Origin of the sequence: Cupriavidus laharis, assembly GCF_914271435.1 — a bacterium.
Classification (GTDB): Bacteria; Pseudomonadota; Gammaproteobacteria; order Burkholderiales; family Burkholderiaceae; genus Cupriavidus; species Cupriavidus laharis.
In genome coordinates, this window is sequence record NZ_CAJZAI010000021.1 from 1 (window position 1) to 57,671 (window position 57,671).

Annotated in this window: 48 protein-coding genes (1 of these 48 running past the window's edge); 21 read left to right on the forward strand and 27 right to left on the reverse strand. The window is 65.8% G+C overall.

Features of this window, described 5'->3' with window-relative positions:
• Window positions 1–851: 851 nt before the first annotated feature.
• From LDO29_RS25270 to LDO29_RS25295, 6 genes are all read right to left on the reverse strand, one after another.
• On the reverse strand, window positions 852–1,778 hold the full coding sequence (locus LDO29_RS25270) for an alpha-E domain-containing protein (RefSeq protein WP_224082485.1): 927 nt from the start codon (window positions 1,776–1,778) through the stop codon (window positions 852–854).
• Window positions 1,779–1,841: 63 nt separating this feature from the next.
• The gene (locus LDO29_RS25275; protein WP_224082486.1) at window positions 1,842–2,741 is read right to left on the reverse strand and encodes a transglutaminase family protein; all 900 of its coding nucleotides are present in this window, start codon (window positions 2,739–2,741) and stop codon (window positions 1,842–1,844) included.
• Window positions 2,742–2,749: 8 nt separating this feature from the next.
• On the reverse strand, window positions 2,750–5,389 hold the full coding sequence (locus LDO29_RS25280; RefSeq protein WP_224082487.1) for a circularly permuted type 2 ATP-grasp protein: 2,640 nt from the start codon (window positions 5,387–5,389) through the stop codon (window positions 2,750–2,752).
• Window positions 5,390–5,445: 56 nt separating this feature from the next.
• A complete protein-coding gene (locus tag LDO29_RS25285) occupies window positions 5,446–8,901 on the reverse strand; it encodes a transglutaminase family protein (RefSeq protein WP_224082488.1) in 3,456 nt (1,151 codons plus the stop codon).
• Between the two features lie 73 nt (window positions 8,902–8,974).
• On the reverse strand, window positions 8,975–9,649 hold the full coding sequence (locus tag LDO29_RS25290; protein WP_224082543.1) for a tetratricopeptide repeat protein: 675 nt from the start codon (window positions 9,647–9,649) through the stop codon (window positions 8,975–8,977).
• Window positions 9,650–9,879: 230 nt separating this feature from the next.
• On the reverse strand, window positions 9,880–10,851 hold the full coding sequence (locus tag LDO29_RS25295) for a magnesium and cobalt transport protein CorA (RefSeq protein WP_224082489.1): 972 nt from the start codon (window positions 10,849–10,851) through the stop codon (window positions 9,880–9,882).
• 199 nt (window positions 10,852–11,050) lie between these two features.
• Here LDO29_RS25295 and minC point away from each other — a divergent pair, with 199 nt between their 5' ends.
• From minC to LDO29_RS25315, 4 genes are all read left to right on the forward strand, one after another.
• The gene (gene minC, locus LDO29_RS25300; protein WP_224082490.1) at window positions 11,051–11,851 is read left to right on the forward strand and encodes a septum site-determining protein MinC; all 801 of its coding nucleotides are present in this window, start codon (window positions 11,051–11,053) and stop codon (window positions 11,849–11,851) included.
• A 67-nt stretch (window positions 11,852–11,918) separates the two neighbouring features.
• On the forward strand, window positions 11,919–12,734 hold the full coding sequence (minD, locus tag LDO29_RS25305) for a septum site-determining protein MinD (RefSeq protein WP_224082491.1): 816 nt from the start codon (window positions 11,919–11,921) through the stop codon (window positions 12,732–12,734).
• Window positions 12,735–12,758: 24 nt separating this feature from the next.
• Entirely contained in the window at window positions 12,759–13,013 is a 255-nt protein-coding gene (gene minE / locus LDO29_RS25310) for a cell division topological specificity factor MinE (RefSeq protein ID WP_006164360.1), read from the forward strand.
• Window positions 13,014–13,315: 302 nt separating this feature from the next.
• Complete coding sequence (locus LDO29_RS25315) at window positions 13,316–14,428, forward strand: porin (RefSeq protein ID WP_224082492.1); 1,113 nt, start codon at window positions 13,316–13,318, stop codon at window positions 14,426–14,428.
• Window positions 14,429–14,533: 105 nt separating this feature from the next.
• Here LDO29_RS25315 and LDO29_RS25320 read toward each other — a convergent pair whose 3' ends face one another.
• Window positions 14,534–15,241, reverse strand: coding sequence for a response regulator transcription factor (locus LDO29_RS25320; protein WP_224082493.1), 708 nt, complete (start codon window positions 15,239–15,241; stop codon window positions 14,534–14,536).
• 199 nt (window positions 15,242–15,440) lie between these two features.
• Between LDO29_RS25320 and LDO29_RS25325 the strand changes: the two genes are divergently transcribed.
• The gene (locus LDO29_RS25325) at window positions 15,441–16,124 is read left to right on the forward strand and encodes a response regulator transcription factor (protein WP_224082494.1); all 684 of its coding nucleotides are present in this window, start codon (window positions 15,441–15,443) and stop codon (window positions 16,122–16,124) included.
• A gap of 4 nt (window positions 16,125–16,128) precedes the next feature.
• Here LDO29_RS25325 and LDO29_RS25330 read toward each other — a convergent pair whose 3' ends face one another.
• The 3 genes from LDO29_RS25330 to LDO29_RS25340 all read right to left on the reverse strand — a co-directional run bounded on the left by LDO29_RS25330 (window position 16,129) and on the right by LDO29_RS25340 (window position 18,750).
• Complete coding sequence (locus tag LDO29_RS25330; protein WP_224082495.1) at window positions 16,129–17,115, reverse strand: Bug family tripartite tricarboxylate transporter substrate binding protein; 987 nt, start codon at window positions 17,113–17,115, stop codon at window positions 16,129–16,131.
• A gap of 92 nt (window positions 17,116–17,207) precedes the next feature.
• Window positions 17,208–17,492 (reverse strand): hypothetical protein, encoded by a 285-nt coding sequence (locus tag LDO29_RS25335; RefSeq protein ID WP_224082496.1) that lies wholly within the window; start codon window positions 17,490–17,492, stop codon window positions 17,208–17,210.
• A gap of 25 nt (window positions 17,493–17,517) precedes the next feature.
• Entirely contained in the window at window positions 17,518–18,750 is a 1,233-nt protein-coding gene (locus LDO29_RS25340; protein WP_224082497.1) for an MFS transporter, read from the reverse strand.
• 127 nt (window positions 18,751–18,877) lie between these two features.
• Here LDO29_RS25340 and LDO29_RS25345 point away from each other — a divergent pair, with 127 nt between their 5' ends.
• Window positions 18,878–19,705, forward strand: a complete 828-nt coding sequence (locus LDO29_RS25345) for an AraC family transcriptional regulator (RefSeq protein WP_224082498.1) — start codon at window positions 18,878–18,880, stop codon at window positions 19,703–19,705.
• Window positions 19,706–19,760: 55 nt separating this feature from the next.
• On the opposite strand, the gene LDO29_RS25350 is transcribed toward LDO29_RS25345, so the two are convergent.
• From LDO29_RS25350 to LDO29_RS25360, 3 genes are all read right to left on the reverse strand, one after another.
• Entirely contained in the window at window positions 19,761–20,984 is a 1,224-nt protein-coding gene (locus LDO29_RS25350; RefSeq protein WP_224082499.1) for a M20 aminoacylase family protein, read from the reverse strand.
• Between the two features lie 244 nt (window positions 20,985–21,228).
• Window positions 21,229–22,071 carry a fumarylacetoacetate hydrolase family protein gene (locus tag LDO29_RS25355; protein ID WP_224082500.1) on the reverse strand — a complete coding sequence of 281 codons (843 nt, stop codon included), beginning with the start codon at window positions 22,069–22,071 and terminating at the stop codon, window positions 21,229–21,231.
• On the reverse strand, window positions 22,068–22,805 hold the full coding sequence (locus LDO29_RS25360; RefSeq protein ID WP_224082501.1) for a GntR family transcriptional regulator: 738 nt from the start codon (window positions 22,803–22,805) through the stop codon (window positions 22,068–22,070). The genes LDO29_RS25355 and LDO29_RS25360 overlap by 4 nt, the downstream gene beginning before the upstream one ends.
• Window positions 22,806–22,977: 172 nt before the next feature.
• Between LDO29_RS25360 and LDO29_RS25365 the strand changes: the two genes are divergently transcribed.
• From LDO29_RS25365 to gstA, 6 genes are all read left to right on the forward strand, one after another.
• Entirely contained in the window at window positions 22,978–24,276 is a 1,299-nt protein-coding gene (locus LDO29_RS25365; RefSeq protein ID WP_224082502.1) for an MFS transporter, read from the forward strand.
• A 92-nt stretch (window positions 24,277–24,368) separates the two neighbouring features.
• Window positions 24,369–25,565: a serine hydrolase domain-containing protein gene (locus LDO29_RS25370; protein WP_224082503.1), complete on the forward strand. Its 1,197-nt coding sequence runs from the start codon at window positions 24,369–24,371 to the stop codon at window positions 25,563–25,565.
• A 65-nt stretch (window positions 25,566–25,630) separates the two neighbouring features.
• Complete coding sequence (locus LDO29_RS25375; protein WP_224082504.1) at window positions 25,631–26,359, forward strand: maleate cis-trans isomerase family protein; 729 nt, start codon at window positions 25,631–25,633, stop codon at window positions 26,357–26,359.
• 32 nt (window positions 26,360–26,391) lie between these two features.
• Window positions 26,392–27,810: a dihydropyrimidinase gene (hydA, locus tag LDO29_RS25380; RefSeq protein ID WP_224082544.1), complete on the forward strand. Its 1,419-nt coding sequence runs from the start codon at window positions 26,392–26,394 to the stop codon at window positions 27,808–27,810.
• A gap of 24 nt (window positions 27,811–27,834) precedes the next feature.
• Window positions 27,835–28,572, forward strand: coding sequence for an aspartate/glutamate racemase family protein (locus LDO29_RS25385; protein ID WP_224082505.1), 738 nt, complete (start codon window positions 27,835–27,837; stop codon window positions 28,570–28,572).
• A gap of 133 nt (window positions 28,573–28,705) precedes the next feature.
• Window positions 28,706–29,332, forward strand: a complete 627-nt coding sequence (gstA, locus tag LDO29_RS25390; RefSeq protein WP_224082506.1) for a glutathione transferase GstA — start codon at window positions 28,706–28,708, stop codon at window positions 29,330–29,332.
• Here gstA and LDO29_RS25395 read toward each other — a convergent pair whose 3' ends face one another.
• From LDO29_RS25395 to LDO29_RS25425, 7 genes are all read right to left on the reverse strand, one after another.
• The gene (locus tag LDO29_RS25395) at window positions 29,333–30,124 is read right to left on the reverse strand and encodes an oxygen-binding di-iron domain-containing protein (protein WP_224082507.1); all 792 of its coding nucleotides are present in this window, start codon (window positions 30,122–30,124) and stop codon (window positions 29,333–29,335) included.
• Window positions 30,125–30,979: 855 nt separating this feature from the next.
• A complete protein-coding gene (locus tag LDO29_RS25400) occupies window positions 30,980–31,612 on the reverse strand; it encodes a glutathione peroxidase (protein ID WP_224082508.1) in 633 nt (210 codons plus the stop codon).
• Window positions 31,613–31,704: 92 nt separating this feature from the next.
• Window positions 31,705–33,270, reverse strand: coding sequence for an MDR family MFS transporter (locus LDO29_RS25405; protein WP_224082509.1), 1,566 nt, complete (start codon window positions 33,268–33,270; stop codon window positions 31,705–31,707).
• A gap of 290 nt (window positions 33,271–33,560) precedes the next feature.
• Window positions 33,561–34,001 (reverse strand): CBS domain-containing protein, encoded by a 441-nt coding sequence (locus LDO29_RS25410; RefSeq protein ID WP_224082510.1) that lies wholly within the window; start codon window positions 33,999–34,001, stop codon window positions 33,561–33,563.
• A 151-nt stretch (window positions 34,002–34,152) separates the two neighbouring features.
• Window positions 34,153–35,574 (reverse strand): ATP-dependent RNA helicase DbpA, encoded by a 1,422-nt coding sequence (gene dbpA, locus LDO29_RS25415; protein WP_224082511.1) that lies wholly within the window; start codon window positions 35,572–35,574, stop codon window positions 34,153–34,155.
• 42 nt (window positions 35,575–35,616) lie between these two features.
• Window positions 35,617–36,552, reverse strand: a complete 936-nt coding sequence (locus tag LDO29_RS25420) for a DUF72 domain-containing protein (RefSeq protein WP_224082512.1) — start codon at window positions 36,550–36,552, stop codon at window positions 35,617–35,619.
• Between the two features lie 157 nt (window positions 36,553–36,709).
• The gene (locus LDO29_RS25425) at window positions 36,710–37,924 is read right to left on the reverse strand and encodes a DUF4382 domain-containing protein (RefSeq protein ID WP_224082513.1); all 1,215 of its coding nucleotides are present in this window, start codon (window positions 37,922–37,924) and stop codon (window positions 36,710–36,712) included.
• Window positions 37,925–38,433: 509 nt separating this feature from the next.
• On the opposite strand from LDO29_RS25425, the gene LDO29_RS25430 reads away from it, so the two are divergent.
• The 4 genes from LDO29_RS25430 to LDO29_RS25445 are packed head-to-tail and all read left to right on the forward strand — an operon-like array spanning window position 38,434 to window position 45,178.
• Entirely contained in the window at window positions 38,434–39,888 is a 1,455-nt protein-coding gene (locus tag LDO29_RS25430) for a DUF3375 domain-containing protein (RefSeq protein WP_224082514.1), read from the forward strand.
• A 6-nt stretch (window positions 39,889–39,894) separates the two neighbouring features.
• Window positions 39,895–40,566 (forward strand): DUF4194 domain-containing protein, encoded by a 672-nt coding sequence (locus LDO29_RS25435; RefSeq protein WP_224082515.1) that lies wholly within the window; start codon window positions 39,895–39,897, stop codon window positions 40,564–40,566.
• A gap of 20 nt (window positions 40,567–40,586) precedes the next feature.
• Window positions 40,587–43,961, forward strand: a complete 3,375-nt coding sequence (locus LDO29_RS25440; protein WP_224082516.1) for an ATP-binding protein — start codon at window positions 40,587–40,589, stop codon at window positions 43,959–43,961.
• A complete protein-coding gene (locus LDO29_RS25445; RefSeq protein ID WP_224082517.1) occupies window positions 43,958–45,178 on the forward strand; it encodes a DUF3322 domain-containing protein in 1,221 nt (406 codons plus the stop codon). Before LDO29_RS25440 ends, LDO29_RS25445 begins: the two co-directional genes overlap by 4 nt.
• Here the strand turns inward: LDO29_RS25445 and uraD are convergent.
• Together uraD and LDO29_RS25455 are read right to left on the reverse strand one after the other, a co-directional pair.
• Window positions 45,129–45,659 carry a 2-oxo-4-hydroxy-4-carboxy-5-ureidoimidazoline decarboxylase gene (gene uraD / locus LDO29_RS25450; RefSeq protein WP_224082518.1) on the reverse strand — a complete coding sequence of 177 codons (531 nt, stop codon included), beginning with the start codon at window positions 45,657–45,659 and terminating at the stop codon, window positions 45,129–45,131. The genes LDO29_RS25445 and uraD overlap by 50 nt on opposite strands.
• Window positions 45,660–45,788: 129 nt before the next feature.
• Window positions 45,789–46,736, reverse strand: a complete 948-nt coding sequence (locus LDO29_RS25455) for a LysR family transcriptional regulator (RefSeq protein ID WP_224082519.1) — start codon at window positions 46,734–46,736, stop codon at window positions 45,789–45,791.
• A 504-nt stretch (window positions 46,737–47,240) separates the two neighbouring features.
• Between LDO29_RS25455 and LDO29_RS25460 the strand changes: the two genes are divergently transcribed.
• From LDO29_RS25460 to LDO29_RS25475, 4 genes are all read left to right on the forward strand, one after another.
• Complete coding sequence (locus LDO29_RS25460) at window positions 47,241–48,581, forward strand: MFS transporter (RefSeq protein ID WP_224082520.1); 1,341 nt, start codon at window positions 47,241–47,243, stop codon at window positions 48,579–48,581.
• 1 nt (window position 48,582) lies between these two features.
• Window positions 48,583–49,089 (forward strand): hydroxyisourate hydrolase, encoded by a 507-nt coding sequence (gene uraH / locus LDO29_RS25465; RefSeq protein ID WP_224082521.1) that lies wholly within the window; start codon window positions 48,583–48,585, stop codon window positions 49,087–49,089.
• A gap of 30 nt (window positions 49,090–49,119) precedes the next feature.
• A complete protein-coding gene (gene uraH, locus LDO29_RS25470) occupies window positions 49,120–49,455 on the forward strand; it encodes a hydroxyisourate hydrolase (RefSeq protein ID WP_224082522.1) in 336 nt (111 codons plus the stop codon).
• A gap of 809 nt (window positions 49,456–50,264) precedes the next feature.
• Window positions 50,265–51,014: a carbonic anhydrase gene (locus LDO29_RS25475; protein ID WP_224082523.1), complete on the forward strand. Its 750-nt coding sequence runs from the start codon at window positions 50,265–50,267 to the stop codon at window positions 51,012–51,014.
• Between the two features lie 481 nt (window positions 51,015–51,495).
• Here LDO29_RS25475 and LDO29_RS25480 read toward each other — a convergent pair whose 3' ends face one another.
• Together LDO29_RS25480 and LDO29_RS25485 are read right to left on the reverse strand one after the other, a co-directional pair.
• Window positions 51,496–52,632: a Fic family protein gene (locus tag LDO29_RS25480; protein WP_224082524.1), complete on the reverse strand. Its 1,137-nt coding sequence runs from the start codon at window positions 52,630–52,632 to the stop codon at window positions 51,496–51,498.
• A gap of 169 nt (window positions 52,633–52,801) precedes the next feature.
• Window positions 52,802–53,134, reverse strand: coding sequence for a nucleotide pyrophosphohydrolase (locus LDO29_RS25485; protein WP_224082525.1), 333 nt, complete (start codon window positions 53,132–53,134; stop codon window positions 52,802–52,804).
• A gap of 125 nt (window positions 53,135–53,259) precedes the next feature.
• Between LDO29_RS25485 and LDO29_RS25490 the strand changes: the two genes are divergently transcribed.
• Window positions 53,260–53,919: a methyltransferase family protein gene (locus LDO29_RS25490; protein WP_224082526.1), complete on the forward strand. Its 660-nt coding sequence runs from the start codon at window positions 53,260–53,262 to the stop codon at window positions 53,917–53,919.
• A 58-nt stretch (window positions 53,920–53,977) separates the two neighbouring features.
• Here the strand turns inward: LDO29_RS25490 and LDO29_RS25495 are convergent, their stop codons facing one another.
• The 3 genes in view from LDO29_RS25495 to LDO29_RS25505 are tightly spaced (at most 42 nt apart) and all read right to left on the reverse strand, a layout consistent with a single transcriptional unit that may run on beyond the window.
• On the reverse strand, window positions 53,978–54,961 hold the full coding sequence (locus LDO29_RS25495) for a CobW family GTP-binding protein (protein WP_224082527.1): 984 nt from the start codon (window positions 54,959–54,961) through the stop codon (window positions 53,978–53,980).
• Window positions 54,958–56,613 carry an amidohydrolase gene (locus LDO29_RS25500; RefSeq protein WP_224082528.1) on the reverse strand — a complete coding sequence of 552 codons (1,656 nt, stop codon included), beginning with the start codon at window positions 56,611–56,613 and terminating at the stop codon, window positions 54,958–54,960. Before LDO29_RS25500 ends, LDO29_RS25495 begins: the two co-directional genes overlap by 4 nt.
• Before the next feature lie 42 nt (window positions 56,614–56,655).
• On the reverse strand, window positions 56,656–57,671 hold the 3' portion of the coding sequence (locus LDO29_RS25505; RefSeq protein WP_224082529.1) for a sodium:solute symporter family protein. The gene runs 367 nt beyond the window's last position; only the last 1,016 of its 1,383 coding nucleotides appear in the window; the start codon falls outside the window, past its right edge — the gene reads right to left on this strand; it ends in the stop codon at window positions 56,656–56,658.

The following is a 57,671-nucleotide window of genomic DNA, read 5'->3' on the forward strand; positions in this document are numbered from 1 at the left end:
TCGCGGGGCATTTAGCGTCCGCTAAACGGCCTATCACACTCGATTCGCGTTTGTGCAGAGCATCCCTAACGGGCGAATATTGATCGTAGTGTGCCGAGGGTGTTGTACGGGGATGGGCTTCAGAGTGTTTCCGGCTGCCTGCCGCGTGGTGCGCGGCCGTGGGCAGGATTACAGCGCTGATTGAACGAGCCCCGAAACTGTCCGTGGCCCCTGCTGCTACCGGTATCGCGTGGACGCCTACGGCTGCGCTGCGCGCGGTGTCCTGGTCGGCATGGCGAGGGCATCAACGTCGCTGGCGCCGGCGCTTCCCCTTCTTCGTTTTCTCTCTTCGCGCATGGCACATGCGCCAAGGGCTTCGTCACCAGATCGTGGTTCGGGCTGCGGCCCAGAAACCCAGACTCCGAGTCGCGCGCAGCGCAGCCGTAGGCGTCCCCGCGATATCGCTGTTAGAAGGGACCACTCCGTAATCCGGGTTCGCTCGTACGCCCTGTCCCATCCTATTGAGCTTTCCCTATTTCACGACAACATCAAAGCAACCACCGTCATTCCCGCGAAGGCGGGAATCCAGCGTCTTACAAGTCCCCCGAAGGGGGACAAAAAGTCACTGGGTCCCCGCCTGCGCGGGGACGACGAATATTTTGCGTTGTCATGAATTCTGGAAACATCAATAATCATCTACGCGGCAGGCAGTCTGGTTATGCCACCGGACCGTCTTCACCTCATCGAGCCGTTCGTCAACCACGAAGACGCGCTTTTGCCTACTTTTACCGCTCGGGTAAAAGTAGGTCGCCGGCTACGCCGGCGAAACAGCCGCGCCCGCCAAGCACGCTCCCCCCATCCCAACCTCCCCTTTAAGCCAACAAAAAATCCCCCCGAATCCCCTCCCCCACCTCCCTCACCTTGCCAAGAAAATCCCCAAGCCATCCATGGATCCCCACGGCAAGGATGTCTTCAATGCGGGCGAACCTCAGTTCAGCATGCAGCCGCCCGGCCCGCCTCTCGGTATTGGCCGAATGCCGGTTCCGAACCTGCGCGAGGATCGCCACCACCTCATGCATGCTGGCCGCCAGCGAGCGCGGCATGGCCGGGTTCATGATCAGCAGTTGCGCCACCCGCTCCGGCGTGATCGCGGAACGGTAGACCTTGCGGTAGCTCTCCAGCCCGGACAGCGCGCGTAGCACCGCTGCCCACTGGTAGGGGTCCTCCTGCAGCGCCGGGCCACCAGCGGTGCGGAACTTCACGTCAAGCAGCCGCGCGGTGTTGTCGGCGCGCTCCAGGAACGTCCCCAGCCGCATGAAGCAGAAGGCCTCGTCCTTGAGCATGGTGCCGACTTCCACGCCACGTGCGAGGTGAGAGCGGAATTTGACCCACTCGAAGAAGGCGGCAGGATCGCGCAGCGGCGCGCCGTCGCTGACCAGCTGGCGCGCTTCGAGCCATGTGGCGTTAATGGTTTCCCACAGCGGCGTCGTGAGCGCACCACGCACCGCGCGCGCGTTTTCGCGTGCGGCGCGCAGGCAAGACAGGATCGATGCGGGATGGCTCTCGTCGCCCGCCATGAAGGCGATCATCGCCTCATGGCCGAGCCCACCGTGACGCGCGGCATAGCAGGGCGTGAGTTCGGTGATGTCGAGCATGGCGCGCCAGCCCTGCTCGGCCGCGTCCGCGCCTTGCGGCAACAGCGCGGTCTGGTAGTTGACGTCCAGCATGCGCGCGGTGTTTTCCGCGCGCTCGGTGTAGCGGGCCATCCAGTACAGGTGATCGGCGGTGCGGCTCAGCATGGCGGCTCCCGTGATAGTGCCCGCCATGCATCAAGCAATTGCCTTGCCAGCCTGCGGGAATGCTCAGTCCACCGGCACCACCGTCACGCCTACGTCCACGCCGTGCGCACCGCCGCCGACGATCACGCCATGCAGCAGCGGCACGTCACTGTAGTCGCGGCCAAGCGCCAGCGTGACGTGGCGCGTATCCGCCAGCACATTGTTGGTCGGGTCAAGGTCCACCCAGCCTGCGACGGGGCAATACACCGACACCCACGCATGCGAGGCATCGGCGCCGACCAGGCGCGGCTCGCCAGGTGGCGGCTCGGTGCACAGGTATCCGCTGACGTAGCGGGCCGCCAGCCCCAGCGAACGCAGGCAGCCGATCATCACCTGCGCAAAGTCCTGGCACACCCCGCTGCGCTGCACGAATGCCTGCATGGCGGGCGTATCCACTTCGGTGGATTCGCTGTGATACGCGAAGTCTGCGTGGATGCGCCGCATCAGGTCAATTGCACCGGCCACCACCGGCACGCCTGCGCCAAAACTGGGCAGGGCGTACTCGCGCAGGCTCGGATGCAGGGCAATGTTGGGCGAAGCAAAGACGAACTGCGTGGCCGGATCGAACGGTTGGCCGACGTGGAAACGCAGCGATTGCGCCACCGTTTCCCACGGCGCGGAAGCCGCTGGATCCAGCGCCTGCCAGCGCGGCGCGAGCACGACGGTGCTGGTGCAGGTCAGCTGCATCTGCGTGTGCGGCACATCGAGCATGTAGTGCAGCACGCGGTTGCCAAAGGCGTCGGTGCGGACATGCTGGTGCGTGGGCGCGGGCTCGATGCGGGTTTCGTGCGCAGTCACGGCCTGCCAGGGCAGGTCCGGCGGCGTGGCCACGGCACGCTGCTGGGCATGTTCGACCGGCTGCGAATAGCGATAGGCGGTCGTATGCAGCACGTTGAGCGTGCAGCCTCCGGTGGAAGCGGTCACGGCGTCATTCACGGCAGCCCGGCCTCCGGGTTGGCGCCCGCATGGCTGAAATAGCGCGCGCTGATTTCATCGGACACGCGCGCCATGCGCTCGATGAACTGGCGGCACAGCGCCGGCAACGCGGCCGGATCGCCGTCCGGATCGCACAGGGCCTCGCACAGCGCAGCGCGCGTTGGCAGCGCGCTGGCAGCGGGCAGCAGTTCCGCGAGCGGCACGCGCGCCTGCGCGCTGCCGCCCGGCGCAAGCTGCTCCAGCTTGCTGCGCAGCCGCTCCAGCAATCCATACAGGCCACGCGGGTTGGTGGGCTCCAGCACCAGCAGGTCGATCACCGCGGCGAGGTCGGTGCGGCCCGGATAGAGCGAGCGGTAGGTCAGCGTGCAGTCGAACAGGTGCAGCAGCAGCTCGAAGCCGCTGCGCGAGCGCAAAGCGCCGGCTTCGATGGCCGTCAGCAGGAAGTTGCTCATGGTGGCCAGGCGTTCGATATGGCGGCCGATGAAGACCAGGCGCCAGGCTTCGTCGCGCGTCATGCGGTCGCCCTGTGCGCCGTTGATGGCGCCGAGCTGCATCGCCAGGTGCTCGAGCGCGGCCAGCACGCGCGCGCGGTCGTAGCTGGCGGCACCGCCATCGCCCTGGGTCAGCGTGGCCTCCATCATGGCGTCGCCGAAGTCGTTGCGTGCCGCCAGGATGGTGCGCCAGTGGTCGTTGGACAAGCGGTTGCGGATTTCATTGGCCGCAGCGGCGTGCGCAACGAGGTTCTGCACCAGTCCAGTGCCACCCTGTGCGTCAGCCAGCGTGGCGACCAGGCTACGCTCGAACAGGCGCAGCGACGCCTTCGGCGGCGGTGCCTCGGCCGGTACCAGCCCTGACACTTGCGCGAGCCGGCCCAGCATCGACAGGGTGCCGTCATCGGTATCGTCGCTGCTTTCGATCGAACCGAGGATCTGTCGGCACAGCCTCACATTGTTCTCGGCGCGCTCGGCATAACGCCCGGCCCAGAACAGGTTTTCGGCGGCCCGGCTCGACACCACCAGCGGCCGGGCCGGTGTCGGCGGTGCCAGCCCGGCGCGCCCGGCCAGCGGCACGGCCGGCACCGGCTGGCCGGACAGCACCCACGTATCGGCACTGGTGCCGCCAAGCTGCATCGATACCGACTCGAGCCGGGGTGCCGCCAGCCGGCTGAAGCCGCCGGCCATGACCTGCCAGCCGCCATTGCCATCCGCCACGGCAAACACGCGCAGCATGGCCGCGCGCGAGCCGATCCGGTCCCCTTCCCAGCATGGCGTGTGTGACAGCGGCAGCGGCGGCTGCAGCGTGTAGCGGTCGGGCATGCGGGCGATGCGCTCGCGCCATCCGTCCAGCGCCTGCAGGCCCAGTTCCATGCCCAGCGCGGGCTCGTCGGACATATCGGCGCGGCGCGGATAGGTCGGCATCACGAAGGCTTCCGGCAACGTGGCCAGGGCCTGCTCGCGCGCGGCATCCTCGCCGCACCACCAGCTCGGCACGCCGGGCAGCAGCAGCGGCTCGCCCAGCAGCGCTTCGGCAATGCCGGGCAGGAAGCCGTGGATGGCCGGGGATTCCAGGAAGCCGGAGCCGGGCGTGTTCGACACCATGACATTGCCGGCGCGCATCGCCTCCAGCAGCCCGGGCACGCCCAGCGTGGAGTCATGGCGCAGCTCGAGCGGATCGCAATAGACATCGTCCAGGCGCCGCAGTACGACGTCAACGCGCTCCAGCCCGCCGAACGTCTTGAGATAGACCACGTCGTTGCGCACGGTCAGGTCCTTGCCCTCCACCAGCGTGATGCCGAGATAGCGGGCCAGGAAGGTCTGCTCGAAGTAGGTCTCGTTGTAGGGGCCGGGCGTGAGCAGCACGATGTGGTGGCCGGTGCCGGCGCTGCCCGGGCCTTCGCGCCCGCTGCCGGCCTCCGCCGCCGCGGCCAGCGGCGCATGCGCCAGCGTGGACACCAGTTGCGCGAACGCCGGTGGCAGCCGGCGCACGTGCAGGTCGCGGAAGGCATCGGTGAACAGGCTGGAGATGATCAGCCGGTTTTCGAGCGCGTAGCCCATGCCGGACGGCGTGTCGGTGCGGTGCGCCATGACAGTCCAGCCGTCTTCGGTATGCACCAGGTCTACGGCGACGATCTGCAGGAAACTGCCGCCCGGTGGCTGGTAGCCGCGCAGCGGATGCAGGTAGCCCGGATGCCCGTACACCAGCCCCGGCGGCAGCAGCCCGTGCGAAAGCAGCGACTGTTCGCCGTAGATGTCGGCCAGGATGGCGTTGGCCAGCGTTGCGCGCTGCGCGGCACCGCGCTCGATCCACTGCCAGTCCTGCTCCGTCACCAGGAACGGAAACAGCTCCAGGGGCCACGCGCGCGCCGCGCCGTGGTCAGCATAGACGTTGTAGGTCACGCCGTTGTCGCGGATCTGCCGCGCCATGGCCGCCGCGCGCGGGCCCAGCGTTTCGGTGTTCGGCTCGCCCACTACGGCGAAGAAGCGCGCCCACGCTTCGCGCAGCGTGCCATCGGGCAGCCGCAGTTCATCGAGGTGCCCCGCGGGGACCGGCTGTGCGAGACCGGCCGCGGCGGCAATGGCCGCCGTGGCATGCGGTGCATCGAGGTCGTCAGTCGGCCGCGACAGGGGCTGGGCCAAGATATGGTCTCCTGTTGGCGGCTGGCCCGTGCCGGCTCAGCCGCGGTACTGCATGTCTACCCCTGGCGCAGGTCGAGCGTGAAGGGGAACTCGAGACTGCGCCGCGGCGCCTGCGCGACGGTGCGCCCCGGCGTATGCCCGTAGGCCGAAAAGCGTGCCAGGCGCCGGCTTTCCGCCTCGTAGGCATTGACGGGGAAGGTCTGGTAGTTGCGCCCGCCCGGATGCGCCACATGATACTGGCAGCCACCGATGCTGCGCTCGGTCCAGGTATCGACCACGTCGATGGTCAGCGGCGCGTGCGACGCAATGGTCGGATGCAGCGACGACGCCGGCGCCCAGGCGCGGTAACGCACGCCCGCGACGAATTCGCCGGCACGGCCGGTCGGCTGCAGCGGCACGGCCTGGCCATTCGCGGTAACCACGTGTCGGCAGTCGTTCATGCCGAGCACGCGCACCTCGAGGCGCTCCACCGAGGAATCCACGTAGCGTACCGTTGTACCCGCAGCGCCCTCCTCGCCCATCACATGCCACGGCTCCAGCGCGCCGCGCAGCGTGAGCGCGAGGCCGCCAGCGGCCAGCTCCCCGATGCGCGGAAAGCGGAACTCGAAGTGCGGGGCAAACCAGGCGGCATCGAAGGCAAAGCCAGCGGCGCGCATGTCGGCCAGCACGTCGTCGAAATCCATCTGCACGAAGGTGCCCAGCATGAAGCGGTCATGCAGCGCCGTGCCCCAGCGCGTGAGCGGCGCCTGGTACGGTTCGCGCCAGAAGCGCGCCACCAGCGCGCGCAGCAGCAACTGCTGCACCAGGCTCATGCGCGCATGCGGCGGCATCTCGAACGCACGCAGTTCCAACAGGCCGAGCCGGCCAGTCGGGCCGTCGGGGGAGTAGAGCTTGTCGATGCAGAATTCGGCGCGGTGCGTGTTGCCGGTGACGTCGATCAGCAGGTTGCGCAGCACGCGGTCGACCAGCCACGGCGGCACGTATCCATTTGTACTGCCTAGCTCGCGCCCCGCAAGCTGGCGGCGCAGTTCCGCGAACGCGATTTCCAGTTCATAGAGCTGGTCGTTGCGCGCCTCGTCCACGCGCGGCGCCTGGCTGGTCGGCCCGATAAAGAGCCCGGAGAACAGGTAGGACAGCGACGGATGGTTGTGCCAGTATGCAATCAGGCTGGCCAGCAGGTCCGGGCGGCGCAGGAACGGGCTGTCGGCCGGCGTCGCCCCGCCCAGCACAAAGTGGTTGCCGCCGCCGGTGCCGGTATGCCGGCCGTCGAGCATGAACTTCTCGGTCGACAGGAAGCACTCGTGCGCGGCCTGGTAGAGGAACTCGGTGTGGTCGACCAGTTGCTCCCAGTTGGCGGCCGGATGGATGTTCACCTCGATCACGCCGGGATCGGGCGTAACCTGCAGCACCTTGAGGCGCGCATCGCGCGGCGGCGGGTAGCCTTCCAGCACGATCTGCACGCCTAGCGAAGCGGCAGTGGCCTCCACGGCCTGTACCAGCGCAAGATAGTCTTCGAGCCTGGGCAGCGGTGGCATGAAGACATAGATCACGCCGCGCTTGTCGTCAAACTGCTCGGCTTCCACGCGCGGACCTGCCGCGCGCGCGGGATGCCGGACTTCGACGCACAGCGCGGTGCGCACCACGCCGGCCGCCGACTCCCCGCGCACGGGCTCCGTCTGTGCAGCCGCGGGGCCGCTGCCCGTACCCATGCCTGCGGTCAGGCGAGCGGCTTGCCCTCCCCGCGCTGTCGCCGCCACGGCCGCGGGCGCGGCGGACTGCCGCCGCACGTTCGCGGCTGCCGGCAGCGGTGCGCGCGGCGCAAAGGGATCCTGCCCGAACTGCTGCTCCCGGTCTGCCGGGCTCGACCACGGCAGGGCGTCGAGCGGCAACCGGTAGCCCATCGGCGAATCGCCAGGCAGCAGGTACAGGCGCTCGTCGCGCAGGTACCAGCGGCCGCTGGTCCAGCCGCCTCTGTCGCCAGCCTGTTCCGCCCGGTCCTCTTCTTCATCCCGCGCCAGCGGCAGCACGTAGCCGGTCACGCTTGCCAGCCCAGCATCGAACACGCGGCGCAGACGAACGCGCTCCAGCTCGTCGTCCAGGCGCGAGGCATGCGGGTCGACGTTGACCGGCAGCCGCCGTTCGCGCCACAGGTAATACCAGGCATCCTCGTAGCCAGGCTGCGCGTATGACGTATCGAGACCGAGCCGGTCGCACAGGGCCATCATGAAGCGGCGCGCATCGGTGTCGGTATAGTCGCCGGGATGGCGCTCGTCGGCGAACAAGGCCGGGTCCTGCCAGCAGGGCACGCCATCGGCACGCCAAGCAATGGTCAGCGCCCAGCGTGGCAATTGCTCGCCCGGATACCACTTGCCCTGCCCGAAATGCAGGAAACCGCCCGCGCCGTAGCGTTCGCGCAGGCGATGCACCAGTTCGGTGGCCAGGCCGCGCTTGGTCGGCCCCAGCGCGTCGGTGTTCCATTCCGCGCCGTCACGGTCGCGTGCCGAGACGAAGGTCGGCTCGCCGCCCATGGTCAGGCGTACATCCATGGCCTGCAGTTCGCGGTCCACCGCGACGCCGGCGGCGCTCACGGCCTGCCACTGGTCCTCGGTATAGGGCAGCGTCACGCGCGGCGACTCATGGACGCGCGTAATGGTCATCGCATGGCTGAACTCGACTTCGCTCTCGTCAACGGCGCCTGTCACCGGCGCGGCGCTGCCGGGCTCGGGCGTGCAGGCGAGCGGAATATGCCCCTCTCCCGCCAGCAGGCCGGAGGTGGGATCCAGCCCGATCCATCCTGCGCCGGGCAGGTAGACCTCGCACCAGGCATGCAGGTCGGTGAAGTCGCGCTCGGCGCCGCTGGGACCGTCGATGGCCTTTACATCGGGCGCGAGCTGCAGCAGGTAGCCCGAGACGAAGCGCGCCGCCAACCCCAGGTGGCGCAACGTCTGCACCAGCAGCCAGCCCGAATCGCGGCACGATCCCGAGGCGTTGGTGAGCGTGGTCTCCGGGCTCTGCACGCCCGGCTCCATGCGGATCAGGTAACGGATCTCGCGTTGCAGGCGCTGGTTCAGCGCCACCAGGAAATCCAGCGTGCGGCATTCCGCGCGGTCGATGCTGTCGACAAAGGCGGCAAAGCGCGGCGTCAGTTCGTCGCGCACCAGATAGGGCGCCAGGTCATGCGCGAGGCCGGCGTCGTACGCGAAGGGAAAGCGTTCGGCCTCGGGCTCCAGGAAGAAGTCGAATGGGTTGTAGACCGACATCTCGGCCACCAGGTCGACCGTGACCTTGAATTCCGTCGTCGCTTCCGGGAACACCAGCCGCGCCAGGTAATTGGAGAACGGGTCCTGCTGCCAGTTGATGAAGTGCTGTGCCGGCTCGATGCGCAGTGCGTACGACAGGATAGGCGTGCGGCAATGCGGTGCGGGCCGCAGGCGCACCACCTGCGGCGACAGCTTCACCGGACGGTCATAGCGATAGTGCGTGACGTGATTCAGTGCGACATGTATGGCCACGGCGCCCTCCCAGGCGGTTGCTGCGATTGGTGTCGCGCTGTCTCAAGCAAGACTTGTACCCTCCCGCGACGGCTTACATCGAACCGCCCGCCTTCGCGCGCACGGACTCCTCCAGCAGCGAGCGCAATTTGGCCAGTGCGCCCGGATCGCCATGCGCCGCCGAGCGCGCATACCAGATCTTGGCCTGTTCGATGTCCTTGCCCACCACGCCGGGCTCGCCGTGCTCGTAGAAACTGCCGACGATGTACTGGGCACCGCCATCCCCCGCGCTGGCCGCGCGGCTGTACCACTCGAAAGCCTTGCCGTAGTCGCGCGGCACGCCGCGGCCGGTGAAGTAGTTGGTAGCGAGTTCCATCTGCGCCTGGACGTGGCCGCCCTGCGCGGCGCGTTCGTACCAGCGGTTGGCCTCTTCGAGCGAACGCGGTACCAGTTCCCCGCGCTCGTACAGGTCACCGAACGTGAACTGAGCATGTGTCATCTGGTTGTCGGCAGCCTTGCGCAGCCACACCAATGCCTCCTGCGGCTTCGCCGGCGTACCCTCGCCGCGCAGTAGCATCATGGCGTAGTTGAACTGGGCCAGACGGTTGCCTTCGCGCGCGGCGGCGGCAAAGCCCCGCAGTGCGGTGTCGAACGCGCCGGCTTCATAGGCGGCGAGCGCTTCACGCGTCTGCGCCTGGGCTGGCTGGACTGGTGCGGGGGCGGCCTGCGTCAGGGTGCCGGGGCAAAACGCCAGCGCTATTGCCACCATGGCAATAGCCAGAGGACGGCAACGGGCCAGACCGGCTGCCGTGTCGGACCAGAGCGAGGGGCGGGCAATTGGCATGGCGGACTCCGGGATGCGCTGCGCCTTCTTGGTTCCAGTGTAGGAGGCGGCGATGCGGCCCGGAAGCTGATGGCGGGGGGAAAACTATTCCCGCGAATAATCATTATCGCTTACGAATACCAACCAGCATCCATCCTGTTAATGAACGGCAGCCTTCAGATCCATCCGGCACGATGCAGACGCCGCCACAACGCGCCGCATGCCACAGCCGTCACGCCAATCACGAGCGGGTACGCGTAGTGGAGCCTGAGTTCCGGCATGAACGAGAAATTCATGCCGTAGAGGCTGAACACCACGGTCGGGATCGCCAGGATGGCACCCCAGCCCGCCAGCCGCTTGACGACCTCGTTCTGCCCCACCGTGACCAGGGCCAGGTTGACCTGGACGGCCGTGGTCAGCATTTCTCGCACGACATCCAGCGTGCGCACGAGCCGGCTGGCGTGATCCTCGATGTCACGGAAATAGGCGCGCAGTTCCTTCGGGACAAGGTCTTCGTGCAGGCGGATCAGCTGGCTGCAGATATCCTCGACCGGGTTCACCGCATTGCGCAGGCGCAGCACCTGCCGCTTGATCTGGTACAGGCGCTCGATCGCGGCGCGGTCGAACTCGTCGCGGAAGATGCCCTGCTCCAGCTCTGCAAAGGTGTCCTCAAGACGCGTGACGATAGGCATGTAGTGGTCGACCACGAAATCCATCAACGCATAGAGCACATAGCCAGGGCCGTTGGCCAGCCCTTGGGCGTCGTGTTCGCAGCGCTCGCGCACCGGCGCATAAGTGCTGCTGGCGCCATGCCGCACCGACACGACATAGTTCGGGCCGACGAACAGGTGGGTTTCGCCGACCACAACCTCGTCCCCGACCAGTTGCGCGGTATTGAGCACGATGAACACCGAATCGCCGTACGCCTCCAGCTTGGGCCGCTGGTGCGCGTCGAGTGCGTCTTCCACCGCCAGGTCGTGCAGGCCGAAGGACTGCTGCACCTGGCGCAGCAGGGCCAGGTCCGGCTCATGCAGGCCCAGCCAGACAAAGGTGCCGGGCACGCTCAGCGCCTGTGGAATCTCCTCGATGCCGACAGTGCCGAGCCGCTTGCCTGCCCGATAGGCCACACAGTTGACGATCGCGCCCATGACAGCTCCGTTCTGCAGATGGCGCAATCGTAACAAGGTGGCGGCGGCCTGCGCCGGAAACTGGCCGGCGCGCTGCCGCCGGCACCACTTGCGCGCGCCGAATGGATTGCGTGCGGCACCTGGGGACAAAGTCGGCCTATTTGTTACAGTTCGCACCGAAGACACAGTTAGAATGTGGCATTTCCACGGTCACCCGGCTATGTCACAGAAGAAATCGCCACGCTTCGAGCTGCGCAGTGGCAACGTAGACGCCCTCCTTCTCGCCCTCCAGACCGCCGACATGGCTGCACTGCGGGACGACCTGCTCTCCCGGTTCGAAGCCACCCCCGATTTCTTCTCCAATGACGTGATCGCGCTGGACCTGCGCGCACTCGAAAGTGATGACGAGGTCTCGCTCGACGCGGTGATCGGCACGCTGGCGACGCTCAAGGCACGCGCGATCGGCGTGGTTGCGCGGCCCGCCCAGCACGAGTGGGCGCAGCGCTTCGGCCTGCCGCTGCTCGACAGCCAGAGCCGCCGCGGCCTGCGCGAATCGGCGGAAGCCGCCGAGGCCGCCGAACGCGCTGCGGCAACGGCGGTTGCCGAACAGGCCGCGCGCGAGGAAGCCGCCCGCGCCGCCGCCCAAGCAACCACCGAAGCCGCCGTCAAGGCCGCCCTGCAGCAGGCCCAGACCCTCCTGATCGACAAGCCGCTGCGCTCGGGCCAGCAGGTGTACGCGCAAGGCGACGTGGTCATCATGGACGTGGTCAGCTACGGCGCCGAGGTGATCGCCGAAGGCAACATCCATATCTACGCCCCGCTGCGCGGCCGTGCGCTGGCGGGCGTGAAGGGCAACACCGGCGCGCGCATCTTCAGCACGTGCATGGAGCCTGAACTGATTTCCATTGCCGGCATCTACCGGACGGCCGAGCAGACGCTGCCGGCCGACGTGCTCGGCAAGACCGCCCAGGTTCGCCTGGCCGATGAAAAGCTGATCCTGGAAGCGATCCGGATGAAATGATCCGGCGCCCAGTCATGAACGGAATCACTGCAGCGCAAGCTTCAACCTAATTACGGACCAAAGAGCCATGGCAAAAATCATCGTTGTGACCTCCGGCAAGGGAGGCGTCGGCAAGACCACCACCAGCGCCAGCTTTGCCGCCGGCCTGGCCCTGCGCGGCCACAAGACTGCCGTGATCGACTTCGACGTCGGCCTGCGCAACCTCGACCTGATCATGGGTTGCGAACGCCGCGTGGTGTATGACCTGATCAACGTGGTGCAGGGCGAAGCCAACCTGCGCCAGGCGCTGATCAAGGACAAGAAGTGCGAGAACCTGTTCATCCTGCCGGCCTCGCAGACGCGCGACAAGGACGCGCTGACCAAGGAAGGCGTGGAGAAGGTCATCAACGGCCTGCAGGAGATGGACTTCGAGTACATCGTCTGCGATTCGCCCGCCGGCATTGAGTCGGGCGCGCTGATGGCCATGTACTTCGCCGACGAGGCGCTGATCGTCACCAACCCGGAAGTATCATCGGTGCGTGACTCGGACCGCATCCTCGGCATCCTGGCCTCCAAGACCAAGCGCGCCAGCGAAGGCGGCGAGCCGATCAAGGAACACCTGCTGATCACGCGCTACAACCCCAAACGCGTGCATGGCGGCGAGATGCTGTCGCTGACCGACATCCAGGAAATCCTGCGCATCAAGCTGATCGGCGTCGTGCCGGAGTCGGAAGCCGTGCTGCATGCGTCCAACCAGGGCACGCCCGCCATCCACCTGGAAGGCAGCGACGTGGCCGACGCGTATGGCGACGTGGTGGACCGCTTCCTGGGCAAGGACAAGCCGATGCGCTTCACGGACTACCAGAAGCCGGGCCTGCTGTCGCGCATCTTCGGCAACAAGTAAAACAAGTACGGAGGACTCATCCCCATGTCGATCCTGTCCTTCCTGCTGGGGGAAAAGAAGAAATCGGCCTCTGTCGCCAAGGAGCGGCTGCAGATCATCCTCGCCCATGAACGCACGGGCCATTCGGCCCCTGCCGACTACCTGCCCGCGCTGCAGCGCGAGCTGGTGGCCGTGATCTCCAAGTACGTCAAGATCAGCGACCAGGACCTGCGCGTCAGCCTTGAGCGCCAGGACAACCTGGAAGTCCTCGAAGTCAAGATCGAGATCCCGCAAGGCTGATTCGCCCCCCTCCCTCGGCCGGCGCCCCTTCCCGCAAGGGCGCGCCGGCGTCGTCGCGCCCCGCTCCCCGCCAGGCCGCACCAGCAAATGACGTCTGATGCTGATGCAACGCACCAACACGGTATTGTGTAGCGGCCAGACAACGGATTTGCACCAAAATCCTGCTCGAATCCGGCCTTCAGCGCGTATTTGTGTCCTTCGCTCCAGCGTTTTGTTAAATTTTCGCGGCGTTTACACGAAACGTAGACCCCGTGCCCCGTCGTGATCCGGCGGAGAACAGTACAGAACAGAAAAGGAGCACCATGAAGAAATCGGCCATCGTCCTCGCCGCTGGCAGCCTGCTGGCAGGTTCCGCTTTTGCACAAACTTCCGTCACGCTGTACGGCATCGCTGATGTCAGCCTGCGCTACACGAACAACGCTGACGCCGGCAACCACAGCCAGACGCAACTGACCGACGGCGCCGTGACGCAAAGCCGCTGGGGCCTGAAGGGCAGCGAAGCCCTGGGCAACAACCTGAAGGCGATCTTCCAACTGGAAAACGGCTACAGCGTTGACAACGGCACGATGAACTCGAGCGGCCAGCTGTTCAATCGTCAGGCATATGTTGGCCTGGCAGGCGACTTCGGCGCGGTCAAGCTGGGCCGCCAGTACACCGAAGGCTTTAACTTCTTCGGCGACTACGATCCGCTGACCATCGGTAACTATACCGCCAACGCCTGGCCGTTCTTCCTGACCCAGTTCCGTGCCAACAACGTTGTCAGCTACGGCGGCAAGTTCGGCGGCCTGAACGTCGGCGCCAGCTATGGCTTCGGCGAACGGCCGGGCAGCTTCACGCACGCCCAGACCAACCCGCCCAATGGCAACGCCCCGTACTTCGGTGCTCGCGCTGCATACGAAGTCGGCCCGTTCGGCTTCGGTGGCGTGTACCAGGAAATCCGCGACACCAATGGCAACAAGCAGCAAATGTGGGGTGCCGCTGGTAAGTACTCGATCGGCCCGGCCAAGATCTTCCTGGGCTACGTCGGCGGCAAGGACCGCACCGGCGTGATCGACAACAGCTTCATGAACGCGTCGGCGGCATCGACCACGCCGGCTGCCAAGACCCTGATCGCTGGTGGCGCACAAAGCAACCCGCGCAAGGATAACCTGGGCTACATCGGCGTGACCTACCAGGCGACCCCGGCACTGGCCCTGACCGGCGTGTTCTACGGTGACCACATCGAGAACAAGAACGGCACGACCAGCAGCGGCAACCGCTACACCGGCGTGCTACTGGCCGAGTACTCGCTGTCCAAGCGTACCCAGGTCTACGGCACCGTTGACTACAACAAGCTGACTGGCGCCGCCCAGACCGAACTGCCGGGCAAGAACAACCAGACCGGCGTGGCAGCAGGTATCCGCCACATTTTCTGATCGTCGTCTGATCAGCTGGCCGACTTGGCAGAAAGGCACCTTCGGGTGCCTTTTTTTGTTGCTGCGGCGATGATCGTGGCAGCTGCCGGCAGTTGCCGGTCTTCTTCACGCCGCCTCGCTTTCCGCCAACTCCAACCGGTACCCATGCGTATAGACCGGCGTCAGCCTGAGGCCATTGGCAGCATGCAGGCCCAGCTTGCTGCGCACGCGCGACACATGCGTATCGATGGTGCGTGACAGCGGCGAGATCTCGCGGCCCCAGACCGTGGCAATGATGTGGTCGCGCGTGACGATGCGCCCCTCGTTGCGGAACAGGAGCACCGCCAGGTCGAACTCCTTGGGGGTCAGGCAGATGGGGTGCCCGTGGCAGGTCGCCTGCCGCGCGGTGCAGTCGAACACGTAGCCGGCCAGCCGCAACGGCATGTTGCGCGTGAAATCCCCGGGACTGGCGCGGCGCAGCACGGCACCGATGCGCGCCGACAGTTCGGCGGCCCGGACAGGCTTGACCATGTAGTCGTCGGCACCGGCCACCAGCGCACTGACGATATCGGATTCCGCATCGCGGGCGGAAACGAACATGACCGGGATGCGCCGGTCAACGTTGCCGCGCACCCAGTTCAGCACCTCGTGCCCGGACATGCCCGGCATCTGCCAGTCGAGCAGCAGCAAGTCGAAGGCGGTGTCATGCAAGGCCAGCAGCAGGCGCCGGCTCTGGCTGAAGCTCACGCATTCGTAGCCGGCTTCATTGACGATCCTGCGGATCAGCGCCGCATGGACGGGATCGGCTTCCAGCGAGGCAATCGTCTTTCTCATAGTCTCTCTCCCTCAGCATTTGCGCGTGACGGCATTAGAAACCGCTGACGGGGACGTCAGAATAGGAAGGGCCTCAAAACGGGCTTTCAACAATCGTTTACTTCTTGCCGCAAGGGCGGATCCATACCATGGGCCGCTACCGTGCCGGCCAGCGCGCCGGCCGATCTTCCCCGCATTCGGAAGCGCCAGGAGAGACGCCGTGAGAATTGCCGTATTGGAGGCCGACCCGACCCGGGCCCTCGGCATCGACCAGACCCTTCGCCTCAACGGGCACCAGTGCACGCGCTACATCCACGGCCGGTCGCTGATCCACGCGCTGCGCGGCGGCACCTTCGACATGCTGCTGCTGGACGGCGATACGCCGGGCATTTCGGCCCTGGACGTGCTGTCATGGGTACGCCGCACGCTCGGCCATGAACTGCCGGTCATGCTGCTGGGAAACAACGACGATGAAATGCATATCGCCGCGTGCTTTGCCGAGGGCGCCGACGCCTACCTGCGCAAGCCTGTTGGCATGGCGGAACTTGCCGCAAGAGTGATGGCCCTGTTGCGCCGTGCATGCCCGGCCGGCGCGCATGCCTGCGATCTCAGCCATGGCGCCTTCCGCTTCGCCACGGCCGACCGCCGCGCGTGGGTCCACGGCCGGCCGGTGGCGCTGGCGCCCAAGGAATTCGACCTGGCCGTGCTGCTGTTCCGGAACCTCGGATCACTGGTGCTGCGCCAGACCATGGTGAACGAGGTCTGGCGCTATCACGTCGATGCGGCTTCGCGCACCGTCGACAGCCATCTGTCGCGCATCCGCACCAAGCTCTCGCTGTGGCCGCACAACGGCGTGCGGCTGTCCGCCGTCTACGGCCTCGGGAACCGGCTGGACAAGGCGTAAGGCGTCAGTCGGCCTTGATGCCCGCTTCCTTGACGATGCGGGCGTTCTCCACGGACTCGTCGTGGATGGCCTTGGCAAACTGTGCCGGCGTACCGCCGGTCGGCACTTCGCCGCCCTTGAGCAGGCGCTCACGCACCTCCGGCTCCGCCAGGGCCTTGTTGAGTTCGGCATTGAGCTTGTTGATGATTGCCGGCGGCGTCTTGCCCGGTGCGAAGATGCCGAAGGTCGAGGTCAGGTTCGCCTTCGGGTAGCCGAGTTCCGCCAGGGTCGGCACGCTGGCCATGCCCTCGATGCGCCTGGGCGCGCCCACCGCGAGCGGGCGCAGCCGGCCGGCCTGCATGTGCTGGGTCAGCATGGGGCTGGCATTGGTGCTCATCACCTCGAACTGGCCGCCGAGCGCGTCGTTCATCTGCTGGCCGGCGCCCTTGTACGGAATCAGCGTCAGTTCGGCCTTCGACTTCGCCTTCACCTGCTCCAGCACAACATGGCCGACCGTGCCGAGGCCCGACGTGGCCCAGCGCACCGAGCCCGGCCTGGACTTGGCCTGTGCCACCAGGTCCTGGAAGGTCTTGCCGGCAAAGCTCTGCGTGGCGACGACCAGCACCGGCGAGTACATCACGCTCATGACGGGCGCCACGTCGCGCTGCGGGTCATAGTTGACGTGGCCCACGTGCGGGTTGAGCGTGAGCGGGCTGGTGGAGGCAAACCCGAGCGTGTAGCCGTCCGGCGCGGCCTTGGCCACGACGTCGATGCCGATGCTGCCGCCGGCGCCGGCCTTGTTCTCGATCACCACGGACGTTCCCATCTGGGCCGAGAGCCGCTCGCCGAGCGCGCGTGCCACGGTATCGCTGATGCCGCCCGTGGGATAGGCAACGATCATGCGGATCGGGCGGCTAGGGTAGTTGTCGGCGGCGGCAGCGGGCAACGCTGCGGCCATCAGGCCGGCGGCGCCAAGCGCGGCCAGCACGGGCAAGCGGGAATGAAAAGCCATGACGGGTGCGGGAGATGGAAGGGCGCGGCGCGTGGCCGCGTCGCCGTATCTTAGCCGATCAACCGGCATGGGTTATGCCCCTGGGTTATGCCTTAACGCACCAGCGGGTGTTCCGGCACCCAGGACACGAAGAGTTCGTTGGCGCGGTCGTACAGGCGCCAGACCGTGCCGCAGTCGCGGCAACAGAAGGTCAGCATGCTGTATGGAACACCGGTCTCGCTCTGGCTGACCAGCGGTGCGGTATTGCGCAGCGCCAGGCAGGCGGGCGGCTCGCGGCGCCGCGGATCGGCCGCCAGCGCCAGGCAGCGCTCGCAGGCCGGAACAGCGGTGGGAGGAGAAACGGGAAGCGGGGGTACGGCGGACGTCATGACCGTCATGATGCCGCAAAACACCCGCAGTGCGTCAGGCAGTCTTGCGCTTGCCGCCGAGATCGGGCAGGAACACCGCCAGCAGGCCCAGCAGCGGCAGGAATGCACAAAGCTGGTAGACGGTCTGGATGCCGTGCGTGTCGGCCAGCCCGCCCAGCACCGCGGCGCCGATGCCGCCCATGCCGAAGGCAAAGCCGAAGAACATGCCCGACACCATGCCCACCTTGCCGGGGATCAGCTCCTGCGCGAACACCAGGATCGCCGAGAAGGCCGAGGCCAGGATGAAGCCGATGATGAAGGTCAGCACGCCGGTCCAGAACAGGCCCACGTGCGGCAGTACCAGCGTGAACGGCGCCACACCGAGGATTGACGCCCAGATCACGCGCTTGCGGCCGATGCGGTCGCCGATCGGGCCGCCCAGGATGGTGCCGGCCGCCACCGCGAACAGGAACACGAACAGGTAGACCTGCGCGGTCTGGCGCGCCAGGCCGAACTTCTCCATCAGGTAGAAGGTGTAGTAGGTGGTGAGGCTCGCCATGTAGAAGTACTTGGAGAACACCAGCACCAGCAGGACCAGCATGGCGCGCACCACCACGCGCGTCGGCACCGGGCTGGCCACGGCGCCTGCCGCCTTGCCCTTGCGCGCGCGGTGCGCGAGCTGCTCCGCGTACCAGCCGCCGATCTTCCACAGTACTGCAATGGCCAGCAGCGCCGCCAGCGAGAACCACGCCACGCTGGCCTGCTGGTGGACGATGCCTGCCGCCAGCAGCGGCCCCATGGCGCTGCCGCCGTTGCCGCCCACCTGGAAGATCGACTGCGCCAGCCCGTGCTGGCCGCCCGAGGCCATGCGCGCCACGCGCGACGACTCCGGATGGAAGATCGACGACCCGGTGCCGACCAGCGCCGCCGCCACCAGCAGCACGCCATAGGTGGGTGCCGCCGACAGCAGCAGCAGCCCGGCCAGCGTGAAGCCCATGCCGATCGCCAGCGAGTGCGGCTTGGGATGCTTGTCGGTGTACAGGCCCACGACCGGCTGCAGCAGCGATGCCGTGACCTGGTAGGTCATGGTCAGCAAGCCGATCTGCACGAAGCTCAGGTGGAAGCCGCCCTTCAGCATCGGGTAGATCGCCAGGATCAACGACTGGATCATGTCGTTGAGGAAGTGCGCGAAGCTGATCGCCGACAGGACGCGGAAGCCCGTGCGCTCGGCGGCTTGTTCGGAGTGAGCGCCAGAAACGGCGGCGTTGGAGTCGATGGTTGTGCTCATTGGCGGTCTCGACAGGACGGATGACGAACCGCTGGGGGCGCTCGTCGGGACAGTAAGAAACGCGATGCTATCTGGCCGCAGACCGCCTGTCCTGCGAGAATGGGTCCACAAGCTTGGAGAAAAGGACATGCCTGTCTCACGTGTGTGGAAGCCGGCACCGGCGCAAACCCAAGCCCTGGGAGACACATACACCAACCCGCCGCGCTATGTGCACTTTGATCGCGGCCCCATGCCGGTCACCGCGATGGCCGCCGACTACCAGCCCGGCGACGTCACGGCCCGGCACCAGCATCCGCATGCCCAGCTGATCCATGCCGTGCACGGTGTGATGGTCGTGTCGACCGACGAGGGGCAGTGGATCGTGCCGCCTACGCGCGGGATGTGGATGCCCGGTGGCACCGTGCACTGGATCCGCATGGTGGGACAGGTGCAGATGCGCACCGCGTACATCCGGCCCGACGCGGCGCCGGACCTGCCGCTGCGCTGCACCGTGCTCGGCATTTCGCCGCTGCTGCGCGAACTGATCCTGGCCGCAATCGATGTTCCCCTGCCCTACATGGCTGATTCGCGCGACGGGCGGCTGATGCGGTTGCTGCTCGATGAGGTGGTGTTGGTGCCTACGCTGCCGTTGCACCTGCCGCATCCGGTTGATGCCGGGCTGCGGCAGATCTGCGATGCCATCGTCGCCGCGCCCGATACGCCATTGACGCTGGCCGACTGGAGCGAACGACTGGGCGTCGACCCCAAGACCATCCAGCGTCGCTTCGCGCGGGAAACCGGGATGACGTTCGGGCAGTGGCGGCAGCAGGCGCGGTTGCTCGCGGCGCTGGAGAAGCTGGCCGCCGGCAGCAAGGTGGTGGATGTGGCGCTGGATCTGGGGTACGAGAGTCCGAGCGCGTTTGCGACGATGTTCAAGAAGCAGTTTGGCGTGCCGCCAAGTGCGTTCTTCCGGTAAGCCTGCTGCGGCCGCTTACAGCCACTTACGGCCACCGATACCCATGCGTACCGGGTTACCGCGCCAGGTAACGCTCCACCAGCCTCGTCCAGTACGCCGCGCCGACCGTCAGGTTCTCGTCGTTGAAGTCGTAGCCGGGGTTGTGCAGCAATGGCTGGTTCGCGCCGTTGCCCAGCCGCACGAAGCATCCGGGCCGCTGCTGCAGGAAGTAGGCGAAGTCTTCGCTGCCCGTGATGCGCGCGGCCTGCGCCACCACCTTGTCGGCGCCGACGAGTTCCTCCGCAATCTGCCGCGCGAACTCGGTTTCACGCTCGCTGTTGATCAGCACCGGGTAGCCGTGCACATAGTTCACATCGGCCACGGCGCCGTAACCCTCGGCCTGGGAGATCGCCAGCTGGCGGATGCGGGTCTCCAGCGAGGCCCGCACTTCCGGGCTGAACGAACGTACGCTGATTTCCATGCGCGCGCTGTCCGGGATCACATTCGGGGCATGGCCCGCGTGCAGCGTGCCGATCGTGACCACTGCCGTTTCGTTCGGGTCGACATAGCGCGACACCACCGACTGCAGCGCCATCACCAGGCTGCCGGCCACCAGGATCGGGTCGACCGACTGGTGCGGGCGTGCCGCGTGGCCGCCCTTGCCGCGGATGGTGATGGTCACCGTGTCGCACGCCGCCATGAACGGGCCCGAGCGGAACAGGAAGTGCCCCTGCTCCACGCCCGGATGGTTGTGCAGGCCGAAGACGGCGTCACACGGAAAGCGTTCGAACAGGCCGTCGGCCAGCATGCGCTCGGCCCCGCCGCCAGCGCCGATTTCCTCGGCAGGCTGGAAGATCATGTGGACCGTGCCGTTGAAGTTGCGCGTGCGTGCCAGATGCTTGGCGGCGCCGAGCAGGATGGCGGTGTGGCCGTCGTGCCCGCAGGCATGCATACGGCCCTCGCTGGCGCTCGCATAGGGCAGGCCGGTACGCTCATGGATGGGCAGCGCGTCCATGTCCGCGCGGATGCCGATGCTGCGCCCCCCGGTTCCCGCCTTCAGCGTACCCACCACACCAGTACCGCCCACGCCACGCGTGACCGCGAAGCCCCAGCCCTCAAGCAGGCTGGCTACCAGCCCGGAGGTACGGACTTCATCAAAGGCGAGTTCAGGATTCTGGTGGATGTTGCGCCGGATGGCTTCGAGTTCGGCGCGGCTGTCCAGGGTGTCGGCCAGCGCGCAGAAGCGGCGCTTGAGCGTGGTACCAAGGTAAGACTCGATCTCTGGGGCGTGCTCGGACATGGCATTGCTCTTCTGGCAGGTACTGCAGGACGATCAGAACACCGCCCTTGGAAACAGTATTTCACGCAGAAATCGCAACGGAAATGCCAACTTCCGGATTTCCTGTAAATCGATGTAATCCGGCCCTTTTCGGCACCGGAACTGTTGCTCTCAGGGAACGCTTTGTATGGAAACCCAACGCTTTGTATGAAAGCGTTTCGATGGGGAACCCTGGCGGGCGCCTTGCACGCCCGCCATGCACACCTCACTCGTACGCCACCACCTTCTGTGTCTGCACGCCCAGGCCCTCGACGCCCAGCCGCATAGTGTCGCCAGCCTTCAGGAAGCGCGGCGGCTTGAAGCCCATGCCCACGCCCGGCGGCGTGCCCGTGGCAATCAGGTCGCCGGGCTGCAGCGTCATGAAGCGGCTCACGTAGCTGACCACCGTGGCCACGTCAAAGACCATGGTCGCGGTGCTGCCTTTCTGCACGCGCTCGCCGTTGACCTCCAGCCACAGGCCAAGCGCCTGCGGATCGGGCACTTCGTCACGCGTCACCAGCCAGGGGCCGACCGGGCAGAACGTGTCGCAGCCCTTGCCCTTGTCCCAGGTGCCGCCGCGCTCAATCTGGAACTCTCGCTCCGACACGTCGTTGACCACGCAGTAGCCGGCGACATGGCTCAGCGCATCCTCGCGCGAGACATTGCGCGCGGTGGTGCCGATCACCACGCCTAGCTCCACCTCCCAGTCGGACTTCAGCGAACCGTAGGGCAGCATCACGTCGTCGTCCGGGCCGTTGAGCGAGCTGTTGGCCTTCAGGAAGACGATCGGCTCAGCCGGCAACGGCATGCCCGCTTCGGCCGCGTGGTCCGCGTAGTTCAGGCCGATTGCGATGATCTTGCCGATGCCGGTCCAGGGCACGCCGAAACGCGCACCTTCCACTACCGGCAGCTTGCCGGTGTCCACCTGCGCCAGGCGCGCCAGCGCGTCCGGCGCCAGGTGCGCGGCGTTGATGTCGGCAACCACGCCGGACAGGTCGCGCACCTTGCCCTGCGCGTCGATCAGGCCCGGGCGCTCGGCGCCGGGCTGGCCAGTTCTTACCAGTTTCATTGTCTTCCCTTGGATGGATTGGCTTGGCGATCGGCCGCCCCCGCGAGCGAGCGCGCGACCACGGTCAGCACTTCGTTGGCAGTGTTCTCGGAATGCCGGCGCAGCACCTGCGCGAGCCGCGGGCGGCCGGGCTCGCGCAGCGCGGCCATGATTTCCTCATGTTCCTCATGCGACTCCTGCCAGCGCAGCGTATCCGCATTGGCGGCGCCGCGTGCGCGGTGCACCTTGCTCATCAGCGTGGCATAGACGCCAGCCAGCACCGGGTTGGCGGCCCCGTCGATGATGAGCTGGTGGATTTCCTGGTTGATGCGGAAATAGTCGGTGCGCCGCCCCGCCGCATGCGCTTCGATCATGGCCTGGTGCCGCCGCTCCAGCTTGGCCTGCGCGGCTTCGTTCAGTCGCTGCGCGGCCAGCTCCCCGGCCGTTGCCTCCAGGCCATGCAGCGTCTCGAAGGTGGCCCGCAGTTCGTCCAGGTCCAGTGGCGCGACACGGTAGCCAATGTACTGCCGGTGCAGCACCAGCCCTTCGGCCACCAGCACCTTGAGCGCCTCGCGCAGCGGCGTCTTCGAGACATCGAATGCCTCGCAGAAGGCCCGCTCGTCGATGCGCTCGCCGGGCGGCAGTTCACCCTCTTCGATCATCGTGCGCAGCCGCGCCGCGATTTCGGCCGACATGCCCAGCGTGCGCAGACGGGCGGTTTTCGGGAGCGTTTGTGTCACAGAGATCACCAGCATGGAGAATTTGCACCACTAGAAGGCTAACACACCCAAAATTGTGCAACTTCATCACAGTAAAATCAATGACTTACAAGAGTTGTAATTACAGATTACGTATCCTATACTCCGGCCAGTTGCGCGACACAACCTACAAACGCCTCAACCGAAGGACCCAAGGAGACAACCTGTCATGCAAACGACAAGCCAAGCCGGCACCCTCACAGCCACGCGCAGCGGCGTGCGCTGGAAGATCTTCCTGATGATGCTGATGCTCGTGGCGATCAACTACATCGACCGCGCATCGCTGTCGGTGGCCATGCCGCTGATCGCCAAGGAGTTCGACCTCAATCCCGCCATGCAGGGGCTGATCCTCAGTTCCTTCTTCTGGACCTACGCATTCATGCAGATCCCGGGCGGGATGCTGGCCGACAAGTACAAGCCGCGCATCGTGATCGCCTGCGCCACTGTTTGCTGGGGCTTCTTCCAGGCAATCGCGGCGGTCTGCACCAACGCCACCTCGCTGCTGCTCACGCGGCTCGGGCTGGGCGCCTCCGAAGCGCCGATCTACCCGGCCGGCGGCAAGCTCAATGCCATCTGGATGACGCAGAACGAACGCGGCCGCGGCGCCACGCTGCTTGACGGCGGCGCGCCGCTGGGCGCAGCGCTCGGTTCCCTCATCATTGCCGGGCTGATCAGCGAACTGGGATCGTGGCGCATGTCGTTCGTGGTCGCCGGCGTCGGCACCGTGCTCGCCGGCTTCGTGGCCTGGTGGTACATCCGCAATTCGCCGCGCGAACACGGTGGCGTCAACGAGCTGGAAGCGCGCCACATCGAGGAGGCGCATGCCCGCGAGCACAGCGCCGAGCCGACCAACCTGTCGGGCCGTTCGCTTGATTTCTTCAAGTACCGCTCGGTGTGGTGCATGGCCATCAGCTGGATGTGCTTCAACGCCGTCTTCTACGGCCTGCTCACCTGGATGCCGACCTACCTGAGCAAGGCACGCGGCTTTGATCTGAAGACGATGGGTGGTGCGAGCTTCCTGATCTTCATGAGCGGCTTCGTCGGCGAACTCGTCGGCGGCTGGATCGCCGACAAGTGGAAGGAAGCCGGCGGCCGCCCCAACGTGGTGATGCGCACGCTGTTCGGCATCGCCGCCGTGGTGGCTACGGTGTCGATCTTCTCGGTAGCCTATGTCAGCAGCGCAGTGCTCGTGGTGGCGCTGCTCTCCTCCACCATGTTCTTCCTGCGCTGGTGCGGCCTGTTCTGGTCCGTGCCGTCGATGCTGGGCACCCGCAACAAGGTTGGCTTCCTGGGCGGCCTGATGAACCTGGGCGGCAATATCGCCGGCATCAGCGTGCCCATCATCGTCGGCCTGATCGTGCAGGCCACGGGCTCCTACTTCCTGGCGCTGATGTTCTTCGCGGCAGCCGGCGTTGGCCTGCTGCTGGCCTCCACGTCGATCGACTACGAAAAGAAGATCCCGGTCTGACCGGCCCTGCGCACCGCTCCCTACAAGCCACATCCGCACCCGCCGCGCCGGCATCCGTCCAACGGACAGCGCGGCGGCGGAGGAGACACATCATGACTCGCATCCCCCGCATGCTGGCAGCCGCCGTGCTGGCCCTCGGCGCCCTGCAGCTCCATGCCGCCCCATCGGCGCCCGCCCGCGCCAGCGCCGACGGCATCCCGACCGCACAGCCCGAAGCTGTCGGCGTCGACTCGGCCAGGCTCGTAGCCTTGTCCGAGTGGATTCGCCGCGACAAGCTCGACGTGCGCAGCCTGCTTGTCATCAAGGACGGCAAGCTCGTGTTCGAGCGCTACGGCGACGGCCTCTCGCGCGACTACAACCATGAGCTGTATTCCGTCACCAAGTTCATCAGCGCCCTGCTGGTCGGTACGCTGGTCGGAGACGGCAAGCTCAAGGCCGAGGACGCCCCCGCTGCCCGCCTTGCCGCGGCACGCCCCGATCTTGCGCCGGCGCTTGCCAACAAGCAGGCTATCCAGTTGCGTCACCTGATGTCGATGTCGAGCGGGCTGTCGTACAAGCTCGTGGAAGGCACCGACACGCTCTACTACGGCGTGCCCGACCGGCTCAAGGTCGCGGCCTCCGCCAGCGTGCGCGTCGCGCCTGGTACCGAGTTCGACTACATCGACGTCAATCCCGTGCTCGTCGGCGCCACCATCAGCCAGGTTACCGGCCTGCCGGAGCAGCAATATGCCGAGCAACGCCTGTTCAGGCCGCTCGGCATGCAGCACTACCGCTGGGACGGCGCCGATGGCAAGGGCGCGGTCTCCGGTGGCTGGGGCCTGCGCCTGCGCTCCATCGACATGGCGCGGCTCGGCATGCTGATGCTGAACCAGGGCCGCTGGAACGGCCAGCAGGTCGTGCCGGCATCGTGGGTCGCCCGCATGACCACGCCGTCCGGACCGGCGCCGGACTATGGCTTCTACTGCTGGGTCAACAACATCGTGAAGAGCGAGCGCGAATTCAGCGCCATGGGCTACAAGGGCCAGTTCATCACCGTGCTGCCAAAGCAGAACGCGGTCATCGTGATGAACAGCATCATGTCCACGCAAGGCGGCCTGCGCGACGCGGAATACCTCGACCTGTACCGGCGCATGGTGAACGACTACGTGCTGCCCGCGCTGCAGGCCGGCAACGCCGTGCACCTCGACGCCGCGCGACAAGCAGCGCTGCAGAAGGAACTCGAACTGGCACGCACCAGCCAGCGCGTGCCCGGCACCGCCCTCGCCTTCAACGACAAGCCCGAACAGTAAGCCCAAAAACAAACAGCGGAGCGCCGCGCATGACGGCGCCCGCACCACTCCTGAGAACTACTGCAATGACCAAGCAAATCCGCCTCGGCATGCTGACGCCGTCTTCCAACACCGCGCTCGAACCGATTACCAGCGCGATGGTCAGCGGCCTGCCCAATGTGAGCGCGCATTTCTCGCGCTTCACCGTTACCGAGATCTCGCTGCGCGACCAGGCACTGGGCCAGTTCGACCTGGAGAAGATTCTGGGCGCCGCCCGCCTGCTGGCCGACGCGCGTGTCGACGTGATCGCGTGGAACGGTACGTCGTCGGGCTGGCTCGGCTTCGACAAGGATGAAGCGCTGTGCAAGCAGATCACCGAAGCCACCGGCATCCCCGCCACTACGTCGGTCCTGGCGCTCAACGAGATCCTGGAGAAGACCGGCGCGCGCCGCTTCGGCCTGGCCACGCCGTATCTCGACGATGTGCAGCAACGCATCATCGCCAACTACCAGCGCAGCGGCTTCGACTGCTCGGCCGAGCGCCACCTGGACCTGCACGTGAACTACAGCTTCGCCGAGGTGGAAGAGGACACCATCCGCACCATGGTGCGCGAACTCGCCGAAGAAAAGCCGCAGGCCATCACCACGTTCTGCACCAACTTGCGCGCTGCGCACCTGGTGGAAGCGCTGGAAGCCGAGACCGGCATTCCCGTGTACGACACCATCTCCACGGTGGTGTGGAAGTCGCTGCGCCTGGCGGGCGTGGATACGCGTGCGCTGACCGGCTGGGGCCGGCTGTTCCGCGAAGTCGAGTAAGGCAGCGACGTCAACGAATCGGACTGATGACCATGCCCGCAGACAACAACCTCGACCTCGTGATCCGCAATGCAGACGTGGTCACCGCTTCCGACCGCTTCCAGTGCGATATCGGCGTGCGCGACGGCCGCATCGTCGCGCTCGGCCAGGGCCTGCCACAAGGCAACCGCGAAGTCGATGCCACCGGCCTGCTCGCGCTGCCCGGCGGCGTGGACGGCCACTGCCACCTGGACCAGCCCATGCCGGACGGCATGCGCATGGCAGATGACTTCTTCACCGGCACGCGCGCTGCGGTGTGCAGCGGCACCACCACGGTGATCCCGTTCGCCGCGCAGGAAAAGGGCGCTTCGCTCAAGGCAGCGGTCGCGGACTACCACCGCCGCGCCGAAGGACGCGCCGTGATCGACTACGCGTTCCACCTGATCGTGGCCGACCCCACGCCCGCCGTGCTGCAGGACGAACTGCCCGCGCTGATCCGCAAGGGCTACACCTCGTTCAAGGTCTACATGACCTATGACGACCTCAAGCTGTCGGACCGCGAAATGCTGGACGTGTTCGACGTCGCGCGTGAGCACAAGGCGCTCGTGATGGTCCATGCCGAGAACGCGGACTGCATCTCGTGGCTGACCGACAAACTGGTCGGGGAAGGGCGCATCGCCCCGCGCTTCCACGGTATCGCGCGTCCCGCCGCGGTCGAGCGCGAGGCCACGCACCGCGCCATCACGTTTGCCGAACTCGTCGATGTGCCGATCCTGATCGTGCATGTCTCCGGCAAGGAAGCGATCGAGCAGATCCGCTGGGCGCAGGGCAGGGGACTGAAGATCCTGGCCGAGACCTGCCCGCAGTACCTGTACCTCACCGCCGATGACCTGGGCCTACCCGGCGACGATGGCTACGAGGGCGCCAAATGCGTGTGCAGCCCGCCGCCGCGCGACCCGGAGAACCAGGCCGCCGTGTGGCGCGCGCTGGTGAACGGCGTGTTCAGCGTATTCTCGTCGGACCATGCGCCGTTCAGCTACGACGATCCGCAGGGCAAGAAACCTGGCGGCACCGAACAATCGTTCGACCACATTCCCAATGGCGTGCCGGGCATCGAAACGCGCCTGCCGCTGCTGTTCGACGGCGTGGCACGCGGCAAGCTGTCGCTGCACCAGTTCGTCGAGCTGACGTCGTACCGTCCGGCCAAGATCTATGGATTGTATCCGCGCAAGGGCACCATCGCGGTCGGCGCCGATGCGGACATCGTGCTGTGGGATCCCGCGCGCAAGGTCCGCATCACCAACAGCGCGCTGCATCACGCGGTCGACTACACGCCGTACGAAGGCATCGAGGTCACCGGCTGGCCTGTGACCTGCTTCTCGCGCGGCGACATGCTGGTGCGCAACGGCGAATACCTGGAGCCCGCAGCCGGGCGCGGCAGGTTCCTCGAAGCCGGGCAACCCGAGGTCTGAACCAGAATCCATCGCAAATCCATCATGAATCTCCTGATCGTCAACCCCAACATCAGCGAGTCGGTCACCGACCTGATCCACGCCGAAGCGCAGCGCACGGCCTCGCCTGATACGCAGATCACCATGGCCGCCGCGCCATTCGGCGTGGCCTATATCGAGACACGCTTCGAGGCACTGGTCGGCGGCTACGCCACCGCGTGCGCGGCGGCCGAACATGCCGGCAAGTTCGATGGCCTGGTTGTCGCCGCGTTCGGCGACCCGGGCCTGGCCGGGCTCAAGGAGCTGTTCGACGTACCCGTGGTCGGCATGACCGAAGCCGCGCTGGCCAGCGCCTGCCTGCTGGGCCAGCGCTTCTCGATCATCGCGATTTCGCATCGCATCGAGGCGTGGTATCGCGAATGCGTGGCAGCCAACGGGCTCGCTTCGCGCCTGGCGAGCATCCGTTCGCTGCAGGAACCGCTGCGCGATATCGGCAGCGTGCAGGAGGACCATGCCGCGCGCCTGGAAGCGCTCAGCCTGCAGGCCGTGCGCGAAGATGGCGCCGACGTGATCATCGTCGCCGGCGCACCGCTGGCGGGATTGGCGCGTTCGCTCAAGGGCCGCATTCCGGTGCCGGTCGTGGATGGCGTGAGCAGCGCCGTGCGTCATTGCGAATCGCTGGTAGCGCTGCAGGCCGGCAGCACGCGCGAGGGCAGCTTCGCGCGCCCGCCGCGCAAACCCAACGCCGGCCTGCCGCACGCGCTCGCGCAGCTGCTCGCCTGAGCCCACGCCCTGTGCAAATTTGCAGGGCCTCTCCGCGTCCCTGCGCATTGCCTGCCACCAGGGTGCGTTCTAGACTGCCTGCACGGCCACTGCATGACGCGGCGGCCCCCGCAACGCGACATAGGACACCCTGATGAAGCTCTACTATTCCCCCGGCGCCTGCTCGATGGCGGTACACATCGCCCTGCGCGAAGCCGCCCTGCCCGTCACGCTCGCCAAGGTCGACCTGGTCCGCCACAAGCTGGTGGAACCCGAGAACGGCACCGACGACTACTACACGGTCAACCCGCGCGGCTACGTGCCGCTGCTGCAGATGGACGACGGTTCACGCCACAGCGAAGTGGCATCCCTGCTGCAGTACATCGCCGACCTGGTGCCCGAGCGCAACCTGTTGCCCGCTGCCGGCACGCGTGAGCGGCTGGAAGCCACCGGCTGGCTCACGCTGGTCTCCACCGAACTGCACAAGGTGTTCAGCCCGTGGCTGTGGCACAAGGAAACCGCCGACAGCACCGCACAGGCGTGCAAGGCCAAGCTGCGGCTGCGCTTCGCCGAACTCGACCGCCACCTGCAGGAGCGCGAGTACCTGGCTGGCAGCACCTTTACCGTGGCCGATGCCTATTGCTTCACCATCATGGGCTGGGCGCGCATGCTGATGATGCCGCTGACGGCGTACCCGTCTCTGCAGCAATACCTGTCGCGCGTGGCAGCGCGCCCTGCCGTGCAGGCAGCCATGCGCGCGGAAGGACTGGTCCGCGACTGATCAGTCCGCCGTAGCGCCGGCCGGCGGCACACGGTAGTGGTTCGGCGTGAGCAGGTCCAGCCCGCATTGCAGGCCTTCGACCCAATCGATCAGGCGCGCCACCATGGCCTTGCCGCGAAACGACGGCCCGTGCTGCGGAACGATCCATTCGATATCAAGCGTACGCGCCATGCTCGCCCACAGGCGGCACGCACGATTGCCGCTCATATAGCGCTGGTGGAACGGCAGCATGCGCAGTGCATGGGCGTCGAAGTCCATGACGGTAGTGCCGGCCTCGCCGGCGCTCGTCATGGCCGCGCCCAGGTCGCCCGAGAACAGGATCTTGCTGACGGGGTCGTAGAACTGGAAATTGCCCTCGGAATGCAGGAAGTGCGCCGGCAGGGCAATTAGCGCACCGCGGCCCAGCGGGATATGCGCGCCGGCATCGGGAATGGTAACGATGCGGCCGGCGGTCTTGCCCGCCTGGCAGAAATGCGGAAGGAATCTCGCCCAGACCTTGGAGATGAGCACCTGGCAATCCGACCCCGTCAGCCAGCGGCCGACCGAAGCGACGATATCCGGATCGGCATGCGAGGCCAGCACATATTCGAGCTGCTTGGGCGGGAAGTAGCGGCTGATGGCCAGGTACAGCTCGCTGTAGGTCATGTTTCCACCGGGATCGATCAGCGCGCCGTGGCCGTGGTCAACTACCAGGAACTGGTTGGTCTGCACCACCTCGCCATGCGCTTCCTCGACCAGGTCGGTAAACATCAGGCAGGTGTGTCCGTCTGCGTCGTATAGGGTGATGCCCATCGTCTGGCTCCGCCGTCTGAAAGCGGCGACGTTACTCAGGGGGGAGGGGTGGGGGATTGATGTAGATCAATTTTTGGGGATGTCGGGCTTTGTGGGGGCGGCTGTTTCGCCGGCGTTGCCGGGGCGTTCTGCGGTGAATGATTGGGTTGGCGTGCTTGGCAGGCGTGGCTGTTTCGCCGGCGTAGCCGGCGACCTACTTTTACCCGAGCGGTAAAAGTAGGCAAAAGCGCGTTTTCGTGGTTGACGAACGGCTCGATGAGGTGAAGACGGTCCAAGGGCATAACCAGACTGCCTGCCGCGTAGATGATTAGGATGGGACAGGGCGTACGAACGAACCCGGATTACGGAGTGGTCCCTTCTAACAGCGATATCGCGGGGACGCCTGCGGCTGCGCTGCGCGCACTCAGCAGTCTGGGTTCTTCGCCGCGGCCCGAACAAGGCGTAGTGACGAAGCCCTTGGCGCATGTGCATGCGCGAAGAGAGAAAACGAAGAAGGGGAAGCGCCGGCGCCAGCGACGTTGATGCCCTCGCCATGCCGACTGGGACACCGCGCGCAGCGCAGCCGTAGGCGTCCACGCGATACCGCTGGCAGCAGGAACCACGGACAGTTTCGGGGCTCGTTCAATCAGCGCTGTAATCCTGCCCACGGCCGCGCACCACGCGGCAGGCAGCCAGGCACACTCTGAAGCCCATACCCGTACAACACCCTCGGCACACTACGATCAATATTCGCCCGTTAGGGCAACCAAACGCGTTTTTTGGTTACTTTTTGCCGCTCGGGCAAAAAGTGACTCGCCGGCTACGCCGGCGAAACAGCCACGCCTGCCGAGCACGACACCCCATCAAACTCCCCAATCACCTCCCCCCCTCCAACAACCTCTCAATCATCCCCACAAACTGCCTATCATCCGGCTTGGTCACGCTCCCATAACTAGCCACCACCTTCCCGCTACGGTCAATCAGGTACTTATAAAAATTCCACTTCGGCGCAGTACCGGTCTCCCTGGCCAGCAGCGCGTACATCGGATTGACATCGCCACCGCGCACATGCGATTTGCCGAGCATCGGAAACTTGACACCGTAGGTGTTGTAGCAAAAGTCCGCGATCTCCTTGGACGACCCCGGCTCCTGCGAGAAATCATTGGACGGAAAGCCAAGTACCACCAGCCCGCGGTCGCGATACTTGGCGTAGAGCGCTTCGAGCCCTTCGTACTGTGGCGTGAAGCCGCAATAGCTCGCGGTATTGACCACCAGCACGACCTTGCCGGCGTACTGGCAGAGATTCTGCGGCGCTTCGTCCTGCAGCCGCGGGAACTGGAAGTTGAGCGAGGCCGGGCAATTGCCGGCCGGTGCGGCGGCCGGGATGGCGGCGGGCTTGTCGGCGGCCCGGGCCGGATTCGGCAGCAGCACAGCGCTGGCAGCGGCCAGCGCCGCGGCAAGCATGGCAGGGCGAAGGGTAGCGGAGAGGGCGGTGTGACGGCGGTTCATGCGATGTCTCCTGTCTCCATATGGGGGGCGGCTCGCTGTATCGGGTACGCAATAGTCTACGCCGGTGCCAGCCTTGCCGTTGGCCGGGTAGCTCAGTCCATGGCCAGCGTGGCGGCGTGCTCGGTGACGCTGCTGCGCAGTTCCAGGTCCGGCATGCAGCGCACGATGCCCAGCGCCACGAGCGCGGCAACGGCGCCCACGGCAAAGATCAGCTGGAAGCCCGATTCGACGCCGGACTCCAGCACCTGCCGCACCATCGGCGAGAGCTGCGCCAGCGCCTCGCTGCCATGCCGCAGCGCGCCCAGGTCCAGCGCCTGCGTGACACCCGCAGCGGCCGTGGCGTGGCGGAATTCCAGCGTCAGCAGCGTGCCGGCCAGCGCGCCGCCAAGCGCACTGCCGAGCGAGCGCAACACCAGCAGCGCCCCGGTACCGGCACCGGTGTCGCGGCGCTCCAGTACGTTCTGCACGGTCATCAGCGTACCGACCATGACCATGCCCAGGCCGGCGCCGCCAACGGTCATCGCCAGCAGCACAACGGCCACCGGCACGTCGGGCGTAGCCAGCGCCAGCGCTGCCAGCCCCAGCACGGCGGCGATAAAACCAGCCGTCAGGATGCCGCGCATGCGGCCCACGCGCGGCGCCAGCCACGCGACGATGAAATTCCCTGCCACCGTGGCCAGCAGGAACGGCATGACCAGCAGCCCCGACATCGACGCACCGGCGCCGCGCACCAGCTGGAAATGCAGGGGCAGGGTGAAGATGCACAGGAAGATGTTCAGCGCGGCCAGCGCCGATGCCGCCACGCCCATCACATAGGCACGGTTGGCAAAGAGCCGCGGCGGCAGCATCGGGTCGGCGGCGCGGCGCTCCTGCCAGGCCAGCGCGGCCACGGCCGCTACCGTCACCAGCGCCAGCAGGCCGAGCTGCGGCGACAGCCAGTCGAACACATCGCCGCCCCAGCTCATCGCCAGCAGGAAGGACACAATGGCCACGGCCAGCAGCAAGGCGCCCGGCCAGTCGACGCGCGGACGGCCGCCACGCACGGGCAGCCCGGCCAGGCCGCGGTAGCACATCAGCATGGCCAGCCCGCCCAGTGGCAGGTTGATCCAGAACAGCCACCGCCACGACAGGTTGTCGGACACCCAGCCCCCCACCAGCGGCCCGGCGATCGACGCCACCGCCCAGACCGTAGCCAGGTAGCCCTGGTAGCGTCCGCGCTGGCGCGGCGCCACCACGTCGGCAATGGCGGCCTGCGCCAACGACATCAGCCCGCCGCCGCCGATGCCTTGCAACGCGCGAAACAGGATCAACTGCCCGAGCGACTGCGCCATCGCGCAGGCGACCGAGGCCAGGATGAACAGTGTGATGGCCACCATCAGCAGGCGGCGCCTCCCGAAGCCATCGGACAGCTTGCCGTACAGCGGCGTGGCGACGGTCGAGGTAATCAGGTACGCGGTCACGATCCACGACAGATGCCCGAAGCCGTTCAGGTCATTGGCAATCGCCGGCACGGCCGGAATGACCACGGTCTGGTCCAGCGCCGCCAGCAGGATGCACAGCACGATGCCGCCAATGACGCGCATGATGGCGTGGTGGTCGTGGGCGGAGGCAAGGGGAATCGAAGCGTTGGCCTGAGCGGCCGGAGTAAGCGAAGACATGGGCAGACAACGACAAGCACACAGCCATGTGGCTGCAGGCGCACAGTAATGCAGGGGATTGGCCGGCCAGGTATTGATTCGCGGCGACGGCGCGGGGCCGTGGCGGAAAGGGGCCGGATACACGAATTCAGTAACCGCATAATTATATGCGGAGATCGCGTATCACGTGCGGCGGCGCAGCAACGGGCTGCCAGCGCGTGCCGGCGCAACCTTGTCAGGCTGCGCACGGCGTGCGCTTTGGCACACTGCGGAACGGCTGCGCCCCCGGGTAGTCCGGGGGCGGTGCGGCGCTAGCGGCTGCCGCCGTGGATGTAATGCTCGAGCTGCTCGATAATGAACTGCTGCTCTGAGATGATGTCCTTCACCAGGTCACCGATCGACAGCATGCCTAGCAGGTCCTCGCCGTTCATCACCGGCAGGTGGCGCATGCGATGCTTGGTCATCAGCGCCATGCATTCGTCGGTGGTCTGGTCGCCGCTGACATAGATGACCGACGACGTCATGATGTCGCGCACCAGCGTATCGCGCGACGAGCGCTGCATCAGGATCACCTTGCGCGCATAGTCACGTTCGCTCAGGATGCCGACGATCTTGCCGTGCTCCATCACCAGCACGGCCCCGATGCCTTTTTCCGCCATCAACTGCAGCGCGGCGTACACCGTCGCCGTGGGCGGAATGCTGAAGATGGCCTGGCTCGGCTTGGACTCTACGACCTGGCGTGCGGTTGTCATCACCCACTCCTCCTCTGTCGATCATGCACTGCGGCAGAAATGCCACGTCTATCCAGATTAGCAAAGGATCGAGCGCCCTTACAGGGTGACTTACACGAATCTTCGTCAATACAGATCTGCGAGAAACTGTAAGGTGGTTGCGCCCGCCCCGTTACTCCGTCAACAACCTCACCTTTACCTTCTTCCCCTTTACCTTCCCCGCATTCAGCCGGCGCACCGCTTCGCGTCCGATGGCGCGGTCCACCGCGATGTAGGTCGACATCTCCATCACATTGATCTTGCCGATCTGTTCCTTGGTGAAGCCAGCCTCGCCGGTCAGCGCGCCGAGGATGTCTCCGGGCCGGATCTTCTCCTTGCGTCCGCCCAGCATCTGCAGCGTGACCATGGGCGGCAGCAGGCGTTCGTTGCTGGCCGGCCGCAGTTCCGCCAGCGGGTGCCATTCGAACTCGCCCCCGTGGTGCTGCTCCAGGTTGCCCACGCGCCCCATCTCGTCCATGCTGACCAGGCTGAAGGCCCACCCTTCCTCGCCCGCGCGGCCGGTGCGGCCGATGCGGTGGATGTGGACTTCGGGATCGGGCGTGACCTCCACGTTGATCACCGCTTCGAGCTGCGCGATATCGAGGCCGCGCGCGGCGACGTCGGTGGCGACCAGCACCGAGCAGCTGCCGTTGGCGAACTGCACCAGCACCTGGTCGCGATCGCGCTGCTCCAGGTCGCCGTGCAAGGCCAGCGCCTGGAAGCCTTGCGCGCGCAGCAGGTCGACCAGGTCGCGGCAGCGCGCCTTGGTATTGCAGAACGCCAGCGTGCTGGCCGGACGGAAATGGTCCAGCAGGCGGCCCACGGCGCCCAGCCGCTCGCCTTCGTCGACTTCATAGAAATACTGGCGGATGCTCGTGCTGTCGTGCCGCTCTGCCAGCTTGACCTCCTGCGGCTTGCGCAGGAATTTCTGGCTGAGCTTGTCGATGCCGGGCGGATACGTGGCCGAGAACAGCAGCGTCTGGCGCTCGCGCGGGCAGCGGCTGGCAACGTAGGCAATGTCGTCGAAGAAGCCCATGTCGAGCATGCGGTCCGCTTCGTCGAGCACCAGCGTATTGATCGCGGACAGCTCCAGGCTGCCGCGGTCGATATGGTCGAGGATGCGGCCCGGCGTGCCCACCACGACGTGCGCGCCATGGACCAAGCTGTCCACCTGCGGGCGCATCGGCGAGCCGCCACACAGCGTCAGCGCCTTCACGTTCTCTTCGGCACGCGCCAGGCGGCGGATCTCCTGCGTGACCTGGTCGGCCAGTTCGCGCGTGGGACACAGCACCATGGCCTGCACGTCGAAGCGGCGCGAGTCAAGGCGGTGCAGCAAGGCCAGTGCAAACGCGGCAGTCTTGCCGCTGCCGGTCTTGGCCTGGGCGATCAGGTCGTGGCCCGCCAGCGTCAGCGGCAGGCTGGCGGCCTGGATCGGCGTCATTTCGTCATAGCCGAGCTGGGCCAGCGTGGCCAGCATGGCCGGCGACAAGGGCAGGGTGGAGAAATCGGCGGCGCCGGGGGCGCCGGATTGCGGGGGCAGGGAGCTTGTGTTCATGCCGGATTGTAGCAACGGGGTTTCGGTCAGCCGACGTGAAGATCAGGGACGCTTCTTCACCGGCACCTGTTCCTGCGGCTCCCAGCCAAGGCGCGACAGCAATGCCTGCGCGGCCGCCGGGGCGCGCTCCTTGGCGCCGTTGATGAAGAAGATGAAGACTTCACGCCGTTTGGCCACCGGCTGCTTGTCTTCCACCTGCTCCAGCTCCGCCGGCGCCTTGCCCGCCGCCCAGGTGCGCGCATGCTGCGCCCAGGCATCCAGCGCCTTCGGCCCGTAGCCGGTCGCCAGCTTTTCGCTGCTGTCCATCAGGCGTGCGTAGACGAAGTCCGTCGTCAGGTCGGCCATCGACGGAAACTTCGGCGAATCGGTGTAGACGGTGGCGGCCTTGTACTTGCGCGCCAGTTTCAGGTACTCAGGCGACATGAAACTGTCATGCCGCACCTCCAGCACGTGGCGCAGTTTCACGCCTTCCACCGAATCGGGCAGTAGCTGCAGGAAGGCCTCGAAGTCCTCGGCATCGAACGGCTTGGTCGGTGCGAACTGCCATACCAGTGGCCCCAGCTTCGGGCCGAGTTCCGCGATGCCGCTGTCGATAAAGCGCGCAATCGATTCGCCCGATTCCGCCAGCACGCGGCGGTTGGTGGCAAAGCGCGAGGCCTTCACGGAGAAAACGAAATCATCTGGCGTCTCGTCGCGCCACTTGGCGAAGGACGTGCGCTTCTGGGTGCCGTGGTAGGTGCTGTTGATCTCGATGGCCGTCAGGTGGCGGCTCGCGTATTCGAGCTCACGCGTCTGTGCGAGACCGGCCGGATAGAAGTTGTCGCGCCACGGCGCGTAGGTCCAGCCGCCGATGCCGACGCGTATCAGGCTGTCGGCCGTGCCCGACTCACCGGCCTTGCGCCGCGAAGCCGGCTGCCGTGCCGAGGCAGGCAGTGCATCTGGCGTGGCTGCGGACTTGCCCGCGGTACGTGCTGCCATGGCGCGATACTCCGGGGACGCGAGACTCAAAGTCTAGCGGGAAACCGCGGCCAGCGGGCATGAAAAGACGGGGGCCAGGGACAAGAAAGCCGGAAGCAGGCTTACGCCCGTTTCCGGCTCATCGGACTGCTGTTGATCGGACTGCTGTTGGCCTGGCTCAGAACGAGAAGTTCTGAGTCACGTCGGCGGCGTTCACATCCACTTGCTGCGTCACCACTGTACCGCCGGAGCTGGTGGCCTGCACGCCGTACTTGCCACCGGCGGCATTGTCGGGCTGCAGCGTGATCGGCAGAGCGGCCTGGTAGGTGCCGATCACCGGCGCGGCCACCGGCAGCGCAGGCTCGGTCGCGTACAGGCTGTAGGCACCGGTATCGCTCGCGGCGGCTGTCGCCGCGATCTCGAAGGTTCCCCCGCTGACCAGTTGCAGCGCGCGCAGGGTCGCCTCGGCCGAGGCCGGCGTGACCGTGCCGGAAACGCGGCGGTAAGCCGAGGTCGGCAACGACAGCGGCGCGCCCGAAGTCGAGATGGCGGTGCTGCCGCCCGCCACCACCGGCACGCTACGCACGATGCCCGTGCCACGGCTATTGGCCGCTCCCGGCACCACCACGACATCCACCGCGCCGGCAGTGCTGCTCTGCTCGATCGGCGACAGGATGAAGTTGCCGTTGGCGTCTGCCACCGTGGCCTTCACCACCACGCCGTTGCGCTCGGCATAGACCCGTGCGCCCGGGGCCGAGCCCACCACACCGGTCACCGCACCGCTGACGACGGTCGGTATCGCCGTCACCACCGGCTTCAGGCCAAAGCTGCCGTTGCCACGCGTCACCACCGACTTGCAGGCGTCGAAGTCCAGCACCAGGTCGGTCAGCGTGCCTGCCGAGACCGTGAATGGCCGGTTGATCTTGATGCCGGACTGCACCGCGCTCGGCGTATCCAGCGATTGCTCGGTACCGCCGGTGGGCACCACCGAGTTGGCCAGCGCACCCGAAGAACCGCCCCCGCGGTTCGCGTCGAGCACCAGCCGGACCTGCTGGTAGGTGCCAGCCGGCAGCGCAGTCTGGCCCAGCGTGGACAGCACGCCGTTGGTCAGAGACAACAGATCGATCTTGCGTGCGGGCGACACATCGATATCGACCCAGCCATTGCCTCCTGGATCTGCGTCCGCGCTGGCATGCACGCGCACCTTGTTGACGGTCACAAAGACATGGTCGAAGCCGCAGGCCGGCGCATCAGTCATCGAGACCTTCAGCGTTCCCTGGCCACCACTACCGGAATCATCACCGCCACCGCCACACGCCGCCAGCCCAAGGGCCCCGGCCAGTGCGACGATGCGCAATGCGCTGGAAGAACAAGAACGATAAGAATCCGACACGGTATCTCTCCGCTTGTTGTTGTGGATTGACCGGAGAATATGTTGCAGATGGCATAACTGCTGTAAGTGTTTGTAATGGCTTGTAAGGAAACTCGCCCTGCTGTCTGCATGACCAGCCAGCCAAATGTCGCGGCGGCCGGAATCGTGCATAGGCGCACCCGGTGCAATGCGGCGCCGCAATCATTGCTGCGGCGGATATTGCCGCGACAAGAGCGCTGCAGGGCAATGCCGTTTGCATGGCAGCGCATCGTCCGGCGTTGCGCGTGACGCGGCGGCTCCGGCAGGGGCAGCTGGCTTCGGAGCCAGGCCCCTTCTTTCCCTGCCACCGTACACGCGGCGATCAGCAGCGCTCTCCCTCGCCAGTGGGGATGCCCCACGCCATTGCCACCCCATCCCTGGCGTAAAATGCCAGCACCCCAGCGCCAACGCCGCGCCGGCGTCTGTCGATCCCGGCCACCGCCCCGCACGCGTTATCCGCGCGCCTGCCATTCCAGCCAGGGCCTTCCACGTTGAGCCTCGAATACGACACTCTCGAACGCCTGCGCCAGAGCCATCCGGCCTGGCGGCTGCTGCGCTCCGACCATGCGCCACTGGTGGCGTCGTTCCTGTACCGGGTCTTCGTCGTGCCGAATCTCCGTTCCATCAGCCAGCCGGACCTGGCCGAGGCACTGGAGGACGAGCTGTTCGCGCTGCGCGAGCGGCTGGGCCCCGACGCTTTTCCAAAGCCGGCGCTGGACTACCTGAACGACTGGGCCGCCAACGAAAAGGGATGGCTGCGCAAGTTCTACCGCCAGGGTTCCGACGAACCGCAGTTCGACCTGACCGCCGCCACCGAGAAGGCACTGGCCTGGCTAGGGTCTCTCGCAGAACGCAGCTTCGTGGGCACCGAGTCCCGTCTGCTGACCTTGTTCGACCTGCTCAAGCAGATGCACGACGGCACCCAGGCCGACCCGAAAGCGCGGATTGCCGATCTGCACAAGCGCCGGGACGACATCGACGCCGAAATCGCGCGCGTCCTTGCCGGCGATCTCGACCTCCTGGACGACACCGCACTGAAGGATCGCTTCCAGCAGTTCGTGTCGCTGGCCCGTGAACTGCTAACCGACTTCCGCGAGGTGGAAGACAATTTTCGCGCGCTTGACCGCCGCGTGCGCGAGCGCATTGCGCTGTGGGAAGGATCAAAAGGCGCCCTGCTTGAGGAGATCATGGGCGAGCGCGACGCCATTGCCGATTCCGACCAGGGCCGCAGCTTCCGCGCCTTCTGGGACTTCCTGATGAGCAGCAGCCGCCAGGAAGAACTGTCCACGCTGCTGGAATACATCCTGGCCCTGCCGCCCGTCAGCGACCTCAATCCCGACACCCGGCTGCGGCGCGTCCACTATGACTGGCTCGAGGCGGGCGAGCACACGCAGCGCACCGTCGCCCAGCTGTCCCAGCAATTGCGCCGTTTCCTGGACGACAAGGCATGGCTGGAGAACCGGCGCATCATGGACCTGCTGCGCGGCATCGAGACCAAGGCGCTCAGCCTGCGCGACGCAGCGCCAGCCGGCAACGTCATGGCGATCGCCGACACCGCCGTGGACCTGGAGCTGCCCATGGAACGGCCATTGTTCACACCCGCCGTCAAGCCACGCATTGCCGATGTTGATATCGAAGCCGGCAATGCAGACGTCGACGCCGGCTCGCTGTTCTCGCAGATCGTCGTGGACAAGGCCCGGTTGATGTCCCATGTGCGCCAGGCACTGCAGGGCCGCCAGCAGGTAACCCTGCAGGAGGTATGCCGCATGCAGCCATTGCAGCACGGGCTGGCGGAACTGGTGGCCTACCTGCAGCTTGCCAGCGATGCGTTTCGTACCGTCGTGGATGAAAACGCCACCGAGACGGTGGAATGGACGGTCGAATCTCCCGAGGCCGGTGCACTGGTCAGGCAGGCGACGCTTCCCCGAGTCATCTTTGTCCGATAGCCGCGAATGGAAGACTACGAACTCACCGAAACCCCGGAACCGAAGCCGGCCGCGCCAGGCGCCGCCGACCCCGCGCTGCCGGCCATCGTCATTCCGCTGCTCAAGGGCGTGATCTACCGTGAGACGGATGCCGCGCCATGGCATGCGCTCACCACCCTGCAGACCACCGTGCGTGACTACGTCGCCGTGCTGGGGCTCGAACTCGTGCTGGACGAGGCCGAAGGCTATGCCTTCCTGCGCTCGAAGCCGGAGGTGGAAGACGACGACAACGCGGCACGCATGCCGCGGCTGATCGCAAGAAGACCGCTGTCCTTTCCCGTCAGCCTGACGCTGGCGCTGCTGCGCAAGAAGCTGGCCGAGTTCGATGCCACCGGCGGCGACACACGGCTGGTCCTGACGCTGGACGAGATTGCCGAACTGCTGCGCGTCTTCCTGCCTGCAGGCACCAACGAGGCCCGGCTGATCGACCAGATCGAAAGCCATGTGAACAAGATCGTCGAGCTTGGCTTCCTGCGCCGCCTGAAACCGGGGACTGGACAGGAAAACAGCGTGACGGCGTTTGAAGTAAAGCGGATCCTGAAGGCTTTCGTCGATGCACAGTGGCTGGCCGAATTCGATGCGCGCCTGGCCGCTTACCAGGTCTCCCTCTCGGGCCAGACGGGCCCCGGGCAACCGTGATGCCAGGAACAGTGCCAACGATGCATGAGCCGACCTCCCTCTCGCTCGATTTTGCCGACGACGACACACTGTCCGGCTTCCGCCTGCACAGGCTGGAGGTCTTCAACTGGGGCACCTTCGGCGAACGCGTCTGGGCCATTCACCCCGATGGCAGGAACGCGCTGCTGACCGGCGATATCGGTTCCGGCAAGTCGACCCTGGTCGATGCCGTGACCACGCTGCTGGTGCCGGCCCAGCGCATCGCGTACAACAAGGCCGCCGGCGCGGAAAGCCGCGAACGCACGCTGCGCAGCTACGTGCTCGGCTACTACAAGTCCGAGCGCAACGAAACGACAGGGACTGCCAGGCCGGTAGCCCTGCGGGACCAGAACAGCTACTCCGTCATTCTTGGCGTATTCCACAACGCCGGCTATGACCAGATGGTCAGCCTGGCGCAGGTGTTCTGGATGAAGGAGCCCCACGGCCAGCCTGCGCGCTTCTATGTGGGGGCCGAGGGTGACCTGTCGATCGCGCGGGACTTCGCCCACTTCGGCTCGGACATCACCGCGCTGCGCAAGAAGCTGCGCGGCCTGAAGGCCGATATCTTCGACGGCTTTCCGCCGTACGGCGCATGGTTTCGCCGGCGTTTCGGCATTGAAAACGAACAGGCGCTGGAGTTGTTCCACCAGACCGTGTCGATGAAATCCGTGGGCAACCTGACGGACTTCGTGCGCAGCCACATGCTGGAGCCGTTCGACGTGGCCCCGCGCATCGAGGCGCTGCTCGGCCACTTCGACGACCTGGCCCGTGCGCACGAAGCCGTGCTCAAGGCAAAGCGGCAAGAAGCCATGCTGACACCGCTCGTCGACGATTGCGAACGGCATGCCACGCTGACGGCGGAGTCCGACCAGCTGCGCGCCTGCCGTGACGCGCTGCGGCCCTACTTCGCCACGTTGAAGCTCGGCCTGCTGGACAAGCGCATCGCCAACCTGGACGAGGAATGGACACGGCACAATGCGCACGTGAAGCGGCTCGAAGAACGCCGCGCCGCGCAGCGTGGCGAGGAATCGGAACTGCGCCGGCAGATTGCGGAGAACGGCGGCGACCGCATCGAGCGCCTGGCGGAAGCCATCCGGCTGCAGCAGGCCGAACGGGAAAAGCGGCTGGAGCGATCCGGACGGTATGCGGAACTGCTGGGAGGTGTCGGGCAGCCGATGCCTGAAGCCGAGGCCGGTTTTCTCATGCTGAAGGAGCGCTTCGCCACGCTGGCCGACGAGGCGACGGCGCGCGAGGTGGAAGTCGGGAATGCGCTCACCGAGCACGGCGTCACGATGCGCCAGGGCAAGCAGGAGCACGACAGCCTGACGGAAGAAATCCTCAGCCTGAAAGCCCGCCGCAGCAACATCCCGAACGAGCAGGTCATGATGCGCGCCGCGCTGTGCCATGCACTGGGGATTGCCGAGGACGACATGCCGTTCGCCGGCGAACTGCTGCAGGTACGCGAAGACGAGCGCGATTGGGAAGGCGCGGCCGAACGGCTTTTGCGGAACTTCGGCCTGTCACTGCTGGTTCCGGACGAACTGTATCCATCCGTGGCCGACTGGGTAGACCGCACGCACCTGAAGGGTCGCCTTGTGTACTTCCGCGTGCGGGAAGGCGGCCGGGCGGCACCTCAGGAACTGCATCGCGATTCGCTCGTCCGCAAGCTCGCCTTCAAGCCGGATTCGCCCTTCTATGCCTGGCTGGAACGCGAAGTCTCCAATCGCTTCGACGTGGCATGCTGCGCCACGCACGAGCAGTTCCGGCGCGAAACCCGCGCAGTCACGCACGCCGGGCAGATCAAGATGCCGGGCGAGCGGCACGAGAAGGATGACCGCCACCGGCTGGACGACCGCAGCCGCTACGTGCTGGGCTGGAGCAACGCCGAGAAGATTGCGGCGCTGGAGGCCTCCGCCAGGGTGCTGGAGAAGCGACTGGGCGACCTTGCCGGGGAGATCAGCAAGTTGACCGCCGAGCGCAACGCGCTCAGGGAACGGCTGGCAGCGCTGTCCCGCCTGGACATGTTCACCAGTTTCGAGGACATCGACTGGCAGACGCCGGCCATGGAAGCCGCCCGGCTGTCGGAAGAGAAGACGCGGCTGGAGTCCGCTTCGGATCTCCTGCGGCAGTTAACGGACCGTCTCAAGGAAGTCGCGGCAAGCTTTGCAGACACGGAGGCGCAGCTGCTCGACCATGTCGGCAAACGGTCCACAGCCGAAGGCCGGAAGGCCGATGCCGAGGAGCTGCGCCAGCAGACCCTGGAAGTCTTGCAGGAGACCGCAGACGTCGCCCAAGAGGTGCCGATGGACGCGCTCGAATCCTTGCGCGCCGAGATTCTCGGTGAACACACGCTGACGGTGGAAGGGTGCGACAACCGGCAATCAGAGGTGCGAAAGGCGTTGCAGGACCGGATCGATGCGCTCGACAAGCGGCTGAAAACCGTGGCGGAGCGCATCGTCAAGGCGATGTCCGACTACAAGCAGGAATTCAAGCTCGAAACCAGCGAGATCGACGCCAGCGTGGCCGCCGGCTTCGAGTATCGCAAGATGCTCGACAAGCTCAAGGCCGACGACCTGCCGCGCTTCGAAGCGCGCTTCAAGGAACTGCTCAACGTCAATACCATCAACGAGATCGCCAACTTCAACGCGCAGCTCGGCAAGGAGCAGCAGACAATCCGGGAACGCGTGGAGCGGATCAACGAATCGCTCACGCAGATCGACTACAACGCAGGGCGCTACATCAAGCTGGAAGCGCAAGCCACGCCGGACGCCGAAATCCGCGAATTCCAGTCCGATCTGCGTGCCTGCACCGAGGGCGCGCTGACCGGCTCCGAAGACAGCCAGTACTCGGAAGCCAAGTTCCTGCAGGTCAAGCGCATCATCGAACGCTTCCGCGGCCGCGCCGGCCTGACCGACCAGGACCGCCGCTGGACCGCAAAGGTCACCGACGTGCGCAACTGGTTCTTCTTCGGCGCCAGCGAGCGGTGGCGCGAGGACGGCACCGAGCATGAGCACTATTCCGATTCGGGCGGCAAGTCCGGCGGCCAGAAGGAAAAGCTCGCCTACACCATCCTGGCGGCCAGCCTGGCTTACCAGTTCGGACTCGAATGGGGCGCGGTGCGCTCACGCTCGTTCCGCTTCGTCGTCATCGACGAAGCGTTCGGCCGCGGATCGGATGAATCGGCACAGTACGGGCTGAAGCTGTTCGCCCAGCTCAACCTGCAATTGCTCATCGTCACGCCATTGCAGAAGATCCACATCATCGAGCCCTTTGTTTCTGCAGTCGCGTTTGTCCAGAACGACGAAGGCCGTTCCTCGAAGGTGCGCAATCTGTCGATCGAAGAGTACCGTGCAGAAAAAGCGAGGATGACCGGATGAACTGGACCCGTCCTGCCGACCTGCGCGCACAGCTGCAAAAGCAGTGGGACCGCGGCGCCCTGCTTGCCGCAACCGTGTCCGGCGAATCGCAGTTCCCGCTGCGGCTGGCGTTGCGCGGTCCCAGCTCAACCGAGCTGACCGAAAACTTCGAAGCCGCGCGCGGCTGGATTGCCGAACTCGCACGCATGCCGCATTGCCGGCTGGAAATGCGCGAATTCCGGCATCGCGTATTTGGTGCCAACGCCGTGCCGTCAGCGGCATGGATCGACACGCTGGACGATGCGGCTGCGCTACTCGGCAAGCGGCAGGAAATCGCCCGCTTTGACGCCTTGCTCGCCGCCACGCGAGAGCGCCAGCCGCTGCTGGTGCCGTGGCTGGCAAAGCGCCCGCTCAGGGCGCTCGAACTTCACGATGAGTGGGGGCGACTGCTGGATTTTGTCGGCTGGCTGCAAGCGCATCCGCGTCCTGGCATCTACCTGCGGCAGGTCGATCTGCCAGGGATTCACAGCAAGTTCGTTGAAGCCCACCGCGCGGTGCTGGCCGAGTGGCTCGACCTGGTCATGCCCGCCGAAGCGATCGATGGCGAGTGTTCCGGCCTCAGCCAGTTTGCCAGCCGCTACGGGTTCCTGGACAAACCGCTGCGCGTGCGGTTTCGCATGCTCGACAATGCCATGGCCATGCTGCCTGGCATGGGCGCCGGATCCGACATCGCGCTCGATGCGCGGAGCTTTTCGCGGCTGGATCCCGGCATTTCGCGCGTCTTCATCACGGAAAACGAGATCAACTTCCTAGCGTTCCCGGCAATCGCCGACAGCATGGTGATATTCGGCGGCGGCTATGGCTTCGGCATGCTCGCCGACGTTGCCTGGCTGCGAGGCTGCCAGCTGCACTACTGGGGCGACATCGACACGCACGGCTTCGCCATCCTCGACCAGTTGCGCCACCTGTTCGCGCACGTGGAATCGTTCCTGATGGACCGCGCCACGCTGATGGCCTTCCGGGCGCAATGGAGCACGGAAGGCAGCCAGATGCTGCGCGACCTGACGCGGCTACGCCCCGACGAGCAGGCGCTCTACGACGACCTGCGGGACAACCGCATCGGCAGGCAAATACGCCTCGAGCAGGAGCGGATCGGGTTCGGGTGGGTGGAGGCCGCCGTGCAGGGGCTTACCGATCCCCCAATGCAGCCAGCCGCGCATTCAGCCTCCCTCTCGTAATCGCGGCAATCTGCGCCAGCGCCTCGTCCAGCTCCACTGGCGTGCTGCGGTCGACGCGGCGCTCCAGCGCGGCAAAGATGCCTTCACGCGTGTAGTGCCGCACGCAGATGATGAACGGGAAACCATGGCGCGCAAGATACGCCGCGTTCATGCGGTCCAGCGTGTCTTCCTGCTGTGCCGACATCGCATCGAGTCCGGCGCTCTTCTGCTCCGCGTTCGAATCCGCCGTCATCGTGCCCGCGCGGATGTTCGCGCCGGACAGCAGCGGGTGCAGGTTCAGGAAATCGCGCTGGCCCTTGTCGTCGAGCTTGCGCACCACGTCCATCATCGCGTCATGCAGCGCCGTCACCGAAGCAAACGGGCGCTGCGCCCAGGCCCCTGCCGCCGCCTGCGGAAAATGTTCGAACACGCTGCCGAACACGCGCGCAAAGCCCGCCTGGTCCAGCGCGTTGACCGGCGCGAGATCGATTGACTGTGACATGGACTGCTCTCCCGTAAGGCCCGCCGCGTCGGCGAGGCATGGACGTTGAATACGGGCCGAGTATAGGAAGCGCACCGGGCAGCGGCGAGGCCCGCTGCCCTATAGGTCCCATAACAGAATTCGATACGGCTAGGCTGGCTGCATATCGCGCAGGTTGCGCAGTTCCTGCGACGCAGCCGTCAGCATGCCGCGCAGCCACATATGCGCGGCCGAGCGGTGGCGTGACGGATGCCATAGCTGGTAGAAGCGCATGAACGGGAAGTCGATGGGCGGCCTGAGCACCGCCACGGGCACGTGCTGTGCGTGATAGTTGGCAAAGTGGCGGCCCGTCGTCAGGATCAGGTCGGTGCCCGGAATCAGGCTCGGCGCCAGGTTGAAGTACGGGCAGCTCACACGGTTGTCGCGGTGCACACGCATTGTGCTGAGGCCCGAATCGACAAGGCCGCGCTGGTCGCGCGAATACGGCGTGGGCACGATGTGCGCAGCCCCCAGGTAAGCCTGCGCGGTGAACTTGCCGGGCTGGTTGTGCACACTGTCCTGCGCCACCATGCAGACCACCTCATCCTCCAGCAGCACCGACAGGTGCAGGTGCTCCGGCGGGTTGGGCCAGTTGCCGATGACGATATCCGCCGTGCCTTCGGACAACGCCTGTTCGTAGTCGAAGGTCGCGCTCAGCGGCACGGCCACCAGCCGCGCGTTCGGCGCCGCGCGGCGGAACTCGCGCACCACGTGGGCAAAGAAAGGCGGCGCCAGGTAGTCCGGCATGGCCACGGTGAAGCTCTGCTCGGTGGTAGCCGGGTCGAAGCGGTCGTCCGACACCAGCAGGTTGTCCAGCGCGCTGAGTGCGGCCTGCGCATTGCGCGCGAGCTGCAAGGCGCGCTCGGTAGGCACCATCACGTTCTTTTCGCGCGTGAGCAGCGGGTCGTTGAAAATCGCACGCAACCGCTTGAGCGCCGAGCTGATCGCCGGCTGCGACTGGTTCAGGCGGATGGCCGTGCGCGAGACGCTCTGCTCGGCAATCAGGATGCACAGCACGCGCAGCAGGTAGGTATCGAAGGGGTCGTCGGCGCGGATCATGGTGGAGTCCTGTGCGAAGCTGGCAGCCGGGTGCAGCCGGCGACGCAATCGTCGCGCACTGCCGCCCATCTCCGCCCGCCAATGGCAACTTTGTAGCGTGTCGCGCACCGCACGGCAACGCGGTCGAACCCGGAGGGCAAGCAACCTCCGCTCGTCGTCCCCGCGAAGGCGGAGACCCAGTGACTTTCAAGGGCCTCGGCAAAGACAAGACGCTGGGTTCCCGCCTTCGCGGGAACGACAGTGATTGAGAGCGCGTGTAGGGGACCAGGCCGGGCTAGGGTAATCCATAGGTCCGGCAACCGACCCGACAAAACCCCGCAAACCCGCGCCACATAAGGCTTCCCGCCCCATATCGATGCTGATATAGGGCCTATACCAGCACCCCCGTTCCCCCCCGGCAGGCCATTCCTATACTTGCTTCCAACCAAACGGACGGCGGCCGCCGTACCGCCTTCGGGCAGCTGGGCCGCACGACGCAAATCGACAAGACTGACAGGAGACACCATGTCCATCACGAAGCAAGGCGTGCCAATCTTCGCCGGCACCGCGGACGACGCGGAAGCCAGCGTCTACCGCAAGGTTTCCTGGCGCCTGCTGCCCTTCCTGGGCGTGCTGTGGGTGCTTGCCTGGCTGGACCGCGTGAACATCGGCTTCGCCAAGCTGCAGATGCTCGATTCGCTGCAGTTCAGCGAAGCGGTGTACGGGCTGGGCGCCGGCATCTTCTTCATCGGCTACTTCCTGTTCGAAGTGCCGTCGAACATGCTGCTGCAGAAGATTGGTGCCAAGAAAACCATCATGCGCATCACCATCTGCTGGGGCGTGATCTGCATGCTGCAGACCCATGTCACCACGCCCGCGCAGTTCTACACCCTGCGCTTCCTGCTGGGCGCATTCGAGGCCGGCTTCTATCCGGGCGTGATTCTCTACCTCACCTACTGGTACCCGTCAGAGCGCCGCGCCAGGGCGTTCGGGACCTTCATGTCGGCCTCCGCGATCGCCGGCGTGCTCGGTGGCCCACTGGCCGGCTGGATCATGACCTCGATGGGCGGCGTGCATGGCATGCATGGCTGGCAGTGGCTGTTCATCATCGAAGGCATTCCGTCCGTGCTGGCCGGCATCTTTGCCTGGTTCTACATGACGGACAAGCCCGAGCATGCCCACTGGCTCAGCGACGCCGAAAAGCGCGTGGTGTCCGACGCCCTGAAGCGCGACAACGCCGCCATGGGCGAGCGCGGCCACGACTGGCGCAGCGTCTTCACCAACCCCAAGGTGTGGCTGCTGATCGCCATCTACTTCTGCCTGCTGTGCGCCAACTCCACGCTGACCTTCTGGATCCCGACCATCATCAAGGACGTGGGCTTCACCACGCCCATGGCCGTGGGCTGGATTGCCGCGGTGGCCTACCTGTGCGGCGCCATCGGCATGATCGCCAACGGCGCGCACTCCGACCGCCGCAATGAAGTGCGCTGGCACTTCAGCGGCGCGGCGCTGGCGGGCGGTGCGGCCATGGCCGTGCTGGCCGTGCTGCTCGGCATGAACGTACTGTCGCCCGTCGTGGCCATGCTGGCCATGACCGCCTCGCTGGTCGGCACCATGAGTGCGATCCCCGTGTTCTGGCAGCTGCCCAACCGCTACCTGGCCGGCAGCGCCGCCGCGGTGGGCGTGGCGTTGATCAACTCCGTCTCCAACCTGGCCGGCTTTGGCGCGCCATATGCGATGGGCCTGATCAAGAACGCCACCGGCAAGGTCACCACCGGTCTGTACCTGGTGGCTGTCATCGAGATCGTGGCCGCGGTGCTGGTGGTAATCGGCATCCGCCAGCTCGGCAACAAGCGTGAGGCCTGACATGCGTGACCATCAAGACCCCGACTTCGACGCCAGCCGCCGCCGCTTTGCGCTGCAATCCCTCACGCTGGGCGGTGGCGCGCTGCTGGCCGGCAGCGCGCTGGCCGAGACTGCGCCCAACCAGACGGCCGCCCCCGTGCAGCAAGGCGGCCTGAGCCCGCGCCTGACCATGCATGCGCTCGACACCTGGCACGGCACCCCTGCCGCCGGCATGCGCGTGGACATGTACCGCATCGACAACGGCCAGCCGCGCCACCTGCAGACCGTCACACTTGCTGCCAACGGCCGCAGCGAACCGCCGCTGCTGATCGGCGACACCTATCGCATGGGCACCTATGAACTGCTGCTGCATGTGGACGAATACTTCGCCGCGCGCAAGGCCAACCTGCCGCAGCCGCTGTTCCTGTCGAAGATCCCGCTGCGCTTGCGTGTGACGGACGCCAGCCAGCGCATCCACCTGCCCGTGCTGTTCGGGCCGTGGAGCTACAACTACTACCGCGGCAGCTGATGCCGCCACTTGCTGACAAGGAGACCGATCATGGCAGGCATCAGCACTCACGTACTCGACGTATCGCTCGGCAAGCCCATTGCCGGCATGCAGATCGAACTGTTCGACATGGGCACGCAGCCCCCGAAACTGATCCACCGCGCGCGCACCAACAGCGATGGGCGCACCGACACCCCCATGCTGCCCGCCGCGCAGGCGCGCACGGGTGACTTCGAACTGCGTTTCTGGGTCGCCGACTACTTCAGGACGCCAGACGTGTTCGCCGACATTGTGCCTGTGCGGTTCACCGTTGCCGATGCCGCGCAGCATTACCACGTGCCGCTGTTGTGCTCGCCGTGGAGCTTTGGGACGTATCGGGGGAGTTGAGTTTTCGGGGGGGATTGCGTGATGTTTCTGGCTGCCTGCCGCTGGGTGCGCGGCCGTGGTCGGGATTACAGCGCTGATTGAACGAGCCCCGAAACTGTCCGTGGCCCCTGCTGCTACCGGTATCGCGTGGACGCCTACGGCTGCGCTACGCGCGGTGTCCTAGTCGGCATGGCGAGGACATCAACGTCGCTGGCGCCGGCGCTTCCCCTTCTTCGTTTTCTCTCTTCGCGCATGGCACATGCGCCAAGGGCTTCGTCACTACGCCTTGTTCGGGCCGCGGCGAAGAACCCAGACTGCTGAGTGCGCGCAGCGCAGCCGCAGGCGTCCCCGCGATATCGCTGTTAGGAGGGACCACTCCGTAATCCGGGTTCGTTCGTACGCCGTGTCCCATCCTAATCATCTACGCGGCAGGCAGTCTGGTTATGCCCTGGACCGTCTTCACCTCATCGAGCCGTTCGTCAACCACGAAAACGCGCTTTTGCCTACTTTTACCGCTCGGGTAAAAGTAGGTCGCCGGCTACGCCGGCGAAACAGCGGCGCCCGCCAAGCACGACAACCCAATCCTTCCCACAGACCCCGCAATTCGGCCAAAGACCTTCTTTGTTTGAAGCACACCATTCACACCAGCATCATTGGGATCCGCGTGGCTGCGTGCCACCGCCCGCTACACTTCCCCAGTCCAATGAGACGGTTTGGTGCAATCCTCCGGTCAACCCCGCCCTTCAGGCAGCGTTCCGGAGCCATGGGCGCCAGTCCGCCCGGCCGCGGCCGGCTGCCCATCCCACGATTTCCACAACGGTGACAATCAGATGAAGACACGCATTGCGACGGCAGCATTGGGCACTCTGCTTTTCACGGCGTTTGCCAACGCCTCGGAACCTCCACACTGGACCTACCAGGGCAAGACCGGAACGAGCCACTGGGCCGGCCTGGAAGCCGACTACGCCGTCTGCGGCACCGGGCAGCGCCAGTCGCCGATCAATATCGAAACGCGCAAGGTGACCGGCACCACGGCACAACCGATCGGCGTTTCCTATGCGCCTGCGCGTGCCGAGGTCATCAACAACGGGCACACCGTCCAGGTCGAGCCAGCCAACGGCGGCACGCTCACTATCGACGGCGTGGAATACAAGCTCGCGCAGTTCCACTTCCATACGCCAAGCGAAGAGAGGATCGACGGCAAGTCCTATCCGCTAGTGGCCCACCTCGTGCATAAGAGCGCCGAAGGCAAGCTGGCGGTGATCGCCGTGCTGTTCCGCACGGGCAAGTCCAATGCGGCGCTGCGGCCGGTGTTTGCCAGCCTCCCCGCCAGGGCCGGTGACAAGCACGCGATGGGCGGCACCATCAACGTCGGCGACCTGCTGCCGGGTAGTCGGGACAACTACACGTTCATCGGGTCGCTGACGACGCCGCCTTGCAGCGAGGATGTGCGGTGGGTGGTAATGAAGACGCCGGTGTCGGTCTCGTCCGCACAGCTCGCGGCGTTCAGGAAGCTGTACAGGATGAATGCGCGGCCGGTGCAGGCGGTGAATGGGAGGGAGGTGTTGGTGGGGAGGTGACGCAGGCATCCGCACGCCGCCATGGTTGCCTGCAGGCGCAGGTGCCATGGCAGGGGCCCGCGTCGCCCACGCCTGACCGCAGCCAGGCAAGGCTCAGACCCCATTGTCCGAAGGCGACGGGCACTGCGCTGTATACCTGCGGCAGCGATTTGCTGCCAACACGCCAGATGCAACCTAGATTGAAGCGCTTTCGGAACAGACCAATGCACGTTTGCACGTGCCGGCTTGCCTTCCAGGAACCGGCGGCTGTCGTCCCCGCGTAGGCGGGGACCCAGTGACTTTTCGTCCCCCGAAGGGGGACTTCGAAGACGCTGGATTCCCGCCTACGCGGGAATGACGGTGGAATTTGATACTTCGGTGGTACTACCAGAATCAACAGGTTGGCAACGGTTCCCGGGTAGGGCAACCGGACTGTCATCACACGCGACAAGCTCAACAAAGGCATCGAGCAGGAGGTGCTGAGGCGGACAAGCCTGAGGATCTATATTCGAACCTGCGTGCTCATATCTATCAGCTCATACGAAGTACTCCGCCCGCCCGCATCCGACTTGCGCAGTACGCCCAGCGCCATCAGCTCTTTGATGTCCCGCAGCGCCGTGTCCGCCGAGCACTTGGCAATCGCCGCCCATTTGCGGCTCGTAAGCTTGCCGTCGAACCCGTCAAGCAGCAGGTTGAGCAATTTCAACTGCCGCTCATTGAACGGCGTTCCTGCCAACCGTTGCCAGAAGCGGGCCTTTGCCAGCACCGCGTCCAGCGTGTGCTGGGCACTTTCAATGGCGCGCTGCAATGTGCTCAGGAACCACGCAAGCCAGCCTGTAACATCCAGCGTCCCCTTCTGCGTGCGCTCGAGAATATCGTAGTAGTCCTTGCGTTCTCGCTGAATCTGCGCCGACAGGCTATAGAAGCGCTGGGGACTGCCATCCGCGCGAGCAAGCAGGAGGTCACCGATTGCACGCGCGATGCGACCGTTGCCGTCGTCGAATGGATGCAGGGTCACGAACCACAGGTGAGCAAGCCCCGCCTTGAGAATCGGTGGATCCGCGGTGTCGGCATTGACCCAGCCGAGAAAGCTCGCGGTTTCGGCCTCAAGCCGGCCAGCCGGCGGTGCTTCAAAATGCACTCGCTGGCGGCCATACGGGCCGGAAACCACCTGCATGGCACCTTTTGCGTCGTCGCGCCAGGCGGCGACATGGATTTTCGACATGCCGCTGTAGCCGGTCGGAAACAACGCCGCATGCCAGCCGAACAGCCGCTCTGCGGTCACCGGCGCATCGCAGCGGGCCGTTGCGTCGAGCACCATCTCAACGACGCCTTCTACGTGCCGGTCGACCGGAGCCAGCGCACCAATGTCCACCCCGAGCCGACGCGCGATGGACGAGCGCACCGAATCCACATTGAGCCGCTCGCCCTCGATCTCGCTGGTCTTCACGACATCCTCGGTCAGCGCGGCAAGACTCGCCTGGTCGCGCAGCGCCATGCCAACGTCGGCCAGCCGGCCAAGCAACAACCCTTGCGCACGCGCCACGTCCGCCAGCGGCGACGCCAGCTTTACCAGGTCGTAGTGAAGGGCTGGCCAGTCAGGGGCCTGCCAGATGTAGAGCCAATCTCCGCGTTTCATGCGGAGATTATGGAGTGCAATCTCCGCAGGGGCAAATTATTCACCGTATGATTTGCGGTGAATAAGGTGGTTTTTCGCCGTAGATGAAATAAACGACATTTATGCGCAACAAGCCAGAGTTGGCCATATCATTGATTCGCAGAATATCCCATCGCCTGCGTCTCTCAAATCACGCTTCGGTCTTCTTCACCGGATACTTCTTCGCATTCATCTCCATCTTCGCCCGCACCGCCGCATCCAGGTCCACGCCCAGCGCCGTCACAAGCTGCGTCAGATAGATGGTGATATCCGCCAGTTCCTGCTCCACGTGTTCGCGCTCGTCCGTCGCCATGATGCCGCGCGACTCGTCCTCGGTTTGCCACTGGAAGATCTCCACCAGCTCGGCCACCTCCACGCTCAGCGCCATGGCAAGATTCTTGGGGCTGTGATACTTGCCCCAGCCGCGCGCCTCGCCGAAATCGATGGCGGCTTGCTGGAGATTCTTGATATCGATGAGAGGCATGGTCGGCAGGAGGGAAATGCTGAAAGGATGTATTGAACCACGCTGCCACGGCCGGCCCCAAATGCAGCCATCGCCGCAAAGGACTACGCTAACGCATGTGAACCATCCTGCAGGCGGAGGCCTCCATGCGCCCGACACCCGGCATGGCTTTCTTCACCCTCACGGGCACCCTCGCCTACCTGGCCCTCCCCATCCTCGGCTGGGGCGGCATCGCCCCTTTCTTCGCCCATCCGGCACGCACTGCATTGATCATCGTGACGATGGCACTGGCTGTCGCCGCCATCTTCTCCGGCGGCAACATCAGCAGCGGCGAACGCGAGGACCGCGGTAATCGCTGGGTGCTCGCTGCGTTCGGCGTGCTCGGCCTGCTGGCCGGCTATGTGCCAGCCTGGAATGACCGCATCGGCTTCTGGGCCATCGATGGCGACACCATGCGCTGGATCGGCGTGGCCCTGTATGCCGGTGGCGGTGTGCTGCGGCTGGTGCCGGTGTTCATCCTGGGCAGGCGATTCAGCGGGCTTGTGGCGATACAGCCGGGGCATACGCTGGTGACGACTGGCCTGTATGGCGTGATCCGGCACCCGAGCTATCTGGGCTTTGTCGTCAGTTCGCTGGGGTGGGTGCTGGCGTTTCGCTCGGGTGTCGGCGTGATCCTGACGCTGTTGATGATTCCACCGCTGCTGGCGCGGATCCGCGCGGAGGAGGCGTTGCTGCGGTCGCAGTTTGGGGCGGAGTACGAGGCGTACCGTGCGCGGACGTGGAAGATGGTGCCGGGGTTCTATTAGGCTCGATTGCGCACACGCTTACCCACGCAGGACACCGGGCCCCACATGCTGGTGCATATCAGGCCGGCACCGCATCGTCGACACGTGCGAGCATCGCCTCCAGATGACGCAGCACTGTTCCCCTGGCCTGCGAATCAAAGCAGCCGATAAAGACAAGGGTCGACTCCTTGATGTCCGATGCCATCAGCGCGGAGAACATGGTGCGTCCGCCGACCACGTGAACCGATTGAGGCTGCGCCCGCTCCTCCAGCCAGACGATGCCCTTGGCGCGCAGCAGCGGTACAGGCAGGTTGCGCAGGCATTGCCTGAGCGCATGCTTGTCCAGGCGCCGCGCGGTGCGCCACACAAAGCTGCTGATGCGGGAAGGCGCGCCGCTGTGCCAGCCACCCGCGGTGCCCAGCATGCCCTGGCGGGGCAGCGCCAACTCACCCGCATCGAGAAACACCGACAGCGGAAGCCTTCCCCATTGCCCCTGCAGCAGGGTTGCATGCGGCGCCATGGATGCCACCGCCTGCTCCGCGGCAGACGTGGCAACGGGGCCGGCCAGGTCAGTCTTGGTCAGCACCAGCGCAGTCGCGCCTGCGATCTGCCTGCGCACAATGTCCCCGACGTAGGCATCCTGCAGGGTGGCCTGCACGCACTCGGCGTCCACCGCCACCACGATGCCGTGGAGCCGGAAAGCGCGGTCGAGCAAACCGACCTGCGCGATCCTGAGCGGATCGGACACGCCGCTTGCCTCGATGACCAGCAGTTCCGGCCGCTCCGCGCGGGCATCGATGGCCGTCAGCGCCTCGGCCAGCCGGCCGCCGATCGAGCAGCAGATGCAGCCGTTTTCCAGCTGGATCACGTCGGCACCGCGCTCGCGGATCAGCGCCGCATCGATATTGACCTCGCCGAAATCATTGACCAGCACGGCCACGCGGCGCCCGGCGGCATTCGACAACAGCTGGTTGAGCAGCGTGGTCTTGCCTGCGCCCAGGTACCCGCCGAGCACCACCAGCGGAATCGGCTGCCGCGTGCCGGCATTTGCCGGGGTGCTCATCTTGTCGGCGCCTCGAACACGCGCCCGCCGACCACCGTGCCCCACACCCGCACGTCCCTCAGGCGCTCAGGCGCCATGACCGTGGGGTCGTCTTCCAGCACGGCAAAGTCGGCCAGCTTGCCGGGCTCGATGCTGCCGATCAGGTGATCGAGCTTCAGCGTATGTGCCGCTCCCAGCGTGATCGCGCGCAGGGCCTCATCAACGGGGATGCGCTCCGCCTCGCCCAGTACGCGCCCGGATGCGGTCTGGCGCTGTGCCGCGCACCAGGCCGTGAAGAACGGATTCAACGGCGTAATCGGTGCGTCGGAATGGAAGGTGACCGGAATCCCCAACCGGAGTGCCGAACCCGCGGGGTTCATGCGCCCGGCGCGCTCGGGGCCAACGGTCTGGCTATGGTGCGCATCGCCCCAGTAATAGAGATGGTTGGAAAAAAAGTTGATGCACAGGCCGAGCTTCGCCGCGCGTTCGAGCTGGACCGTATCGGCCAACTGGCAATGCTGCAGCGTGTGCCTGTGGTCCGGACGCGGATGGCGCGACAGGATCGTTTCGAGCGCGTCGAGCACCACCTCGGTGGCTTCGTCGCCATTGGTATGGATGTGCAACTGCAAGCCCGCCAGGTGGAACGGCGTGAAGACTTCGACCAGTTGTGCCGGCGGGATCAGCCACAGGCCATTGGCCTGGCCGCCGGCATAACCCGGCGCCCTCAGGCGCGCCGTGAAGCCCTGGATCGAACCGTCGACGATGAACTTCACCGGGCCGAAGCGCAGCTTGTCGGTACCGGCCTGCTGCACCTCCAGCACCTTACCCGGCCCGTGTTGCGGATTGCGCTGCGGGGCGAACGCCGGCACGATACGCAGCGGATAACGCGGATCCGCCGTGACCGTGCGCAGGGTCTGCATGCCGAGCTCTGACAGGTCGTTGACCAGGTCCGTCGCGGTCGTCACCCCGGCCAGTTGCGCCACCTTGCCGAAGTTCCAGATCGCTTCCGGCTTCTCGCTGGCCGCCAGCGACAGTCCGCTGCCGATCACCTGGTACACCGGGAACATCGCGGCAAACTCCTGCAGCTCGCCCGTAGGCTGCCCGCTGCTGTCCTTGTGCACGCCATCGACCTCGGTGTCCTCGTCGATCCCGGCCAACGCCAGCATGGCAGTGTTGACGTTCATCAGGTGCACGCTTGCATGCAGCACCACGATCGGCCGGCTTGCCGAAACGCGGTCGAGCTCGGTCGCCGAAAGCCGGCTGCTGCCGAACAGGATCGGGTCGAAGCCCCATGCCAGCAGCGGTGCCGCAGGATCGGCGAGCGCACTCTCCGCGCTCGCCAGCCGGTCAATGACCTGGTCGAGGGTCTTCAGGCCGCGCCAAAGCCTGCCATCCGGGTCTCGGCGATCGTAGTAGCCGACGTACACCGCTTCCCACATCGCCCCTTCCATCAGGTGGCAATGTCCTTCCACCAGCCCCGGCATCAGGACCTTGTCGCGGAAGGTATCGATCCGCTCCACCTCCCCCCATGCGGCCACGTCGGCCGCGCCGCCAACCGCCACGATGCGGCCGTCGCGCACCGCCACGTGGGTGGCGTCGGCCTGCGCCGGATTCATGGTCAGGATCTTTCTGGCCGCGAACACCTGGGTGCGGCCTTGTTCGATGCATGTCATTTGCTGTTTCCGGAATGAACGACTACGCGTAACGATGAACCACTACGCGGCCTGCATGCGCATCATGCGCGGGGCGTAGTGCACTGCCGCGGCCACCGCCACGTTGACGGCCAGACTGATCAGGCCAAGGTTGATGCCGCCAAAATCCGCATGGCTGATATACAGCGCCATCGCCAGCACCTGGCCGCACAGGATGCCAAGCGCAATCGCCAGCGGCCGCACCTTCAGCGAGAACAGGATCACCATCACGCCGGGGAAGAACTGCGTCACGCCGTAGTACGTGGTGTTGATGAGCGTCAGCATCAGGTTTGGCGTGAGCAGCGTCATGACGATCGACAGCAGCAGGTAGACCACGATCACCACCTTGGCGCCGGACTTCTGGCGATGCTCGGGCAGCCCCGGCAGCAGGTTGCGCGCAACAATCGGCCCGATCGCCAGGCAGATGCCCGCCAGCACCAGCAGCCCCGACAACGCCGCGCCTGCGGCCACCAGCCCCAGCAGCCAGCCCGGCAGCAGGCGCACCGCCGCGGCGAAGAACGCCTCGTTGGGCGAGGCCAGCTGCAGGTTCTGGCTGATCGCGTAATACGAAGCCAGCACCAGAAACGGGTACATCAGCATGTACAGGGGCATGGCCACCTGCGTGCGGCGGATGGTGTTCGCACTCTTCGCGGTAAAGAAATTCTGCACCGCGAATGGCATGACGTAGAAGCCCAGCGCCTGGAACAGCATCGTGCTCATCGAGAACCTGAGCTGGGTGTCATCCATGTGATTGCTGACCTGCAGGCTCGCCATATGGAACACATCGCCCACGCCCGCCTTCCATCCCACGGCGACGCCGGTCATGACGATGGCCACCACCATCAGGATGTCCTTGAGGATGGCGATATAGGCAGACGCACGCACCCCCGAGATGGCGATATACGTAAACGCCAGCACCGCCGAGATCAGGATCAGGTAGACCGGCTGGAAATCCCAGCCCAGTCCCTTGAGCGCCGCCACCAGCCCGGTGAACTGGAGCTGGCCCCAGGGCAGCAGGAACAGGATCGAGGAGCCTGCCA

What these genes read in the sequence shown, in the direction of transcription:
- LDO29_RS25270 (WP_224082485.1), bottom strand. Translation starts at nt 1,778, where the DNA reads ATGCTGAGCCGCACCGCCGATCACCTGTACTGGATGGCCCGCTACACC.
- LDO29_RS25290 (WP_224082543.1), bottom strand. Translation starts at nt 9,649, where the DNA reads ATGGTGGCAATAGCGCTGGCGTTTTGCCCCGGCACCCTGACGCAGGCC.
- LDO29_RS25295 (WP_224082489.1), bottom strand. Translation starts at nt 10,851, where the DNA reads ATGGGCGCGATCGTCAACTGTGTGGCCTATCGGGCAGGCAAGCGGCTC.
- minC (WP_224082490.1), top strand. Translation starts at nt 11,051, where the DNA reads ATGTCACAGAAGAAATCGCCACGCTTCGAGCTGCGCAGTGGCAACGTA.
- minD (WP_224082491.1), top strand. Translation starts at nt 11,919, where the DNA reads ATGGCAAAAATCATCGTTGTGACCTCCGGCAAGGGAGGCGTCGGCAAG.
- minE (WP_006164360.1), top strand. Translation starts at nt 12,759, where the DNA reads ATGTCGATCCTGTCCTTCCTGCTGGGGGAAAAGAAGAAATCGGCCTCT.
- LDO29_RS25315 (WP_224082492.1), top strand. Translation starts at nt 13,316, where the DNA reads ATGAAGAAATCGGCCATCGTCCTCGCCGCTGGCAGCCTGCTGGCAGGT.
- LDO29_RS25320 (WP_224082493.1), bottom strand. Translation starts at nt 15,241, where the DNA reads ATGAGAAAGACGATTGCCTCGCTGGAAGCCGATCCCGTCCATGCGGCG.
- LDO29_RS25330 (WP_224082495.1), bottom strand. Translation starts at nt 17,115, where the DNA reads ATGGCTTTTCATTCCCGCTTGCCCGTGCTGGCCGCGCTTGGCGCCGCC.
- LDO29_RS25335 (WP_224082496.1), bottom strand. Translation starts at nt 17,492, where the DNA reads ATGACGGTCATGACGTCCGCCGTACCCCCGCTTCCCGTTTCTCCTCCC.
- LDO29_RS25340 (WP_224082497.1), bottom strand. Translation starts at nt 18,750, where the DNA reads ATGAGCACAACCATCGACTCCAACGCCGCCGTTTCTGGCGCTCACTCC.
- LDO29_RS25345 (WP_224082498.1), top strand. Translation starts at nt 18,878, where the DNA reads ATGCCTGTCTCACGTGTGTGGAAGCCGGCACCGGCGCAAACCCAAGCC.
- LDO29_RS25350 (WP_224082499.1), bottom strand. Translation starts at nt 20,984, where the DNA reads ATGTCCGAGCACGCCCCAGAGATCGAGTCTTACCTTGGTACCACGCTC.
- LDO29_RS25355 (WP_224082500.1), bottom strand. Translation starts at nt 22,071, where the DNA reads ATGAAACTGGTAAGAACTGGCCAGCCCGGCGCCGAGCGCCCGGGCCTG.
- LDO29_RS25360 (WP_224082501.1), bottom strand. Translation starts at nt 22,805, where the DNA reads ATGCTGGTGATCTCTGTGACACAAACGCTCCCGAAAACCGCCCGTCTG.
- LDO29_RS25365 (WP_224082502.1), top strand. Translation starts at nt 22,978, where the DNA reads ATGCAAACGACAAGCCAAGCCGGCACCCTCACAGCCACGCGCAGCGGC.
- LDO29_RS25370 (WP_224082503.1), top strand. Translation starts at nt 24,369, where the DNA reads ATGACTCGCATCCCCCGCATGCTGGCAGCCGCCGTGCTGGCCCTCGGC.
- LDO29_RS25375 (WP_224082504.1), top strand. Translation starts at nt 25,631, where the DNA reads ATGACCAAGCAAATCCGCCTCGGCATGCTGACGCCGTCTTCCAACACC.
- hydA (WP_224082544.1), top strand. Translation starts at nt 26,392, where the DNA reads ATGCCCGCAGACAACAACCTCGACCTCGTGATCCGCAATGCAGACGTG.
- LDO29_RS25385 (WP_224082505.1), top strand. Translation starts at nt 27,835, where the DNA reads ATGAATCTCCTGATCGTCAACCCCAACATCAGCGAGTCGGTCACCGAC.
- gstA (WP_224082506.1), top strand. Translation starts at nt 28,706, where the DNA reads ATGAAGCTCTACTATTCCCCCGGCGCCTGCTCGATGGCGGTACACATC.
- LDO29_RS25395 (WP_224082507.1), bottom strand. Translation starts at nt 30,124, where the DNA reads ATGGGCATCACCCTATACGACGCAGACGGACACACCTGCCTGATGTTT.
- LDO29_RS25400 (WP_224082508.1), bottom strand. Translation starts at nt 31,612, where the DNA reads ATGAACCGCCGTCACACCGCCCTCTCCGCTACCCTTCGCCCTGCCATG.
- LDO29_RS25405 (WP_224082509.1), bottom strand. Translation starts at nt 33,270, where the DNA reads ATGTCTTCGCTTACTCCGGCCGCTCAGGCCAACGCTTCGATTCCCCTT.
- LDO29_RS25410 (WP_224082510.1), bottom strand. Translation starts at nt 34,001, where the DNA reads ATGACAACCGCACGCCAGGTCGTAGAGTCCAAGCCGAGCCAGGCCATC.
- dbpA (WP_224082511.1), bottom strand. Translation starts at nt 35,574, where the DNA reads ATGAACACAAGCTCCCTGCCCCCGCAATCCGGCGCCCCCGGCGCCGCC.
- LDO29_RS25420 (WP_224082512.1), bottom strand. Translation starts at nt 36,552, where the DNA reads ATGGCAGCACGTACCGCGGGCAAGTCCGCAGCCACGCCAGATGCACTG.
- LDO29_RS25435 (WP_224082515.1), top strand. Translation starts at nt 39,895, where the DNA reads ATGGAAGACTACGAACTCACCGAAACCCCGGAACCGAAGCCGGCCGCG.
- LDO29_RS25440 (WP_224082516.1), top strand. Translation starts at nt 40,587, where the DNA reads ATGCATGAGCCGACCTCCCTCTCGCTCGATTTTGCCGACGACGACACA.
- LDO29_RS25445 (WP_224082517.1), top strand. Translation starts at nt 43,958, where the DNA reads ATGAACTGGACCCGTCCTGCCGACCTGCGCGCACAGCTGCAAAAGCAG.
- uraD (WP_224082518.1), bottom strand. Translation starts at nt 45,659, where the DNA reads ATGTCACAGTCAATCGATCTCGCGCCGGTCAACGCGCTGGACCAGGCG.
- LDO29_RS25455 (WP_224082519.1), bottom strand. Translation starts at nt 46,736, where the DNA reads ATGATCCGCGCCGACGACCCCTTCGATACCTACCTGCTGCGCGTGCTG.
- LDO29_RS25460 (WP_224082520.1), top strand. Translation starts at nt 47,241, where the DNA reads ATGTCCATCACGAAGCAAGGCGTGCCAATCTTCGCCGGCACCGCGGAC.
- uraH (WP_224082521.1), top strand. Translation starts at nt 48,583, where the DNA reads ATGCGTGACCATCAAGACCCCGACTTCGACGCCAGCCGCCGCCGCTTT.
- uraH (WP_224082522.1), top strand. Translation starts at nt 49,120, where the DNA reads ATGGCAGGCATCAGCACTCACGTACTCGACGTATCGCTCGGCAAGCCC.
- LDO29_RS25475 (WP_224082523.1), top strand. Translation starts at nt 50,265, where the DNA reads ATGAAGACACGCATTGCGACGGCAGCATTGGGCACTCTGCTTTTCACG.
- LDO29_RS25480 (WP_224082524.1), bottom strand. Translation starts at nt 52,632, where the DNA reads ATGAAACGCGGAGATTGGCTCTACATCTGGCAGGCCCCTGACTGGCCA.
- LDO29_RS25485 (WP_224082525.1), bottom strand. Translation starts at nt 53,134, where the DNA reads ATGCCTCTCATCGATATCAAGAATCTCCAGCAAGCCGCCATCGATTTC.
- LDO29_RS25490 (WP_224082526.1), top strand. Translation starts at nt 53,260, where the DNA reads ATGCGCCCGACACCCGGCATGGCTTTCTTCACCCTCACGGGCACCCTC.
- LDO29_RS25495 (WP_224082527.1), bottom strand. Translation starts at nt 54,961, where the DNA reads ATGAGCACCCCGGCAAATGCCGGCACGCGGCAGCCGATTCCGCTGGTG.
- LDO29_RS25500 (WP_224082528.1), bottom strand. Translation starts at nt 56,613, where the DNA reads ATGACATGCATCGAACAAGGCCGCACCCAGGTGTTCGCGGCCAGAAAG.